Origin of the sequence: Enterococcus avium ATCC 14025 (genome assembly GCF_000406965.1) — a bacterium.
GTDB lineage: Bacteria > Bacillota > Bacilli > Lactobacillales > Enterococcaceae > Enterococcus_A > Enterococcus_A avium.
This window is the reverse complement of the sequence record NZ_KE136367.1, coordinates 57,672-101,821: the sequence shown is the minus strand read 5'-3', so window position 1 is coordinate 101,821 and position 44,150 is coordinate 57,672. Positions and strand designations below refer to the sequence as shown.

Below are 44,150 nucleotides of genomic sequence, written 5' to 3'. Positions count from 1 at the left end.
GGAAGAAGAACTCGCAGCTAACGCCGGATTAAGGAAACATTTTTCAAAATCCGTGAAAAATGTAAGAATTGTCGTCGCGCATACGATTCTACTAATCTGCTAAAAGCAGGAAGAAGAACTCGCAGCTAACGCCGGATTAAGGAAACATTTTTCAAAATCCGTGAAAAATGTAAGAATTGTCGTCGCGCATACGATTCTACTAACCTGCTAAAGCAGGAAGAAGAACTCGCAAAGACGATCGAATATGTCGGTCGATCGTCTTCGTTCGTTAGTTTTATTTTGGAAAGAGAAACTAACTGTGGGTAGTATAGCATAGAATAATTGTTTTGCATGGGATACTTTGCTGGCTATGTCTTCTATAAAATGAAAATATTCTAATAAAATCCAAAAAGTCAGATTTATGTTTGGAAAGTGTTCATTATTTTATTTTACTTGCAGCAATTTATTTTTCTCCATCATAATCTTTCGAACCATCGATTGAACATTTTTCAGGTCTTCGTATTTGTCTTTGCATTCTAGAAACAGGATGGGTTTGTTGTGGACGTTCTTGATTGGGAAAAATTTATTCGTACTGATAATCAAATCAACAGATTCATCGGCTAATAAAAAGCGATTTGGATCGACAAAATTCAATTTAACTAGTCCGTTAGTACTTTTCATAAAGAATTTTTTTAGCCAGATAGAATTAAACTCGCCTTTTGAATCATCAATAAAAATAGATAATTCATATTCTGTCATAAATTCATTAGCAATACTTAAAGCGGCGTAAAGAAAAATGGCGTAGTCAAGCTGTGAATAAATTAGGCTATTACGTGGACAAATATTTTCAAAACGAACCCGCAGATTTTCTTGTACAATCGCCATATCTTCCGGATAAAGATTGTGATGCTCGCCGATTGGTACATAATTATAAAAGCTTTTGAACAATAAGCGTGTATGAATGACATATAGTTCTTTTTCCAGTTCGTCATAGTCAAATTCAAATTGGTTAAAAAGCAGACCGATGTTTTGAAAAAAGAACTGATTGGCCTGATAGATATTTGAATCTATCTCTTGGTGATATTTCTTTATTTCACGGAAGAAGCTGGTGTTGCGATAAAAGACCATTTTTGATTGTAAGAATAATAGCATAAAATAAAGTTCATCTTTAAAATTCGCGTAAGCCGAGACATTTTCTTCCGTAATAAAATGAAAATGCTGGACAAATTTATTTCCGATCAGGATGGATTCCACCGGCAGTTCATTATTTTCAATCGGATGATTGGATAGATAACGGATCAGCGTAATATCTACTAGATAATCATATTGAATTTTAGTGATCGGGTCGATTTGATCTGAAAGTAGAAAGCTGAGTTTCTCAAAAATAAAATTCTTTTCAGTCGAATTTTCGATATTAAAGGGATGCCCGTAGCCGCCGTATAGCTGCCAAAAGAAGCTCAAGAAGAAGAGGCGAATCGTCGGTTCTAAACCGGATAATACAATCTCGCCATTTCTAATATGAAGATCAATATTGGCTTCTTTAAGGAAATCCCGCACTTCGTACACATCTTTTTTCAAGGTGGAATAACTCAGGTTGTATTTGTCCGTCAGGGAATCCATCGTATTTTCTTTATTTAGCAGTAACCCCTCCAGCAGGTCAATCTTGATCGAGATGTGATAGATGGCTAAGCTCAATTCTTTGTTCTCCACATAATTTTGTTGAATAATTCGGTAGTTCCGCTCCGATATAGTTAGCGGATCGATTCCAATATGTTCCTTTACTTCGTTAGAAAGCATCGCTAAACGCTCTAAATATTTCAACGTTGTTCGTTTTTCAAAACCAATTTGCTCTGAAATTTCATTGATATCGTGAAAGCCTGGATTTTCCTTTAAATAAGTAAAAATGGCAAAAAGCGCCTGACTTTCAAAATCTAATAATAGATCGATGCTCATGAATTAACACTCCCTCAAGGTCACTAGTATAATCCGCAATGATTAAAGGAGGGGTAAGCACTATGTGAAAGTTGATTTAAAGATAATTGCGAGGATTCTTTTTTGCATCCGCTTTTTTTGTGAGAACTATCATTTGATACAAAAAATTTGTGCTGGCTTTCTAAAAGTTTGCGTCTATTTTTTGCACAATTTGAACCTTTTCCTTTTTTTCTTAAAAACCTTTTTTATTTACCACTAGATTTCATGGAAAAGGGCGATGATTAAAGGTTTTCTTCCATCGTGGTGACAGCATGTCTTTTAATATTTTTTCTAATTTGCTATGTCTGGCGTGGTTTGACTTTGATTGTGTAAAGTCTATGATGATGGCTGTAGTTCGAAAAGTGCGCACTTCGATTGCAATGAATTTAAAGGATGTGTCACAAATGAATAACGAAGAGAAGAACGCCTCTATCAGCGATCATAATCAGCTCACAGGTGTTCAACTATTCTCAATGACTACTTCAATGGTCATGACAGTCTACGGTTTTGCGGCCTTCGCTAAACAAGGACCAACAGCATTGTTTTTCCTATTTTTAGCAGGGATTCTATGGTTCATTCCCGTTACTCGGTCCGCTGGAGAAATGGCTTCAGTTGATGGCTGGAGTAAAGGCGGGATCTTTACTTGGGGACGTCATATGCTAGGTGAACGCCTAGGTTGGTCTGCTCTATTTTACCAATGGATTCACATCACAGTTGGTATGTGTACCATGATGTATTTCATCATTGGCTGTTTATCAATCACTTTCAACGTTCCAGTTATTAATACGAATCCATTGTTCAAATTCATCATCATGATGGTTATCTTGTGGGGCTTGATCTTCGCACAACAACGGGGAACAAAAATCACAGGAAAAATTGCTCAATGGAGTTTTACAATTGGGGTTATTATTCCAGTCTTTCTATTGTTGTTCTTAACGATTACTTATTTAGTAAAGGGTAATCCTATGCTAATCAAAATCAATCCACACACGATTTTACCATCAAGCTGGAGCGGCAACGTGTTAGTCGGATTTGTGCCATTTATTTTAGCCTTTGCAGGGGCGGAAGGTTCAGCTACTCACGTTAAAGACTTAAAGAAACCATCTATTTATCCAAAAGTAATGATGGCCTTGGCAATTTGTGCGATTGCTTCTGATATTATCGGAACGATTTCAATCGGGGCAACAATTCCCAATGCCAAAATTCAATTAAGTACTGGTATTGTTTATGCTTATGGCGCTTTGGTTCAACAATTTCCATGGATCAATGTGGTCTTTATTGAACGGTTGATTGGTTTGCTACTAGCAATTGGGATCATTGGTGAAATCAGCAGTTGGGTCGTTGGACCAAATGCTGGAATGTACGAAGCAGCGAAAGAAGGCTACTTGCCAGAACGCTTTGCTAAAATAAATCCTTATGGTGTCGAAACGAACGTCATGATCTTGCAAGGTGTGATCGTCTCAATCATGGCTGCGTTACTAACCTTTGGTGCCGGTGGAGACAAATCAAACCTTTCATTCCAAACAGCGATGAGTTTAACGGTTGCTCTGTATACCTTAATGTATATGCTGATGTTTGTTACTTATTTAGTTTTAGTGTTCAAACACGACGATTTGCATCGGACATTCCGTGCAGCCAAATCAAAAGTAATGCGTGTCATCATGGGTGTTCTAGGTTTAGTTTTATCAGCTTTCGGGTTTGTCGTAACATTCTTCCCACCAGCTGCTTACAGCATGCAACAAAAACATACGTACCTAACATTATTATTAACGGCTTTTATCATCGTTTTCTTTATACCTTTCATCATGTATTTGTTCCATGGAAATTGGACCTTGCATCATCATGATAAATCAGGAAAAAATTTGCACCATCAAGTTCATTAGAAAATATAAGAAAGTACAAATAAGGATGTCAGTTCCGCTTTTCACAGTTTATCTAGGCAGTAAGAAAATAAAAAAGTTTTTTGAAATACAGCTAGAGAAGTTTAGCGGAATGATATACGGCAAGAGAAACGAACTCATTTTTCCCTGGAAAAATGATTACTTTAATACGAATAAGGATGTCAGTTCCGCTTTTCACAGTTTATCTAGGCAGCAAGAAAATAAAAAGTTTTTTGAAATACAGCTAGAGAAGTTTAGCGGAATGATATACGGCAAGAGAAACGAACTCATTTTCCCCTGGAAAAATGATTACTTTAATACGAATAAGGAGATCTTTTAAATGCATACAGATTATTTAGAAAGTTCATTTTTAGGAAGCAGAGAAGCAGCACGTAGCATGCCTAAACAAGTATTACCTGATGAGGGTATGAACCCTGACACAGCCGAGACGCTCGTCAATCATATTCGGTTGAATGAAGCGAAAGCAGATCAAAATTTGGCTACATTCTGTACGACTCAAATGGAACCACAAGCGGATCGCTTGATGCTTGGTTCACTTGAAACGAATGCGATTGACAAATCAGAATATCCAAAAACCACAGCAATGGAAAATTATTCAATTAGTATGATTGCCCATATGTGGAATATTGGTGAAGGCAAAGAATTATATAAAGACTTCATCGGAACTTCAACAGTAGGTTCTTCAGAAGGTTGTATGCTAGGCGGATTGGCTTTGTTGCACAGCTGGAAACACCGCGCAAAAGCAGCCGGATTAGATATCGACAACTTGCATGAACACAAACCTAACTTAGTTATCATGTCTGCATTCCAAGTAGTATGGGAAAAATTCTGTACGTACTGGAATGTCGAGATGCGGGAAATTCCAATGGATGAAAACCATATGTCATTAAATACTGACATCGTGATGGATTACGTAGATGAAAATACGATTGGGGTCGTAGGTATCCAAGGGATCACTTACACTGGCCAAGTAGATGATATTCAAAAATTAGATGAACTTGTTTCTGAATACAACAAAACAGCTAAATTACCAATCAAAATCCACGTAGACGCAGCCTTTGGCGGTTTCTTTGCACCATTTGTTGATGGGTTCAAACCATGGGATTTCCGTTTGAAAAATGTAGCATCAATCAATGTTTCAGGACATAAATACGGGATGGTCTATCCTGGGATTGGCTGGATTGTTTGGCGTGAAAATACGGAAGAATATTTACCATCAGAAATGCGTTTTGCTGTACCTTACCTTGGAAGCAGCGTAGATTCGATCGCTATTAACTTCTCACATAGCGGGGCACATATTGTGGCACAATACTACAACTTGATTCGTTTTGGTCGTGAAGGATTCACAGCTATCATGAACAATGTCAGAGAAGTATCTAAACGAATCAATACAGAATTAAAAGCACTAGGTATTTTTGATATCATCAATGATGGATCAAAATTACCAATCAACTGTTGGAAAATTGCGGATAATATCGAATTAACTTGGAATCTATACGATTTAGAAGACAAGTTGAAGGAATACGGCTGGCAAGTGCCTGCTTATCCACTTCCAAAAGATCTTGACGATGTAACTATTAGCCGAATCGTCGTTCGTCCAGCTATGACCATGGCTATCTGTGATGACTTCATTGATGATTTACATCGCGCAATTGACGATCTAAATCGTAATCATTTGATTCATCACGCATCTTAACCTATAATAGCATCTGTTATTAAAGTCCTAATAATTGCATTATTTATTAGGGCTTTTAAACTGGAGGGAATCAAATTGAAAAAAGACAAAGTAGAAGTTACCGGCGACGTACGAGTTCGTTACGCACCAAGTCCAACAGGTTTTTTACATTTAGGGAATGCGCAATCGGCGTTATTCAACTATCTGTTTGCCAAACATTATAAGGGAACTTGGGTATTGCGAATCGAGGATACTGACTTGAAAAGAAATGTTCCGCATGGTGAAGAAAGCCAGATGGAAAATCTTCATTGGTTAGGTATCGACTGGGACGAAGGTCCGGATAAACCGAAAGTTGAATTTGCCCCTTACCACCAAAAAGATCGTGTGAATTTGTATCACAAATATGTACAACAATTATTAGACGCTGGTTTAGCCTATAAAGACTATGCCACCGAAGAAGAATTAAAAGAATTACATGACCAACAAATCGAAGCCAAAATCGCGCCTCATTATGATGGTCGCTGGTATGGCGCAACAGAAGAACAAATCAAACAAGCCGAAGCAGAAGGCCGAAAACCGACCGTTCGCCTTCATTTGCCTGAAGACCATGTTTATGGCTGGGACGATATGATTAAAGGCCGGGTGGAATTCAATTCAGACAATATCGGCGGAGATTTCATTATTGAAAAAAGTAATGGCATGGCAACGTACAATTTTGCCGTAGTGATTGACGACTATTTGATGAAGATGACTCATGTTTTACGCGGGGATGACCATATTGCGAATACACCAAAACAAATCGCAGTATACGAAGCACTAGGTATCCCGCAACCGCTATTTGGTCATATCACACTGATCTATAGCTTGGATACTCATAAAAAATTGAGTAAACGTGATAAAAATACCCTGCAATTCATTAGTCAATATCGTAAATATGGTTACTTGAATGAAGCGTTGCTGAACTTTATCGCCTTTCTTGGTTGGTCACCAGTGGGAGAAAAAGAATTGTTCACTCGTGATGAATTGATCGAAGCTTACGATATCAATCGGATGTCTGCTTCGCCTGCTTATTTCGATCAAAAGAAACTTGACTGGACCAATGCGGAATACATTAAAAAAACTTCCGTTGACGAATTAACTAGACGAATCATGCTGTTAGTTGACGCTGCTGAAACAGACGTAGCAGAACAATTAAAAGCAATCGGCATCGAAAAGGATCTTGATTTTGTTAAAAAAGTCGTGGATATCTATCACACAGAAGCCAAGACTTTAATGACATTTATGGAAAAAATCTTGTTTATCAAAAATGCCAACCAAGTGACCTTCACTTATACCGACTTGGCAGAATTTGATAGCGAAGGCGTTAAACAAATTTTGACTGCGATGTCAGAAAAAATAAAAGATGCGACAGAACCAGTGGATTATCCTGCCATCTTGTCAGCTGTTCAAGCAGAAACAGGACAAAAGGGTCGTAAACTGTATATGCCGTTGAACGTCGTCTTCACCGACAGTAAATCTGCTCCTCAAATCACAGATATTATGTCGGTTATGCCGAAAGAAACGGTTCAGCATTTGATTGACAATGCGTTGGCGTTTCTAACTAAATAAATGGAAAACTGCGATTCTCGATGAGAGTCGCAGTTTTTTAGTTAATCATTGTGCTTGGTCTTTTAAAATTTCAGATGCATTTGTTTCTGTTTAAAGATTTTTCCAATTAGAACTGAATGATTCTCTTCATCGATTCGGTAAAAGATTGCATAACTTTGACCAATCAAGATTCGATAAGTCGGAATGTCAAAACCATATAATGGAGAAACATCTTCATACATTTTAGGAAATAGTTTTAATAATTCTAGTGAGCGATAAATTAATTGAACGAAGTGTTTGATTTTTTCTTCTGAAAGAAAAAGTTCGTTCTCCCATTCCGATATAAGCTGGATCAGGCTATTTCTAAAAGAGACGGAATAAATGAGCTGATAAGATTTCATTTCTCACCCCAACCATATTTGCTAAAGAGCGTAGTCATTTCTTCTTCAGAAACAGTATGATTCGTTTCAAACTCTGCAAAACTCTCTTCGATTAACTCACGATCTTTCTTTTTTGCGACTTCTTGGGCATCTAATATGAAGTAATTTCCTTCTTTTTTAACCTCCAAGATATCTCCCTCGTGTAATCCCCATTCTTTAGGGAATATTCCTCCAACGGAATTACCAATCTTCCGTACTTTGATTTGTCCCATTCAAATCCCCTCTTTTTTATAGAATTATAACACGTTATAACTATTTAAGGAAGTTATGAATATCTAGTAGCAACTAAAAAAGTCTTGATATGATGATAGAATTGAGTCATTAATATGAATGAAGTTGCCAGTTTTACTTTCTACTTCAGTAGATTAGTAAAATGGTATCCGGAATGAAAATCAATCAATTTTAACCAAAATTGAATCGTTACTATGAATGAGGTGAGGGAATGATCAATCAAAAGGCGTTGTTTTTGTATCCGCAGAATCAACGGATTATTTTTCGGAATCAAGACTGTATGTATGTGAGGCCACATGCGGCATTGTTGCCTTATATTTCGAATTATACATTGACTTTTCCGACGAAACAGGCGATTTCTGAGAATTATACGGTCATTCCTCATGGTTGTGGGACATTAGTATGCGGGTTTAAGGACCATCAAATCGAGAACCAGCTACTTGGGCCAATGACTGCGGCTGCCAATGTAGGTGAGGAAGCTGCGACTTTCAATCAGATATTCATCGTGGAATTTCAACCGGCTGGACTTCATGCGTTTCTAAGTCTTAAGCAAAATGAATTAGCGGATCGGCATTTTTCTTTTCAATTGCTTCATGCCAAATTGAATCAGGTACTGATGGAATTGTTGGAGGCAGCGGAAAGTGTGGAAGAGCTACTGGCTGGAGTTGATCGTCTATTTGTTCATGCTCTCTTAAAGGACTGTCCGCCAGAGTTGGCTACTTCGAGAAAAATGATCGTTCAACAATCAGGAAATATCTCCTTAAAGAAGTTGTCTAATGAGGTATTTTATAGTGAACGCCATCTTACGCGACTGTTTAATGAATATCTGGGAATGAGCACCAAAATGTTTGCTCGTTTAGTCCGAGTTAATCAAACGATCCGTTTACTAAATCGAAGGCAAGGGGTAATTACAAAAGTGTTGGAACCCGCCGGTTATTACGATTTCTCTCACTTCAATCGTGATTTTAAACTGATGACGGGCATTACACCGCAAGCTTATCAACGGAAGATGTCCGATTTTTACAGTGAAATCGCCAAATTCTAAGGGTATATTTAGTAAAAAAGGAAGGAGAGTCGAGTAGCGGCTCTGATGGTGATAGGAATGAATTTTGGTGGAGTGTTATTGGCAGTGAAGGATATGACGAAGGCGAAGCAGTTCTATGTAGAGGTTATGGAACAAAAAATAGAAATGGATCTGGATAATGTTCATGTTGCTTTTGAGAGCGGCTTTTCATTACAGGCTGATTATCAAGGGTTGTTGGGTGTTCCATTGAATCCAAAGGAGCAGTCGGATAATTTTCAACTGTATTTTGAGGTTGAGGATTTAGACAAATGGGAAGACAAGCTTTCAAAGGTTGAAGGAATCGACTTTCTGCATCACAGTAAAGAGTATCCTTGGGGGCAGCGTGTGCTGCGTTTTTACGACTATGATAAATTTATCGTGGAGGTCGCAGAAAGTATGGCTAGTGTGGCGAAACGCTATTTGGCTCAAGGCATGACTGTAGAAGAAACGGCTGAAAAAACAATGTTTCCGGTCGAGTTTGTTGAAGGATTGGTTTAAATAGAAGGAAGAGCTAGAGTGGCTATTCTTTTTTGATTGAATTAATACGTGATGGAACTGTAAATAGTAGGCAACAGCTCTTTTTAGGAGATTGTTGATTAAAAAAACTGCCGCAAAAAATTGCGGCAGTTTCGTGTTTTTAGATAAACAATGCTTTATATAATGCGATTGCTACGATTGAAGCAATGATTGGGGCAAGTACTGGTACCCATGAGTAGCTCCATTGTGAATCGCCTTTGTGTTTCAATGGTAAGATGGCGTGCATGATACGAGGACCTAAATCACGAGCTGGGTTTAAACCTGGGCCAGTTGGTCCGCCGAAGGATGCGACTAATGTCCAAACTAAGAAACCTAATGCTAAGTGTGCTGTTCCTAAATTGTTTTGGAAGAATGGCGCTTTGGTAATTCCTAGTGCGCCGAAGAATAAAATGAATGATCCGAAGAATTCATTCACGAATCCGTTAAATTTAGAACCGACACTATTGATCGTTGAGAAGGTACCTAACACATGTAGTTTGTCTTCTGTTTGATCGTAATAAGGCTTGTAGCTGGCTACTACGACTAATTGTCCGACCATCGCACCAAGAATTTGGACAACGATGTAAGGAAGAACCTCCGCCCAAGGGAACATGCCGCTAACAGCTAAACCAATCGTAAACGCTGGGTTGATGTGATTGCCGCTGATACCGCCAAAAATCATTGCAGGAATCATAACCCCGCAGCCATAACCTACTGCAATCAACATCCAGTCACTTCCGTAACCTTTTGTCCCTCTTAAATCAACATTGGCAACTGCACCGTTTCCTAGCATTACTAGCAAAGCAGTTCCCAAGAACTCAGCTGCTAACCGAGTAGTCAGTGAATAATCCATAAAGACCTCCTATAAAATAATTGAAATGAAAATGTAAATGAAAATTTCATTTTATATCTTAATCCCATTCTTTGTAATTAGCAAATGTTAACCTCAGAAAAACGAGAAATTTCTATAGGAAATGACAACAAACGTTATGGAAGCAAAGAACAGCTTCTTTTTAGCTCCAAAAATTGTTTTTCATAAAAAAATCTCGTTCAATTGAACGAGATTGTGTCAGTTGATTAAAACTAGATGACGAAAGTTTGGGTTGTTTTCGATCAGCTTATGAGCTCCGTAGAAATTTTTATCTGAAAAGCCGTTTAGCTGTGCAGTCAAAATGGATGTTAGTTGATTTTTTTCCCATAAATAGACCAAAAGCTCCATGATCTTGCGGGAATACTCGATGCCTTCATCGGTAGTAAAAGAAGCCTCCAAGAAATCTTCGCAATAGAAGTTGAGATAGTCTGGATCAAAATTTTTCTTTTTCTTATTAATGAAGTGCAAGAGCAGCACCTTGGCCGTATCCTTGAATTCCGACAGATGATCGAAGTTTTTTTCCTTTTCAGTATCTAAATTGATCACATAATCAACCGGTGTCATTTCCGCGTTTGTCAATTCTTTTGATAGCTGAGTGGATTGAGAGACGACGACATCCGCCCCCATGTTTTTGATCCAGATTTCTGAATTGTTTTTATCGATCGTAGCGGCGACCTTCAAGCCAGCCCACTTCGCTAATTGGATAATGGTCGCGCCTAGCCCGTCAGAGGTGTTTAGGATCAATAGGTTTCCCTGATTTTTTTTCGGCTTAGGTGTCAATTGCAGTTGGCTGAACAACACTTCAAAAGCCAAGAAAAAGCTATAGGAAAAAGCGGCGGCTTCATCGGTAGGAAAAGAGTCTGGCAGTTTGACGATGGAACGGACATCAGCGATTTGAAAGTTACTATAGCTGCCGTATTTTCCGACCTTATTTACATAGAGAACACGGTCACCAACATTTAAGTATTGATTGCTGCTGCCTAGTCGGGTAATAATGCCGACACCGCCAAAGCCTAAAATATAGGGTTTCTTCGCTCCTTTAATCGTTTGTCGAATCTGGGTATCTAAGGTACTTATCGAGATAGCGGAAATTTTTATCATCACATCATTTTCTCGTAGTTTCGGAAGCATGATCTTGTATTGTTCAAATTTTTTGTCTTCTTTTAAACGAAATTTTTTCTCGAAGCCAATTGCGTCTGAAATCATTCGTTTTACCCTCCTCAGAAATAAATTTCTGAATCTCCAATAATAAAATGGCTACTTATAATATACTTGATTTCACAAAGAGAAGGAAATATTTTCTTTAAAATAGCAAAAGAATCAGCGAGTTTTATCAAAATTTTGAAACGATGTTTGTTCGAAGGGAAAATCACTACGAATTTTTATCAACATGGGTAGTTGATAACTTGTGACTCAGCGATAAGATAGGTAGAATTACGATAGTAGGAATAAGGGGGAGTAACATGTTCACTGAAAAGAGTTTTGAAGTTTTTGATATCGACGGCTTGGATGAACGAATGGCAGCGATTCGCCAGGAAGTTCAACCAACTTTTCAACAGTTAGATGAAGTTTTTCAACAGGAGTTAGAGCCGCTGCTAGACGAAAAGCTATTTATCCACATTGCCCAGCATCGCCGCAGGACGACCTATCCGCCTGAAAATACTTGGTCAGCATTGAGCCGACAAAAGCGTGGATACAAAATGGAGCCGCATTTTCAGCTGGGAATTTGGCCGGAGTATGTTTTTATGTGGCTGTCCTGTATTGATCAGCCGAAGGAAGAAAAAGCGATTGCGCAAATTTTACTAGACCATCCAGAAATTTTTGAAAACTTATCCCCAGATTTTGTTCTATCCGGTGATCACACAAAGCCGAAAGTAGAAGAGCTATCGCCAGAACGCATAGAAAAACTGTTGATAAGGTTTCGTGATGTGAAAAAAGGCGAATTTCAAATTGGTCGAATCATCAAAAGGGAAGATCCGATTTGGAAAAATCCGCAAGCCGCTCAAGCATTTATGGTAGAAACCTATAAACAATTGGTACCAATTTATCAATTAGCGAAGCAAGCAAGTTTTGCACAGGTGGAAAACTAAAGCATAATTTCAGTCAAAAAGGGTATGAAAATAAAATTCTTGTGTTGGGGATAACTAGTTCGACAGCGATTTTTTCGCTGTTTTTTTTATCCGTTCAAGAAAAATGGAGGGAGGTGAGAGAATTGGTCAATCTGAAGCACTTTCTTAGAGTATTAAATTTTTTTACTTTTTTGAGGATCAAGTTATTTTCAACGAATAATTTAAAATAGTTATTGAAAGCGTTTTACGGAAATGTCCATTTCAATGGACATAAGAAAAAATGTACGTGAATAAAAAAAGGCTATATTAATGACAAGGAGGTTGACAAAATGCAGCTAAGCAAACGTGAAACACAATTGATCGAACTGTTTATCAAACATGGGATGACACTCACCGCTCAAGAGTTAGCTGAATTTGCCAATGTTTCCACGAAAACCATTTACCGTACGATTAAAAAAATCAATGAAGCCTCCGATGTCGGAGAGCTCATTTCAGCGGAAGTCGGAAAAGGATTTCGTTTAGATTATGACAATTATTTAAAAGAAAGTGTCCGAAAACGAGGCAATGATACTGTGCAAGGTCCATCAGAAAGAAGGAATACAATTCTGTTGGCTTTGTTATTCAAATCCCCCAAAAAAGTGTTGATCAATGATTTGTTCGACGAATATTATGTCAGCAATACCGTGATTACGAATGATTTGGTACGGATGAATGAATTTTTGCTGAAGTACCAGCTGTCACTGATTCGCAAAGGACAACGTGTCTCTATCGAAGGAACAGAAAAGCACATTCGCAAAGCGGTGAATCATTTGATCAGCGCGAATCGTGTCTGGGAGGAAGACTTTTCCACACAACAGGAAAAAATCAGTTCCTATGACATCAACTTTATTACTTCGTTATTAGAGTACATTGAAAGAAAATTGCAAAACGGGATTGCTTATCCCTATAACAGCAATATCTTTTCTCATATTTACATTTTAATCAAACGTGTACGGGAAGGAGAAATTCACGCAGATACCTGTGCGGAGCTGTTAGATCCTGATGAAGAAGCACTGATCACGCAATATGATCAACTGTATCAGCTTTCCAAGATGGTGATTACAAAGCTGAATCATTATCTGAATATTGTTCTACCGGAAAGTGAGACGTTTTATTTATTCCAATACCTGATTTCTTCGCGAATGGAAAAGGAACCAATCAAGCTGAATCGAAAATCAAAGGAAGCATTGGCGATCACTGATTTTTTTGCCACCGAAATGAGTCGCTTGATGGGGATGAAGGTCGATCATCAGCCGAATCGCCAAGATCTTTATGAGCACATTGACCCATTATTGTATCGTTTGAAAAACGAGATCATCGTTAAAAATGATTTATTAGGAGATATCAAGCTGGAGTATCCAGAGGTTTTTCAACAAGTCCAACAGGTCAGCAAAGCGGCCGAAGAAAAGTTTCAATTAAATGAGATTTCTGAAGATGAGATCGGATTTTTGACTTTGTATTTTGTGAAGTATAAAGAAATGATCCATTCGAAAAAACGTGTGCTGATCATGTGCAGCAGCGGGGTAGGGACTTCAGAGCTATTGAAGGTAAAGGTTCGCAAAGCATTTCCCGAGTTAGAAATTGTCGATGTCTTATCGGCACGCAAATTTTCCAAGGCACCAGAAAAGTATCAAAACATTGATCTGATTTTAACCACTGTCAATTTAACCATCGACATGATGATCCCGACGATTTTGGTGAATTCAGTATTTACAAAACAAGACGAAAAACGAGTGAAAGAGATGTTAGGAGAGATATGAGATGACAGCAGAGCAAATGATGGACGATTTCAGTATCGCGGATGTGATTACCGAAGATTTAATCCAATTAGAAATGAAAGCGACAACAAAAGAAGAAGCAATTCATGAATTGACACGATTGCTAATGGCAAATGGGGACATTGCTGACGAGGACGACTTTATGGCAGATGTTTTCGAACGCGAAGCAGAAGGCATGACGGGAATCGGAAATAGTATTGCGATTCCTCATGGAAAATCGGATAGCGTGATCAAGACCTCGTTAGTTGTCGGTAAAGCCGCCATGCCGATCCCATGGGAATCCTTGGATGAGGAACCTGTTCGCGTAATTATTTTATTCGCCGTGAAGAATACCGATGCCAACACTATGCATATCAAGTTATTGCAGAAGGTTGCGATGCTCTTAGCCGATGAAGATTTCATCGAAAATATGGTCAATGCTCGGACCAAAGCGGAAATGATGGAATTGTTATCAAAGGACCCAATGGAAGAAGATTAAAAAAGAAAATGGAGGAATAGATGATGAAAATTGTTGGAGTCGCAGCGTGTACGTCAGGCATCGCCCATACGTACATTGCCAAACAGAAATTAGAAAAAGCCGCCAAAGCCTTAGGTCACACCGTTCACATCGAAACACAAGGAACCATCGGAACAGAAGACGAGTTAACCATGGAAGAAATCAAAGCCGCCGATGTCGTGATTATCGCCGCAGACATCAAGATCGGCGGAAAAGACCGTTTTGAAGGAAAAAAGGTGGTGGAAATCCCGACCAGCATGGTAATCAAAGCACCAAAGGGTTTGATTAATAAGATCGAAGAGGAAATTGTAAAGGCGTAGGAAATTATTTCTTTAACTTTAATATGAAAAAGGATGCCAGTTCCACTCTTCATAGTTTAATCAGTGAAGAAAACACAGCATAGAATTAGTCCACTGCAAAAGAATAAAAATCCTAGTGGAATGGTATACGGCTTGAAAATCAGACTTATTTTTCTGGAAGAAAATAAATACATTAATTTGAATAAGGAGATGAACTAAATGTTTAAGCAGCTTCAATTGAAAAAGCATGCCCTGACGGCAATCTCGTACATGTTACCGGTTGTTGTTACGGCAGGGTTGTTGATCGCGATTGGAAATTTGACAGGTGGCGGAGTGATTGAGGATTATAAGGCGGCCTATTCGGTTCCAGATGCGTTAGTCTCATTGGGTGTTTTGGGGATGGGATTATTGGCACCGGTTATCGCGGGGGCCATCGCGTATTCAATTGCTGACCGTCCGGGTATTGGACCTGGTTTGTTTATGGGGTTGATCGCGAATGCCATCGGTGCTGGTTTCTTAGGCGGGATGCTCGGTGGTTACTTGGTTGGTTTCTTTGTACTATTCTTAGTGAAAAATCTGAAGGTTCCAAAATGGGCACAAGGTTTGATGCCGATGATGATCGTACCGCTCTTATCTACATTGATCATTGGCTTATTGATGTTCTTTGTCATCGGATTGCCGATTGTTTGGGCAACAGAAGCGTTGACCGAATTCTTAGAAGGGCTACAAGGTTCGGGTAAATTCTTATTTGGCTCAATTGTTGGCGGAATGGCTGCCTTTGATTTCGGTGGTCCGGTTAATAAAGTAGCGTCACTATTTGCCGATGGCTTGCTACTAGAGGGTGTGCAGGGACCAGAAGCCGTGAAAGTATTGGCTTCTATGGTACCGCCGTTTGGTGTCACGATCTCTTGGGTATTATCTAAAATTGTTCGCAAACGCAAATATTCCAAAGAAGAGGAAGACAATATCAAAATCGCTTTCCCAATGGGACTTTGCATGATTACAGAAGGTGTTATTCCAATCGCAGCAGTTGATCCATTGCGGGTGATCTTCTCTTGTACAGTTGGCGCGGCAATTGGCGGCGGCTTGAGTATGTCGTGGGGCGTTGGTTCGCCGGTTCCGTCAGGCGGAGTGTTCATTATCCCAGCGATGACTGATCCATTGAAGTTTACGTTAGCGTTATTGATTGGTTCAGCGATTACCGGAATTTTGTTGTTCGTTCTGAAGAAAGAGCCAGTGGAAAATGAAATCAAGGACGATGAAGAAGAGGAAGAAGTAGATTTTTCTTCCATCAAGATTTCGTAGTAAGGGTGTCAGTTCCACTTTTCGCAGTTAGATTCGTTGAAAAAACTTAAATCAAAAGCAACACAGAATCACAGGTAATGAACCCAGTGGAATGATATACGGCTTGAAAATCGAACTAATTTTTCAGAGAAAAATTAATTCTTTAGTATGAAAAAGGAGTTTTGTCACATGTATGTTTCGATGAAAGAAATGTTGCAAAAGGCCAATCGTGAAAACTATGCCGTAATGGCGATCAATTGCTTCAATTTGGAAACAGCCAAAGCGGTAATCGAAGCGGCAGAGGAAATGCGTTCACCGATTATTGTCGATTTATTGCAGGATCATTTAAAAGAGCATTTGGATATTCGCTATTTGACCCAACCGATTATTCGAATGGCAAATAATGCCAAAGTCGAAGTGGCGATTAATTTAGATCATGGACAGGATGTCGCGTTCGTGAAACAGTGTCTGCATGAAGGCTTTTCCAGCGTCATGATGGATGCTTCGATGTATTCGTTAGAAGAAAATATTCGGATCACTAAAGCCATGGTAGAGCTGGCGCAGGTCTACAATGCCAGCGTAGAAGCTGAAGTTGGCGATATGGGGGCGGTGGCTGGTGATCATTTTACCAATGATGAGATGTACACCGATCCCGACGATGCGATTCGTTTTATTAACGAGACGGGTGTTGATTGTTTAGCACTGTCTTATGGTTCCAGTCACGGAGATTATCCAGAAGGGTATGTGCCGGATTTCCGGTTTGATATTGTCGAAAAAATCAAAGCAGCGACAAATTTACCGTTAGTATTACATGGCGGATCAGGCGCAGGTGAGAAAAATATCCTGCGTTCGATCGAATTAGGGATCAATAAGATCAATGTGGGTTCAGATTTTATGAAGGCGCAAAAAGCCGAAGTCCAAAAGCAATTAGCAGAAAATCCTGAGGTGGATTATCCGACGCTTGTTCATCAAACGATGGCAGCTGGAAAAGAAGTTGTGAAACGGTATATCGAACTTTCGGGTTCAAAAAATAAATCTTAAAATGAGAATGGAGACAAAGTCAAATGTTAATCAATATGAAGCAAATGCTAGAAGTCGCAAAGGAAAATAAATTCGCCGTAGGAGCCTTTAACGTCGCAGACAGTAATTTCTTACGCGTAGTCATTGAAGCAGCGGAAGAAAATGATGCGCCAGCGATCATCGCGGTTCATCCAACTGAGTTAGATTTTACCAAAGATGAATTTTTCCAATATGCGGTATCTCGTGCAAAAAATAGTTCGGTGCCATTCGTTATCCACATGGATCATGGGGATAACTTAGCCAGCATCATGCGCGCTGTCCACTGTGGATTCAGTTCAGTCATGATCGATGGGTCATTACTACCGTTTGAAGAAAATATCGCCATCACGAAGGAAGTCGTTGATGTTTGTCATAAGATTGGTGTTTCCGTTGAAGGGGAATTAGGTACGATCGGGAATACGGGAACATCGGTTGAAGGCGGCGTGTCGGAAGTTATTTACACGAAACCAGAGGATGCCGAAGAATTTATTGAAAAAACCGGGATCGATACATTGGCAGTGGCAATTGGTACGGCTCACGGAATTTATCCAAAAGACATCAAACCTGAATTGAAGATGGATGTACTAGAAGACATCAAGAGCAGAGTCGATATTCCATTGGTGCTTCATGGCGGATCAGCTAATCCAGATGAAGAAATTGCCAAAGCGGTTCAAATCGGGATTCAAAAGGTCAATATTTCATCTGACTACAAATATGCTTTCTACAAAAAATGTCGTGAGATTCTTTCGACTACTGAATTATGGGACCCAAATGCGATCTATCCAGAATGTATTGATGCAGCTAAAGCCGTTGTCAAACAAAAAATGGAGCTGTTCAATTCGATCGGGCAAGCTGCGATTTATCGTAAGGAAAACGTGTTGCCTTGGAGACAGGACTTGAATTAAAAAATTAAAAATAGGTTCTAGGCTCAAAATTTGAGCTTAGAGCCTATTTTTATTCTAACAATTAAACATTGTTTTGTTTCTTTTCTAACTTTTGTTGAGAACACATTATGCGGCATCAATAACATAGGCGTTTCCAACTTCAAAGATTTAACGATACACCAATTTTGTGAAGGGCAACCTTCTACCAAGCAAGACCCCCAGATATCCAGCTGCGACTGCTTTGATTGCGCCTGGCAGAATAAAAGGAATCATTCCGGCAGAAAAAGCCGTATCCCATGGTAAACCTCCGCTAAATTTCAGCCAAAGGGAACCGAAGAACAGAGTAATAAAAGCCCCGACTAAATTAGCGGCGATTGACCAAAAATAATTGAAGGTTAATTTTTCTAAAATCAGACCAGTAACATAGGCTTGAAAAATAAATCCAACTAAAAAACCCCCGGTCGGTCCGAAATAATGGGCAATTCCCGCTGAACCGCCAGCTAACACAGGTAAACCGATCATCCCCATCAATAGATACATCGCTACGGCAATAGTACCGGTTTTCTTGCCTAAAATAGTTACCACGAACCCTACAGCAAAGGTTTGTAAAGTTAATGGAATAGGCCCAAAAGGAATGGTGAATTGGGCTAAAATACTTATTACTGCTGCAAATAATCCGGCTAAAACAATTTCTCGACTACTTAATTTCATACACTCACTCTTTCGTTAACTAAATATTTTATTTTGGTTAACGAAAGTATAATGGATGGTTAACAAGATGTAAAGGAAAATTTTTAGTACTTAGTAGAACAAAGTAGTTGACAAAATAGCTACTTAGTTATACATTATAGCTGTACTTAATATTACAAAGTACCGAATGATGATTAAGGAGTGAGTAAAATGCAGGAAGCAATTAATGTTGTTGATTTGGAAAAATCTTTTTCTGATCACAAGGTGTTAGATAAAATTAGTTTTCATGTGCCGACAGGAAGCATTTTTGCTTTATTGGGAACGAATGGTTCTGGGAAAACAACAACAGTCAAAATGATGACCACTTTGCTGAAGCCAGATAATGGCTATATTACGATCGATGGAATGAATGTGTTGGAGCAGTCGTTAAAGGTTCAAAAGGAATTTAGTTTGACCGGACAATTCGCTGCGGTAGATGAGGTATTAACGGGACGGGAAAATTTAGTTTTGATCGCAAAGCTTCGTCATATGAAAAATTATACGGAAAAGGTTGATGAGCTGTTAACGGAATTCGATCTGCAAGAAGCGGCGGATCGACCGACGCAAACGTACTCTGGCGGGATGCGGCGTAAATTGGATTTGGCGATGAGCTTGATCGATCCGCCCAGAATTCTTTTCTTGGATGAACCAACGACTGGATTAGATCCGCAGGCGCGGGCTGCTCTATGGCAAATGATCCGTTCGTTGAAAAAAGCGAGGGTGACGATCTTTCTAACTACGCAGTATTTGGAGGAAGCGGAGCAGTTGGCGGATACCGTGGCGATTTTGAATCGTGGGAAAATCGCATTGCAGGGAAGCATCGCAGAGGTGAAAAAGCAGTTGCCAAAAGAAACCTTGGAATTGACCTTTGCGGATGAGGAAACATTGGAAGCTGCTGAACAGCTTGTCGGAGGAAAAATGAATAAGGAATTATTGGCGCTGAACGTTGTAACAGATAATGAAGTTGAACGAATCACGACGATTTTAAATCAATTGCAGGCGGCGAAGATTGAGATTTTAACCTTTACCCAAAAACAATCTTCTTTGGATGACGTCTTCTTTATGATTGTCGAAAACCGAGGGGAGGGAGAAAAATGAACGTATTCGCAGATACGATGGTATTGACCGGACGAATGATGAAGCATATGACCCGAAGTGTGGATACAATCATGACCGTGGTACTGATGCCGATCATGCTAATGCTGGCATTCATTTATATTTTCGGTGGGGCGATGACGATCCCGCAAGAGACCTATAAAGGCTTTATCGTGCCGGCAATTTTATTGTTTACTGTTGCCAGCGGCGTTGGTTATACCGCTTTTCGTTTAAACACGGATGTTCAAAATGGTATTTTTGAACGGTTCCATTCCATGCCGATCGCGAAGTCCGCGATTTTGAATAGTCACGTGATGACCAGTGTCATTTTCAATTTTATCTCAGCGCTACTTGTTCTGATCAGCAGTATTTTAATTGGATTTCGCCCAAAGGCAGATGTATTTGATTGGGCTGTGGGGCTGCTGCTTTTGCTGGTTGCGACTTACGCACTATCTTGGATTGCCGTCCTCTTTGGATTGATCGCTAGGAATAATGAAACAGCAATCGCCTTTTCTTACTTGCTGATTGGTCTATTATTCATCAGCTCAGGCTTTGTGCCAACAGAAACATTGCCTAAAGTTTTGCGAGGTTTTGCAGATTATCAGCCAATGACCCCGATCATTAATTCTTTACGTTCAATTTTGACCGACGGAAAAATTCCCGCAGATATCTGGGTGGCATTCGTATGGAGTATTGGCGCAATCGTGATTTTCCAAGTATTATCTATATATGTCTATCGGAAAAAATTACGTTAGTACAGCAGCTGGGAAGGATGATAACAGTGAACGGGATTACAGAGATGCTAAAGGGCGTGCTTGAAGGAATGATCTTAGAAATTATCAATCAACACGAAACCTATGGCTATGAAATTACGAATAACCTACAAAAATATGGCTTTGAAGATATTGTTGAGGGAACGGTTTATACAGTTTTATTAAGACTAGAAAAGAAAAAATTAGTGACTGTTACAAAGAAAAAATCTTCACTTGGTCCGATGCGAAAGTTCTATTCATTGAATGAAGCAGGAGAAAATGAATTGGCGTTGTTTTGGCAGCGTTGGGAATTTATTTCTGGACAGATCGATAAGCTAAAGGAGAGTCAGAACAATGAGTGATAAAAATGTATTTAGCTACTTCAAAAGAGTTTATACGGACAAAGCAGAATATAGGGAGCAGATGGCGGGACTAAAAAAATTACCTCGTGAATATCAGGTAGTCTACAAAGAAATCCAAAATTTCTTATGGGAATTTACAGCAGGGGACGGCATGGATATGCTAACGCCAATGTATGAATTGTTGGCCTTCTTTGAAGAAGGTGCCAGCAATCATGTTCCAGTATTGGAATTAGTTGGCGAAGACGTGGGGGAATTTGCAGAGAATATGCTTCATGAGATTCAAGCGAAAACGCGAATCAATGAGTTAAAACGCAAAATGAATGAACGGGTCGCTAAAGAGATCAATAAGGGAAAATAAATAAATTCAAGCATCGTTGGGAGGAACTCTGATGATGCTTTTTGTTATGAAAGAAGTCCTTGGTGTCAACGAGTCCTTACTAATGCATTCGACAATTCTTCATCCATTAAAAAAACAAATGTTCTTCGGTCTAAAGTCCTATTTAGATTTTGTACTTTCGTTGGAAGTAGCGATCAGAACTTTCCTCTAAAATTTAAAGAGTAAGCAACAAGTGTAAGAATTTTGGAATGGAAGGAATGGAGCAAAAAAATGAAAAAAATAATTATTGGTATCGGAGTGTTAGTGGCAGCGGGGGCTGGTTTTTTCCTCTATCAAAATACCCAAGCAAACGCAAAGGATGACACTGCAGTGGAACTGTACCAAGTTAGCAAGCAAACACCGCTGCATTTAAAAGGGCAGGTTCAATCAACGAAAAAACAAACGGTTCTAGTTGATTCAGAAAAAGGCCCGATTCAAACCATTCACGTAAACGAAGGCGATCATGTGACGAAAGATCAGATTTTGGTGACTTATCGTTGGGGTGAAGTGATTCGAGCAGCGAACGATTCAGTGGTAACGGCCTTAAACGAAGATGCAAAAAATGATCCGCAGCAAGCCTTGATGGTCTTAAAGAGCGAAGAATCTGCCATTAAGGGAACAGTCACCGAGTATGATCGTTCTAAGATTACCTTGAACGAACCGATTGAGATCAAATATGCGAATAACGAAAAAACGGTCAAAGGCAAATTCACTTCATTAGCAGAAATGAACAACGAACCAACGAAAGAGGACACAAACAGTTTGGTGACCTATAACTTTACGGCGGTTCCTGACGAAACGATACCTGTTGGCTATTCTGTTGAATTATTGATCCCACGCAATGAGATCCATTTACCCCTTAAGAGCGTGGTGAAAAAGGACGGTGAACAGGTGGTCTACAAAGTCGCTAAAGGAAAAGCTGAAAAACATACCATCTCTGCTGAAAAAGGCAATGGCTATTATATTTTACGTGAAGGCCTGAATGAGAACGATAAAATAGTCAAAGATGCAAAAGACGTCAAGGATGGGATGGATGTGACCGTTGAATGATCGTGATGGAAAATATCAACAAATTATACACGGCGGATCAGGAGCAGATTCATGTCTTAAAGAATATTAGTCTGACCATCGAAGAGCACGAATTTGTCGCAGTAATGGGGCCATCTGGTTCAGGAAAATCAACGCTAATCAATACGATTAGCTTTTTAGATGGTGATTTCGAAGGAAGCTATCGTTTTGAAGGAGAAGATGCGTATCGCTTCAACGATGAGAAGCTCTCAGCTTTGCGGAATAAATCGGTTGGTTTTGTTTTTCAAGCATTCCAGCTGATCGATAACAATACGGTTATGGAAAATGTGGCGTTGCCGCTGCTTTATGGCGGAATGAAGCAAAAGCAAACCAAACCGCTGGTCATGGAGGCTTTGCGAAAAGTCGGGATTGCGGATAAATACAATAAATTACCGAAGCAGCTTTCTGGAGGTCAGCAGCAGCGAGTGGCGATTGCTCGGGCTATCGTTGGCAATCCTAAATTTATCGTGGCGGATGAACCGACAGGTGCGCTAGACAGTCATACCTCTGAAGAAATCATGCAATTATTTAAACGCTTAAATGAAGAGGAAAAAGTCACGATCCTAATGGTAACCCATGATCCAGAAGCGGCAGCGTATTGTCAACGGATTATTACGGTAAAAGATGGCGAGATCTTGGAAGAAGGTGTTGCACATGCGGTTTAGTGAAGTATGGAAAACGTCTTTCAAGGCCATTGGAAAAAATAAACGGCGAAGTTTTTTGACCATGATTGGTTTGATTATTGGAGTTTCTGCGGTGATCACGGTCTTTTCGATTGGTCGCGCCTTTGAAAATTATGCGTCAGAATTTATTGGATTGGATCAATTTGATGGCAGTGTTGGTTATACCTATACGCCGAAAAATGGGGATTTCTATGAGAATGGGTTAGATGCGTTTACCGAAGAGGATATCAGTAAGATTGAGAGTATCCCTGGGGTGCAATCAGTGAGCTATTATGACAATTCTCGCAATGGCATCAAGTACGCAGACCAAACCTTTGATGATGTGGGAAATGATGGTCGTTGGAATTGTTTCAAATTATTGAAAAATGAAGGGAGCGAGGTCCTGTATGGTCGTCCTCTTCAAGCCAGTGATTATTATAATGAAAATCCCGTTGTGGTGATTGATCAGACTGCTGCAAAAGCAATCAAAAAAGAGGAGCCAGAAGCACTAATCGGTCAAAGTATCAAGATCGGCGGGCATTTATTTGAAGTTGTTGGAATCATGAAGGACCGCAATGGCGGTTCCATTGTCTCCACCTCTGAGGATTACGTTGTTGCAGAGGTGCCAGAAAATGTCTATGAGCATTATTTTAACACTGAAGATCGCAGTATGATCCAAGTGAAAATAAAGCAAACTGCCAATGTAAAAAATGTCTCGAAGGAAGCAGAAGAGACTTTGAAAAAATATGGCACATGGAAAGAACTGGGAAGCTATAAGTCAGAGGATTTGGCTGGACAAGTGGACCAACTGCGCATGCTGCTGACCAGTATTACCTTACTGATCTCGGTGATTGGCGGCATCTCGCTCTTTATTTCAGGAATCGGTGTCATGAACATGATCTATATTTCTGTCTCCGAGCGTACCAAAGAAATCGGTGTACGGCGAGCGATGGGTGGTACGAAAGGCAACATTATGATGCAATTCTTACTGGAAGGTATCTCGTTGACCTTGGTCGGCGGAACGATCGGTTATCTCATCGCGATGCTTTTAGGTTTTGCCATCAGTACGTTCACTCCGTTGTCGGTACGGCCGGATCTATTCACGGTGACGCTGGCATTTGGCTTGTCGGTAGTGATCGGGATTGTCTTTAGCTGGCTGCCGGCGAAGAGTGCAGCGAAGAAGGATATTGTGTCGTTATTGCGTTAATGGATAAAAATTGCCCGTAAACAGTAGTCTACGGGCGATTTTTTTGTCCGTTTTACAAATACATATGCATCGGATACGTCATGTAATTTGGTCCAGCAACTTTTTCTGCTGTTACAAAACCAGCAGGAGCTTTGATCACAGATGGAATCCGATTCACCATCGTCGCACAGGTGTGAGCGACAGTGTCTGGTTTATCTAACGAGAAGACCATATCTGGTTCGCCAGTGATTTCCCAATCACACATATCGCCGTCTGTTTCACGATAAACTTTTCCGATACACTCGACCTCCAGCTCAATACCTTGATGAGTCCGGATCGTGGTTACTGCCGACATTCCAATCGCGTCCCCAGCTTTGATCGTTGCTCCAAGAGTCTCGGAATAAACATCTTCATCCAAGGTGAATGGCACACTCTTTTGGGAAATACTTTGAATCGTCCAGTTCATCTTTGAACAAATCGCTTCACCAGCATTCCACATGTAAGATGGCAGGCTTTCTGCTTGAGCAATTTCTTTATCGAAACGTTCCAGATCATAGCCGGCTCCATGTGCTTCGGCTAGAGCTAATCCATAATCTTCCACATTATAGCTCACCGCACCCTTGACCTTCTTGATATCGTTCATTCCAGCCATCATCAAGCTAGGCATATTGATCCAATAAATGTCTTGCATACCGGCCCCCATGATTGTCACGCCATTGTCTTTTGCTAATCTATCCAGCTTGTTGGTTTCAGCAGGGGAGGTATTCCACGGATAGATGGCTTCTTCACAAGTCGTAATCACATTGACCTTATTCTTCAAACACATCTCATAAAATTCGTACATTTCCGGCATATAACTAAAGATCGTTACTAAGGCAATATCTGCATCACAATTGTCAAAAACTTCCTGCGCATTGTCTGAAATCTTGACGCCCGTCGTATAACCTAACTCGGCAAATTCACCAATATCTTTTCCTACAACCTCTGGGTTTGTATCAATTGCCCCAACAATTTCAGCCCCATGCTTGTACAGATAATTAATGATTACCTTTGCCATCTTGCCGCACCCGTACTGAACTACCTTGATCTTTTGTAAACCCATTGAAATGCCTCCTTATTCATTTTTAAGAATTAATTTTTCAAAGAAAAATTAATTCTATTTTCATGTCGTATACCATTCCACTAGTTTCTTGGGCGCCAAATCCAACGTTTTTGTACATTTTTTTATTTTTCACGATAAAAACTGCGAAAAGTGGAACTGGCATCCTTCATCTATATTGTGTTGTATTTCACAATAATAGTATAATCTCTATAGTAACTATAGAGTCAAGGGAGAGTTTAGAAAATGTTTTCAAAAATGAAGATCGGCCATTTTGCACAATACAACAATATTTCTGTTCAAACCCTGCGCTACTATGAGCAAATTGATTTGCTGCATCCAGCCTATATTGATGCAGAAAGTAATTATCGCTATTATCATATCAATCAGTCGGCGGCCGTTGATAATATCCAATTTTTGAAGCAGTTCAATTTTTCATTGGAGGAGATCAAGCATATCATGAATGATACGGCCGGGTTGGCGGAACTGAGTCAGACGGTTGAAAAGAAGAAAGCAGAGCTGCTGGAACTGCGTGCTGCCCTTGATCAGCAATTAGAAGACATCGATTCCTTTCAGGCAGGCGCGCTGATTTTTCAAGAAAAGCAAGGGCAAACAGAAATAGAGGTAGAACATTTTCCGCCGCGACCGATTTTGACGTACACGATCGATAAAAACATTTATGAAATGACAGAGGTGGAGTATGAGTTCTATCTAAGAGAGTTTAAAAATCATATAGGTCAATTAAACATGCCGATTGGCCGCTTTAATCGAGTAGGAACGATCATGCCGCGACCAGATTTTTTAGCAGAAAATTTTGTATCCAAGGAGCTGTTCATTTTTACACCTAGTCATTTTAAACAGCTGAAAACACTAAGAGGCGGGCTATATGCTACTTTTTATTGTCATTCCTTTAAGGAAGAACTGCCTGCATTGAGTAAATTCAGAGCGGCGCTTCAGCAGCAAAATTATCAAATCGTCGGTGATTATGTGTGTGAAGTCGTCTATGAAAAAAATAAGACGGATTCCATGAATCGAACCATGTTTATCCGGATGCAGATTCCAGTAAAAAAGCGATCAGAGAATTTCTGGCAGATTTCTAGCAGTAAGTAGAATGAGAAGCTTTTTTTCGTTATTTATTAAGGACTTCGTAGCAAGTCAGTTCTGTATTTCCGCTTAAAAAAACGTAATGTATTCATTTTTATTAGAAAAAATCATTATTTAAAATACCAAAATTTTTCGAAAGAAATAGCATTTTTTAAGGTTTAGGTATATTTTTGATATATAACGTTTAACCGGTGAAATGTAAGCGTATTTTTTGGTACTGGATAAATTACGTACAAATATTAGGGAGTGGAAGATCATGCAAACACAACGATTAGGAAGTAGACAGCTGTTCAATATGCTTAGAAACAACCTTGAAAAGAGAATCATCAAGTTTTATAACGAGACGCGTGACGCCTCTGCGGTAGTGGAATATGCAGTGGCCGTTCTTGTGCGTCATTGCATCAGTTCCGATGATTTTTCTTTTATCTGTCGAGAGTTAATCAGAGAATTATTTCTAACCGCAACGCCTAATCATACGTTGCGACGTTTTAGTGTGTTTTTTGAGAACTACTTTACTCCCAATGAGTGGAAAACAGTTATCGCGCGCTTATATCGTCATAAGAAGGAGTATCGCTCAGTTACCGAGGAAGCTCGTTTATATAAAGAATATTTGAAGGAAAAAGACACGACCAGAACCGACGAATTGGCCAATCATCAATTTGTTATCCGCTCTGTTTTCAAAGGAGCCAATGGACGAAAACATACCTGGACATTAAAAAATGGACATCCGACAAAGACGCGGGAAGAGCTTGCGGGGGCGGTGAAAATTCTAACGCTGTTGTCGATTTTTGAGACAAGCGGTGTACGAAAATTCACAGAGTTTGTCGATATTTACCGTGACGCCTGGATAGCTGATTTTCCTTGTGAAGAAGACCAGAAAGAGCCTGTTGAGAAAAATAAAACTGAAAAGAAGGCTTCACATAAAGAAGATAAAAAACAAAAGAAAGTGACTCCAATTGAAAATTACAAGGAGCCTAAAAAGATACCAGTGAAAGAATTAAGTGACGGGCAATTAGCCAAAGTAAGTCTTTCGGGTAAAGAAGCACTGAAGAAAGAGGAGCCAAAGCAGCCCGTGCTTGAGACCTTGGCGAAGAAGGCAAAGACGCTGGAGCAATCACAACCTGCTAATAAGTCCAATCGGTCAGGTGTGGGAAACGTAATGAGTGATAAGATTGATATTGGTAAAATCGAAGAACAAATCAAAGCGGAACAATCGAATATGGGGTTTAGAAAAAGAGTTGCACAGTTTTTAGGTAGGGGAAGTTAACCACAAAGGCGCCGAGTGAAACTATAATTTTGCCTGCAATCCAATGATTGGTTGTAAAAGGATAAAGCGTTTTATATACTTTTACTAAGGGCAAAAATCGAGAATGTGGGGAGGGAGTATTTTGAATTTTCATCAGTGATCAGGTATAACACTTTGCCTTAGAGTCTCTAAGAATGTGAATGTAAAAATCTCCTCCCTAACGAACCTTCGTTTACCATTAGTGTAATCCATTCACTAAAAGAAGTCGTTTGGGAACATATGGGGGTATGTTTCCTTTTGTCAGTTTTGCTTTTTGCAGTTTAGTTAGTTTAAGGACTACGCCTAAATTTATAACAGATTTATGGTCGAACTGTTTAGCAAAATGATACGCGAAGCGAAAAGCGAAATCATTTTTCTGCCTTTTAGAAAAATGAATCCATTAAATAGAGCTAGCTGTCAGTTTTGCTTTTTGCAGTTTAGTTAGTTTAAGGACTACGTCTAAATTTATAGCGGATTTATGGTCGAACTATTTAGCAAAATAACTTTATCAGACAAAAGGATGGAGATTCCTGGGCTTCGGCAGGAATGTCGGAGCAACAAAACGACAAATGAATGGAGAAAAAGATGAAAAAAACAATGATTGGGCTATTGGCGTTAGTTTCTTTAGGTTTAACAGGTTGCGGCGGCGGTGACGAGAAAGCGGACACTTCTAAATCAGCCGAAAAAGAAACAACGGCTTTTACTGGTGAGTATATTGTGGATGCAGAGTACGTTAAAAAAAATCTGGATGACCTCATTTTAATTGACGCGCGGGGTGAAGAAGAGGCCAATAAAGGTACGATCAAAGGATCGACTGTAATTGGTTGGCAAAATTTAGCTTCAGTCGAAGAAGGGGCCTCCGGCGATGAGAAATGGGGCTTGGTGCTTGAACCCGCAGAATTAGGCAAGCGATTAGGTGAAAAAGGGATCGCGAAGGACAAGGAAGTGGTCCTGTTTGCTGGTGCGCAAAAAGGCTGGGGCGATGATGGACGGATCGCTTGGGAATTATTAGCGGCCGGCTATCAGGATGTCAAGATGGTCGACGGTGGCTTTACGGATTTGAAAAAATCGGGGCTTAAAACAGCGTATGAGAGTACGGAGCTAGATCCAGTTGATGTGACGATTGATTCGATTGATCAAAAGCATATGATTAGGACGGATGAATTGAAAAAGGATTATGCTGACTACAAAGTTGTCGACGTTCGTGAGGACAAAGAATACAAAGGCGAGGTCTTGTACGGCGAGGCCAAAGGTGGTCATTTGCCTGACGCGATTCATCTGCGCTTCACGGAGCTGTTCCAGAAAAACGGCAAGCTAAAGAGTAAAGAAGAGTTAACGAAGTTGTTTGAAGATGCTGGTTTATCTAAAAAGGATCAGATCGTCACTTATTGTACGGCTGGAATTCGTTCAGCTTACATGGAGCTAGTGATGGAGATGTGCGGCTTCAAACAAGTAAAAAATTATGATGGCTCATATTATCGATGGGCAAAAGTTGAGGAAGTAGAAAAATAATGTCTAAAATGAACAAGCGAACTTTCGCTCGAATCCTATTGATTCTTGTGATAGTGCTGGCGGTCGTCGGCTTTTACTTTATTCCGAGGATTCGTTCGAAGGTTACACAAGTGTTGATGCTCTTTCGTTCCATGAGTGTAGAGAGTATCGTGGGCTATTTACGGTCTTTTGGAGTTTGGGCAGTCGTGATCTCATTTCTGCTGATGATGTTCCAATCAATCATCGCGCCATTGCCGGCCTTTTTGATTACGTTTGCGAATGCTGCGGTTTTTGGCTGGTGGCAAGGAGCTTTGCTTTCATGGACGAGTGCGATGGCGGGAGCATTGGTTTGTTTTTATATCGCACGAATTGCAGGACGAGATATTGTTGAACGGTTGAACAAGAACTTTTCGCTGGAGAAGTTAGACGCGTATTTTGATCGTTATGGGAAACACACGATTTTGATCTGTCGTCTGCTGCCATTTATCTCTTTTGACTTTATCAGCTATGCGGCGGGATTAACGGCGATTAAGCCGATTCCCTTCCTAATCGCAACAGGGATCGGGCAGCTTCCGGCAACGGTGGTTTACTCATATGTCGGCAGCAATTTGACCGGCAGCACGAAGACTATTCTGTTTGGTCTGTTAAGCATGTTTGCATTATTTATCGCGATCTATGTCTTTAAGCAGATGTATCAAAGCAGACAGGCGAGAACGAATAAATAAAAAAACGTCAGCTAAAACATTTAGCTGACGTTTTTTCTATGCTTCGACTTCTTTGTTTTGTTCGATGTAATGTTCATAAAGTCGGTCTAAAAATTGAATCTCTGTCACATTCTGGTAAGGCATCACGTAAAAATTCGTAAGCTGGAAGATTGCTGTGAGATTCCAGAAGAAAAAGGAAAAGCGCAGGATCAAAAATTCCAGCTTATAGCCATGCATGATTTGACGGCTTAATAAAATCGCATCCGCAGCACTTAAGTTGTCCTCTTTTTCCAATAAATAGTTCGTCATAGCATAGGATGCACTCTTTACAATACCTGGGATGACGAACAGCATCGACCAAAGGAAGGTATAGATGGCGATTAAAATATTTGCCTTCAATACACGATTTTTTTGCGCCTTGATAAAGTACGCGAAGATTTGTAATCCATCTGCTCGGTTGCCTCTTAAGGTGTGGATCGCGCACCATTGCAAGACAGCGGTCGATAAAGCGGCGATCAAAAAGATCAGAATAAAGGCCGCCACCATGATTAGAAACCAAGCAACTAGCGAAAGCCGCGATGTATACGGTTGGATGTAGTTATAATTATAGCCGTAACCATAGCTGTCGTAGTAGTCATAGGGGCTAAGTATTCTTAGCACGCCGTTGGTAAAAAAACGAAAGTAGGCAATTTGAAAAATAAAGCCGGCGATAAAATTCGCACCGACCAGCAAAATGATTGTTTTACACCATTCACCATATCTGCCGGACAGTTTTTCCTGTGCCTGTTTTTTGATTTCAGCACGAGTAATGTGTAAGCCATCTGCTTTTTCCAGCTCAAGCTTTAGCGGCTCTTCGATTTTTGGTTGATAAAAGGGCACGTTGTTTTCGGGATCTTTTTGAGGACCAACTGCTGGTCTTGTTTGTTCTAAGTTATATCCGCAGGCTGGACAAAAATTTGCTTCTGAGCGTACCTCAGTACCGCAATTAGGACAGTATTTCATTTTTTCACTCTTTTCCTTTTCATTCGATGTCAGCTAACAATTATCATTGATAAGGAGGCTCTCGTCAACATAACCTTTAAAAATAGCGTTTTTGATTAGCTCAAGGTGTTTTGCATGTAATCAATTTTTTTGATAAGGACACGAAATTAAATAATTTAAAGCAGAATACTATAAGAAATAAGAAGTAACTGTGGGTCTTACAGGATGATATGTTAGGGACATAAAGAGATGTTGTCGGATAATTAAAGCCATACTCGGTATCAATTTAGCGCTATGCAAATCGTGGTGAAAGGCGTTTAAATCTTGTGGGTTCATTTTTGTCATATCTGATTTTTATCGTATCACCAACTTGATAACCTAAAGGAACAGTTATACTTTTCTTTGAAACATACTTGAATCCATCAACAACGTAAGAAACAATGGCAAATTTTACATTTCCCAGTACTACTTTTCAGGTACAACGGTAACGATCTCTTCGATTGTCGCGAGTGTTTCAATAGTTTCTGATTTTTTCATTTCATTTCCTCCGTTATAAGTTAGATTACTGCTAATTATACTATAGCTATTTAGGGTAACGGTTTTTGAATGACTTTTGTACAATTACAAAAATATCCAACAGGAAAACAAAGCTCAGCGCATTTCGATCTTTTTTGTCTTCAAATAAAATAGATAGTTACCAAAAAACGAAATTACTTTTTTCGAGATACAGCATAAACAGTTGAATTCCAGTTTTAGATTATTGAATCTATCATTGACATTAGAAAGCGGTTAACAGAAAATTGAAGCAACAAAGGATTTGTTTTTGGTTGTTGGTAAAAGTCGAATAGTTTATAGAGGGTGCCTAAGTGAAAAAGTTTCGTTTAAAAAGGTGGATGATTGTCGTGGTAATTTTGGCTATGGCAGTCATTCTAGTTACAGTAGTAAATCGATGGAAGAAAAACGATGCAGATACTGCGATGAATGATCCACTGTCTGTTGTTGGGGATATCGTTATGATACCTGGACGATGGTTCGGGAGTATTGATTCCTTGTCTAGACTGGTAAATACGTATGAAGAAAATAAAAATCTAAAAGGCGAGATCGAGCAACACGATGATTTGAAACAGAACGTGAAAAATCAAGCACAAGAAATCGAACGTCTAAAGGTTGAAGAGGAGTTAAGCAAAACATTGACTGATTATGAGAAGGTCTCGGCAACGGTCATCACACGTTCTCCAGACACCTGGCAGGATGAGCTTATCGTTGATAGAGGAAGTGATGACGGCGTGACGGAAAACATGGCGGTTATGTCTCAAAAAGGGGTGATTGGTCGGGTGACGGAGGTTAGAGAACAGTCATCCAAAATTGAATTATTGACCTCTGATAATCAAAACAGTAACCATTTTCCAATAAAAATAGGTACAAATAATGGGGAGTCTTTTGGGATCTTAAATAAATATGAAGAAAAAAAACAGCAATTGATCGCCTCGCAGGTTACTAAAGAAAAAGAGATTAAAGAAGGGGACGTTGTTCGAACTTCCGGTTTGGGTGGAAATTCGCCAGCGGATCTTGTTATCGGCACTGTGGTTAAGGTTAAACCTAGCAGCAATGGCATCGATTTTGAAGTCTACGTTAAACCTTATGCACAAATGTATGATATTTCCTTCGTGACGATTATCAAAGGAATGGCCGAGTAACGGACGGTTCTAGACGAAAAGGGTAAATCTGCGTTTTAGTAATTTTTAAAAAGAATTCATAGTCAGAATTTGAAATAGAAGACAAAAAACACCCGCATCCTCAATCAGGATGCGGGTGTTGTTGTCTGTAAGAAGTCTTACATTAATTTGTTGTAGAATTGTTATTCTTTATGTAGCTAAAAGTCTGTGGAAATAGCATTACCTATATATGAAAAATCATATACTATTCAAATGTAACTAAGTCAAAAAACTCAATCGTGGGGCATATAGGAAAGTGAATCATTTTTGATATGTGTGCCTACAGTTGTTTTGGAAGAAAATAGAATGTAAAAATAAAAGGACCAAAATTATTTTTTTCTAAATAATGAAAAGTATCTTCTTACAAAGTATTCACAAAATAAAATAGTTGGATAACTTCCAGCTTCGATATAATTTCTTTTTGTAACGGAGATAATGTGGTCAAATGAAGTAGAAATTAGATTTTCTGTATGTTGTGTAATGAAACAGGTCTCGCAATCCATATTTATGATGGCATTCATCAATTTCGTATTTTCTGAAAGAAAATTTCCGAATGAGGATAATACGATTACAAAAGATTGACTATCAATATAATTAGTCAATCTTTCGAAATCGGCAATTGTCTCACCAGTATATATAACAGATCCTGAGATAAAAAAACCGCGTTGTATCTCTTGCAACAGATTAAGTGAACTAGGTGAGCCGAATAAAAAAAGCTTCTTTTGCTTATTTATTAAGGTGAGTATTTTATCTACCTTTTCAATATCGATATTTTCTGATACATCCTCGATAGAATTGATAATAGCCTGTGAGTATTTTTTTAAAAATTCTTTTGGATTGTCAGTAATCAAATCTACTGATTTACTATTCATCCTGAAATTGAATTCAGGTTTATATTGAGATGGCAAAGTTAGTTCTTTTTTTAAAGATTGAAAATTCTCATATTGAAAAAAACGAGCAAATCTAGAAACGGTTGCATTAGATACAAAACATTCGTTCGCTAACTCAGTAATAGAAAGTTTTGGAACGTTATTAATATGTTTAATTAGATAGATAATGATACGGGCATAAGAGCTGTCTAACTCGTGTGTGTTCAAATAATCTAGCATTTTGATATAGCTTTCCATTTTTTCACCTCGACGTACTGTATGAGTATGTTAGTCTACAAAGTATATCAAATTTTCATACTCATGAAAATAGTCATACAGATTGTAAATTTCTTTATTAAGTTGGAAACAAAAGAAGTTAGGGTATTGTTAATATAGTTTTATCTTATGAAAGGAAGGTTTTTTTATGAATAAAAAAATATCGGAAAAAATAGTTCCAGCAATGTCAAAACTTGGACAAGTCAAAATATTGCAAGCGCTATCTGGCGGTATGATGTTGACATTGCCTTTAACTTTGGGAGCGGCTATCTTTTCTTTATTAGGTAGTTTTCCTATACCTAGAGTTGCTGAGTATTTTCAGAAAATCGGTTTAACAGAGCAATTAAATGCAATCTCTGGAGGAACAATGGGTGTATTAGCACTTTTCACTACAGTTGCTATTGCTTATAGCTATTCAAAATTGCTTGAAATAAAAGAAATTACAGCAGTTTTATTTTCTCTAGCCGCTTTTCTTATTTTATCTCCTCAACAAATAACGGTTGGAGATGAAAGTGTTGGAGGTTTTTTGTCTAGTAATCTCGGAAGTTCAGGGATATTTGTTTCTATGCTTATTGGTATTTTTATTCCGTGGACTTACTCAAAACTTGTAAAAAATAAAAAACTAGTCTTAAAAATGCCTGATACAGTACCACCAATGGTAACTATGTCGTTTGAACCAATCTTCATTGGAATCATATTATTATTTTTTGTTTTTATAGTAAGACTAGGATTTAGTTTCACAAGTTTCGGAACAATTTTTTCTTTTATCAATGAAAGTGTCGCCAAACCGCTTTTAGATATAGGCGCGTCTGTGCCTTCATTATTTTTAATTTATGTTCTAGCAAACATATTGTTTTTCTTCGGGATTCATCCAAATGCGATTATGTCTGTAATCACTCCAGTCGTTATGACCATGATGATGATGTCTATAGAACAATTTAATGCGGGCGAATCTGTTAAGTATTTCAACAATTTAGTAGTTTTTGATTTTATGAATAATGATGGAACTGGTAGCACTCTTAGCCTGATGATATGTATTCTATTTTTTGGGAAATCCAAGAGATATCGTTCCTTTGCAAAACTCGGGACTATCCCGAACATTTTTAATATCAATGAACCAGTAATATTTGGTTTTCCTATCATGTTGAATCCTATCATGTTTGTACCATTTGTTTTAAGCACGATTGTATCCGGTGGTATTGGCTTTATTGCTGTACAAATTGGATTTATTACTTCTTATAACCCAAATTTTTCTGCAGTTATTTTACCTTGGACAGTCCCTAAATTTATTGCAGCATTCTTTACAATGGGGTGGCAAGGAGTTGTTGTCAGAATTGTAATCATGATCGTTCTAGTAGCACTTTATTATCCATTCTTTAAATACTTAGATAAAGAAGAAGTGGCAAATGAGGAGAGATTAATAAGTGAATAATCAATTTTTTCCAAACGATTTTCTTTGGGGAGCCAGTACTTCAGCATTTCAGGTTGAGGGGGCAGCGTATGCAGAGGGAAAAGGCATTTCGGTTGCTGATTTGAGGACTAAAAAGAAAAATCATATACAGATGGATACGACAGTTACAGTAGATCATTACCATCATCTTGAAGAAGATGTTCAATTGATGGTAGAGCTTGGTCTCAAAGCTTATCGATTTTCAATTAGCTGGACAAGGATTTTTCCAAATGGAGATACAAAAGAAATCAATCCTAAAGGAGTAGAATTTTATCACCGATTAATTGATTTGTTAAACGCAAATGGAATAGAGCCAATCGTAACAATGTTTCATTTTGATTATCCTATGTCTTTAATTGAAAAGTTTGGTGGTTGGGAATCTAAGCAGTCAATTAATAGCTTTTTTGATTACGCAACCTTTCTATTGAAGGAATACGGTAGTAAAGTTACCTATTGGTTAACTATCAACGAACAGAATGTAATGGTAAATCAACCAGATATTATGGGAATTGAAGACACTGATTCTTCAGAGTTATATAAAAAGGCCCAGTATGCGAATATTAACATGTGTATCGCTCAAGCAAAAGTCTTTAGTTTAGTGGAACATAAGTATCCCAAATTAAAAGTTGGTCCTGCTGTTTCTTATATTACAGCCTTGCCTGAAAATGGTACCTCAGAAAATGTTTTATTAGCGAAAACGATTGAAGACATGTTTTCTTTCTCGCTAATGGATATCTCACTAAGGGGAAAAATTCCTCAACAATATTTGAATATGTTGGAAAATGCTGGAATCTCTCTTCCTATATCAAAAGAAGAAATGAAAATTTTATCTGAGGGAACTGCTAACTATCTTGCCGTTAATTGGTATTGTACGACGACTTTCAGACAAAAAGATGTTTTTGATCCTAAAAAAGCGCTGATGGAAAATGTTGAAGTATGTAAATCTAAATGGCTTGAGTATACTAACTGGGGTTGGTCATTTGACCCTGTTGGCATTCGTTATGCGTTACAGCAACTACACGACAGATATCCAGATATTCCAGTCTTGATTACAGAGTGTGGTTGGTCTGATACTGATGAGTTAGTCGATGGAAAAATTTATGATAATAAGAGAATTGCTTATTTAAATGATCATATTCATCAATTAGGGTTATCTATACGGGATGGTGTCAATTTGATTGGATTTTGTCCATGGTCTTTCATAGATTTACTTAGTGTTAATGATGGAATGGATAAAAGGTATGGGCTAGTTTATGTTGATCGAGATAATTTTAATGAAAGAAGCATGAAACGATATAAAAAAGAGAGCTTTTATTTTTATAAAAAAGTAATATCCAGCAACGGACATAATACGTTAAATGAATAAACTATAACTGAAAGTTGGGAGATATCAATTGAATATTCTAAGTCTAGATGTAGGTGGAACATTCATCAAATGGGGTGTAATGAATGAAAGCGTAGAAATACTCAAACAGGGGAAAGTAGTTACCCCTAGAACCTGTCTTGACGATTTTCTAAATTCAATCAAAAAAATAGTAGAATTGAATCAAGAGTTCTCGATTGTTGGATTATCTTTTAGCCTTCCTGGAACTATGGATAGTTCGACGGGTGATATTACACACGGAGGTTCTCTGCGTTATTTAGATGGAATTAATTTCTATGATCTTCTTCAGAACAGTTTTCCCATGAATATTCATGTTGCGAATGATGCGCGATGCGCAGCGCTCGCAGAGATGCAATTTGGAAATCTTGGAAATGTGAAAAATGGTCTGGCTTTTATTTTAGGTACAGGTGTAGGTGGAGCTATTATAATCAACGGTGAAATCTATTCAGGTTCTAATTTGTATGCAGGAGAATTTTCACTTATGGTTTCTTCGAATTTGGAAAATGGTAGAAGACAATTTTTAGGTGATGAATTAAGTGTTCCGTCATTAGTTGAAAAAGTGAAACAACAATTGAATTTAGAAAAATTAACAGGCGAATCAATGATGGAAATAGTGAAATCAGGAAATTCTGAAGCTAATAAAATTTATGGTGAGTATATTAATTGCGTAGTAAATAGTTTAATTTCATTACAGTTTATCTTTTCGCCAGAAAAAATTGTTCTTGGTGGGGGAATAAGTCAGGATGATTATTTTATAGAATCAATAATTCAAAACTATGCTATTTTTTTTAAAACCATTCCTTTGCCGAAAGGATTGAAGCATGCAGAGATAACTCGATGTAGATTTGCAAATGATGCCAATCTAATAGGTGCGTTCATTAATTATCAAACAAAAAAGTAAGATACTAAAAAATCTATAATCAATTTCAACCAGAAGACTGGATTAAGTACACGATTTGAATCACGATAAATACTTGTAAATAAAAATCTGATCAATCTTTTTTCATACGAACAAGTTTAGGTTATTCAAGTATTAAAACTATAATGGATTAATATGTCGGATAGCAACTAAGTCGAATCGATTTTCGGCATTTACAGACAAAAAACACCCGTATCCTCAATCAGGATGCGGGTGTTGTTGTCTGTAAGAAGTCTTACATTAATTTGTTGTAGAATTCAACGACTAATGATTCGTCGATTTCTGGGTTGATTTCATCACGTTCTGGTAAACGAGATAATGAACCTTCTAATTTTTCATCGTCGAAGCTAACAAAAGCTGGACGACCAACAGCTGATTCAACTGCTTCTTTTACTGTAACCATGTTTTTAGATTTTTCACGGATACCGATAACTTGGCCAACTTCAACTTCATAAGAAGCGATGTCAACACGTTTGCCATCGACAGTTACGTGACCGTGGTTTACTAATTGACGAGCTTGGCGACGAGTTGAAGCCAAACCTAAACGGTAAACAACGTTATCTAGACGACGTTCTAGTAAGATCATGAAGTTAACACCATGTTTACCTTCTTTGATTTTGCTAGCGCGTACGAATAAGTTACGGAATTGACGTTCGTTTAATCCGTAGATGAAACGTAATTTTTGTTTTTCTGACATTTGCAAGCCGTATTCAGATTTCTTTCCACGGCTGTTTGGTCCATGTTGACCTGGAGCGTATGGACGACGTGCTAATTCTTTACCTGTTCCTGATAATGAGATACCAAGACGACGAGATTGTTTCCATGATGGTCCTGTATAACGTGACATTAAAAATTCCTCCAATAAATTGTTTTGGAGTAAAATAATCCGTTGAAAAATTCATATCCGTGTAGTTCGTTCTTCAATCTTCACCTTCGCAGCCGCGGTTACACAATTGAACCAATACTGGCAACGAACTGGGGACGGGCTATTATTCTTCTGCTGCATTATTTTACACAAACGTCAGTATAACGGAAAAGAGCGGGCAGAGTCAAGTTCAAGTGTTGCTTTTTTGAAAAAAATGTGTTAATTGTTGGGTGCTGGCAAAAAACGATTGCTTTTTTCTAAGACAGCGAAAAGATTGAAACAGAATAGTGTAAGAAGCTTTTGCAAATTCTCTGAAACTTCTCTACAATGAAGGATGTCAGTACAACTTTGCCAGTTTTTCTTTACGCTTCAGCGTATTTAGAAGAATGGTGTGCGTACGAGAATCTTACGTTAGAAAAATTCGAACTTAGTTACGAGCTAGTTCGTAAAATAGTAGATAAACGCATTAGTTGAATGATATACGGCATTTGAATCGACCTAATTTTTTTATTTGAAAAAAATCTTACTTTAAAACGAATAAGGAGATTAAGGATGAACGCATTGATTTTTCCGTATCAACCCGAGATTGCGGAACCAATGGCTCGGTACATGAAGGATCTTTTTCCCTTTTGCGGAGTCAAAAAGCCGCAGCGAGCACTATTGGAACGGCCCTTTTTAAAAGAAAGCACCATGTTATCAATCGAAGAACTGATACAAGAGATTTTTCGCAACTATCGAATGAATGAACGAGAATATCAGTATTACGCGATTGATTTGGCACAAAAGAACATTCTGCGTTTTTCACTAGCGGATCTGGCGGCATTGCTTCCTTTATTAGGTGAAAAAACTTGGTGGGACAGTATTGATGCGTGGCGTAAGGTGTTTTCTACGTGGGTTTTAGCGCATCCAGCAGAGTTGGAGCAGGTGTATCGTTTTTTCTATCAGCATGAGAATTTTTGGTATCGGCGTGTAGCGATCAATTTACAGTTGATGTTTAAAGAAAGCACCGATACAGAATTGTTGGCGCAAGCGATCTTAGCGGATCTAACAACAGATGAATTTTTCATCCAAAAGGCGATCGGCTGGGCATTGCGTGACTATAGTAAGGTGAATCCTGATTGGGTAAGAGATTTTATACAGCAGCATTCATTCAGTAAGTTAGCCCTACGTGAGGGCAGCAAATACATAAAAATGGAGAGATAAATTTTGGAAAGAAAATTAATCGCACTAGACATTGATGGTACCTTGTTGAGCAGCCAAAGAAAACCTTTGGAAAGCACGATGAAGGCGTTGAAGGCATTGCGTGAGGCTGGACATTTAGTGACTATTGCGACGGGACGGTCCCGCTTGTTGGCTGGCGATGTGATTCATCAGTTAGGCTGTACGAATTACATTATTTGCAATGGTTCTGCAGGATTTTTAGATCATGAGCAGGTGTATAAGCATACGCTGGATCGTGAAGCGTTGACTCGTATGATTGATTTTGCCACGGAACGAGAGATCGACATTATGCTCTTCGGATTAGATTCTTTCGGGCGGGTAACTGATTTTGACAAGGAAAAGGTTCGCAATGCGATGTCTTCTTTTGGACAACAGGCGCCAGAGTATGAACCAGATTATTTCTCTCAACATGAAGTATACCAAGGCTGTGCCTTTTATGATCAGTCAATGGATGAGGAGTTTGAAGCGGCTTTCCCAGAATTTCGTTTGGTTCGCTGGCACGAGAATAGTGTTGATATCATTCCTAATCCTGGTTCTAAGGCACAAACGATTTTAGCTTTAGCGAAAAAAGTCGGGATCAAACCAGAAAATATCGTGACCTTTGGTGATGGCAACAACGACATTGAAATGCTGAATTTGGCGGGAACGGGTGTGGCAATGGGAAATGCTGCCAATCATGTTAAGGATGCCGCCAATCTCGTGACGGACACCAATGATCAAGATGGAATTTATAAAGCACTACGCCAATTAGAATTGGTGCATTAATAATAAACTTAAACTGCTAGAGGCTATGACAATTACTTTTGTCGTAGCCTCTTTTTTTAGAAGACAAACGCTTCACAAAAACACACAGTAGGAATTCATTTCTTTATTATTTAACAGGTCATTGCATAAATAAGCAGCAGAAGAGGAACGACTTCATTGCTTGAAAAGCTAGAAAGTAAAAATCACAAATTAAATAGTTATAAATATTATTAGCTCTTTTTTTAACATTTCTTCTATTAATTTTATTTGTTTTTTTAATATTATTAGATGTGTTGTTAATTTCTTTAATCATGTTGACGAAAAGGGTTAATTCCGTTTATCATATATGTAATACGCGTTTTTTTATTAATCAAAAATGAAACATATGGGAGGAAAAAGCATGAAAAAAATTAGGGGATTTAGTGGGTTGATTTTATTGAGTAGTCTATTAGTAACATTGACTGCCTGCTCCGGCGGTGGCGACACAAAAAAAGCGAATGAGAAGGAAAATACAGCCCAAACATCAAAAGTTGAAATGAGCATTGAAGGAGGCAGCTACATCATACCTGATGGGAAAAAGGTTGATGATGAGACAGGCTTCCTAGCACTGGATATTAAAGTCAAAAATAAGTCAAAAGAGAAATTGGATGTTTCTTCTAACGATTTCGCTTTGTACGATGAAGATGGGAAGAAGGTTTCTTCAGAGCACGTTTATGATTCCAATGATAACTTTAAAGTTATGAGTAATGAGAGCCTATCTGAGGATAAGAGCTTTACTGAGCCATTGGTATTTGAAGTCAAAAAAGATGCAAAATATGATCTACATTATGAAGCTATGTACTATTCTGAAGACGAGAAGGATGAAAGCATCGAGCTGAAGCTTGATACAAAAAAATACAATGACGACACCAAGGCGGTACAAGCGCTGGTAAGTCAATATATAACGAAAGTCTTTTATAATTCTGACGAAGTGAAAGAAGAAGATAAGAAGGCGGCAGGGAAACTTGAGTTAGCCAATGATCTAGAAGCGGAAAGCAAAACCTTTAAAGAAGACAGCGTCAATAGCTTGAAGGAAGATTTTACAAACTATGATCCTTCAACAGCAGAGTTGGAAAAGGTTATAACTCAACTTCAACAGACCAATGCTGAAAAGGGCAAGGTAACTTACAGCTTTAAAGAATTCTTCCCAGAATCAGCAGTCATCTACGTACGTCCAGAAATGGTCTTTTTGGATGATGTTGATACCGAATCAATCATAGACAAATTCGTAGAAGAGAATGAAGGTAAATACACTGATTATACTAGTGTGCGTCGAGATGCAGAAAAATATTTATTGCAGGAATTGCCTGGAAAGATCAATGAAGCACCAATCAACACCGATGAAAATATGAATGGTGAAGGTTATCAGGTGAAGTTAGAGAAAAAAGACGGTAAGTGGGAGATCAATTCCGCAAATGAAAGTCGAAATTATCATTTCAAATCAATGAAAGAGGCCTTCAGAGGCGGGCTTAATGACTAAAAAGACTGGAATGCTGGCAACGATCGTATTAGTCATCGTGATCCTATTCAGCTTTGTCAGCTATTCTAGATATAAAAATAGTGTAGATGCTACGGTGGATCGTTTAGCGACTGCACTGATTGAAAATGATGAGACGTTAATCAAGCGGTACATGCCTAGCTACTCAAATAAGAAAAAAATCAGCAAAGACGCACAAGTTCTTTTTCAACAGCAGGTAAAAAAGCTGAAAAAAAAGCAGATCACTAAGCTTTTAAAAAAGGATGAATATTTTTCGATTGAAGAGGGAGCTTCCTTTTTAAAGCCAGCTAAAATCTATCCAAATGCACGATTTCTTATTGTAGAATTGCCTAAAGGTACCGATCTTCGAACCACGATCCAAGCACAGGAGGTTTCTGGAGATTTCGTTGAGGACTGGAATAAATATACTTATGGTCCTTTTTTACCAGGAACATACAACGTAACCTATGAAATGGCGCATCCGAAATTTGGCTCAAAAAAGGTTCAAGAGCAGGTTGATCTCAAAGCAGAGGATCAGCGGCTGACAGTGAAAGAGAATAGCCTGTATGAGAACAATCAAGGGTTCCAAAAGCATCTACTAGCATCAGTCGTCAATTATTTTGATTCCTTCAATCAAGGAATTCGCGATGGTTTGAATGTTTCGCAGCTAATCGCTTCTAAATCACATAAGGAAAAGCTGCAATTGAGTTTTGCAGAACTAAAGCCTTACTTGAAAAGCTTTGACCAGCAATTTCAGTCAATCAAGCTCAATTGCGATTCAATTTCGGTGAATACAGGACAAACAAAAGCTCAATTCGATGTCTATATCGATCTCAAGCGTTCGATGCAATTAGTCGAGGAAGTTGGGATTGATGAGGCATTGACGACGGATGCACAAAACGCAATCGCGAGCCTTGTTTATGATGAGGAACAGAAAAAATGGCTAGTCGATGATTTGGATTTCAGTACCTACCAACAGGACCCTAAGAATTGGGAGCATGTTCAAAGCTATCGTGCAAAAAGCGAGCAGAAGGCACATTGGGATAAAGACGATACGGTTGAGGTTGTTTAATAATGAAAAACTGCGAGTGCGTTGCTGCTCGTAGTTTTTTTATTTTTAAATTGCTTACAGCAAGTCGAATGGAATCTTTTATTTTCAAGCAAAAACAACTATAATAAGACAAGATGCTTAACTAGAGAAGGGGAAAAAAAGTGCGCTTACTATTCATTGGGGATGTTGTTGGTTCATTAGGTCGGCAGATGTTGAGTGACTATTTACCGCGTTTAAAGAAAAAATACCATCCACAGTTGACGATCGTTAACGGTGAAAATGCGGCGGCAGGCCGTGGCATTACAGAAAAAATCTATAAGAAATTTTTGCAAGATGGGGTCGATGTAGTTACCATGGGGAACCATACGTGGGATAATAAAGCGATTTTTGACTTTATCGCTGACGCGAAAAAAATGATCCGACCAGCAAATTTTCCAGAAGGCGTACCAGGTAAAGGCCATTTATATGTGAAGGTGAATGAGTTGGAGCTGGCGATCATCAACTTGCAGGCGCGTTCATTTATGACCGATTTGGATGATCCTTTCCGCATTGCTGATCAGCTGATTACGGAGGCGCAAAAACGTACACCGTATATCTTTGTAGATTTTCATGGCGAAACCACCAGCGAAAAGCAAGCGATGGGTTGGTTTGCGGACGGACGCGTTTCAGCTGTAGTTGGAACCCATACCCATGTCCAAACCAATGATGGCCGTATTTTACCAAAAGGGACGGCATATCTGACCGACGTCGGGATGACCGGTCCATATGATGGCATTTTAGGCATGAAAAAGGAACCGATCATTGAAAAGTTTTTAACGGCATTGCCGCAACGGTTTGAAGTGATTGAAGAAGGGCGCACCGTATTGTCCGCTTGTGTGATTGATATTGACAAAAATGGTCATGGACAAAAAATCGAAACGATCTTAATCAATGAAGATCGTCCATTTAGAGAATAGAAGCAGAGGGATAAAATGAATTTAACAAATGAAGCCGCCGTCGAAGCGGCTTTATCTCATTTAACAGCATTATTAGGTGAAAATGAAGTGATCACTCGTTTCCAGCAGCTTCAAAAGCGAGTAGCGGAAAACGACACGCTTCAGCAAT

At 38.8% G+C, this 44,150-nt stretch carries 45 protein-coding genes (1 of these 45 only partly in view); 34 read left to right on the top strand and 11 right to left on the bottom strand.

The genetic code is table 11. From position 1 onward, the window contains the following. Nucleotides 1-423: 423 nt before the first annotated feature. On the bottom strand, nucleotides 424-1,932 hold the full coding sequence (locus OMU_RS19840) for a helix-turn-helix domain-containing protein (RefSeq protein ID WP_016181645.1): 1,509 nt from the start codon (nucleotides 1,930-1,932) through the stop codon (nucleotides 424-426). Between the two features lie 422 nt (nucleotides 1,933-2,354). Between OMU_RS19840 and OMU_RS19835 the strand changes: the two genes are divergently transcribed. From OMU_RS19835 to gltX, 3 genes are all read left to right on the top strand, one after another. After that, nucleotides 2,355-3,833 (top strand): amino acid permease, encoded by a 1,479-nt coding sequence (locus OMU_RS19835; protein WP_016181644.1) that lies wholly within the window; start codon nucleotides 2,355-2,357, stop codon nucleotides 3,831-3,833. 337 nt (nucleotides 3,834-4,170) lie between these two features. Continuing rightward, nucleotides 4,171-5,547 carry a glutamate decarboxylase gene (gene gad / locus OMU_RS19825; protein WP_016181643.1) on the top strand — a complete coding sequence of 459 codons (1,377 nt, stop codon included), beginning with the start codon at nucleotides 4,171-4,173 and terminating at the stop codon, nucleotides 5,545-5,547. A 75-nt stretch (nucleotides 5,548-5,622) separates the two neighbouring features. After that, nucleotides 5,623-7,134: a glutamate--tRNA ligase gene (gltX, locus tag OMU_RS19820; protein ID WP_016181642.1), complete on the top strand. Its 1,512-nt coding sequence runs from the start codon at nucleotides 5,623-5,625 to the stop codon at nucleotides 7,132-7,134. A gap of 62 nt (nucleotides 7,135-7,196) precedes the next feature. On the opposite strand, the gene OMU_RS19815 is transcribed toward gltX, so the two are convergent. Both OMU_RS19815 and OMU_RS19810 read right to left on the bottom strand, forming a co-directional pair. Further along, nucleotides 7,197-7,514: a type II toxin-antitoxin system RelE/ParE family toxin gene (locus OMU_RS19815; protein ID WP_016181641.1), complete on the bottom strand. Its 318-nt coding sequence runs from the start codon at nucleotides 7,512-7,514 to the stop codon at nucleotides 7,197-7,199. Then, nucleotides 7,511-7,765 carry an AbrB/MazE/SpoVT family DNA-binding domain-containing protein gene (locus tag OMU_RS19810; protein WP_016181640.1) on the bottom strand — a complete coding sequence of 85 codons (255 nt, stop codon included), beginning with the start codon at nucleotides 7,763-7,765 and terminating at the stop codon, nucleotides 7,511-7,513. The genes OMU_RS19815 and OMU_RS19810 overlap by 4 nt, the downstream gene beginning before the upstream one ends. A gap of 230 nt (nucleotides 7,766-7,995) precedes the next feature. On the opposite strand from OMU_RS19810, the gene OMU_RS19805 reads away from it, so the two are divergent. Together OMU_RS19805 and OMU_RS19800 are read left to right on the top strand one after the other, a co-directional pair. Beyond that, nucleotides 7,996-8,829, top strand: a complete 834-nt coding sequence (locus tag OMU_RS19805) for an AraC family transcriptional regulator (protein WP_016181639.1) — start codon at nucleotides 7,996-7,998, stop codon at nucleotides 8,827-8,829. Between the two features lie 57 nt (nucleotides 8,830-8,886). After that, entirely contained in the window at nucleotides 8,887-9,345 is a 459-nt protein-coding gene (locus OMU_RS19800) for a VOC family protein (RefSeq protein WP_034877305.1), read from the top strand. A 139-nt stretch (nucleotides 9,346-9,484) separates the two neighbouring features. Here OMU_RS19800 and OMU_RS19795 read toward each other — a convergent pair whose 3' ends face one another. Continuing rightward, a complete protein-coding gene (locus tag OMU_RS19795; RefSeq protein ID WP_016181637.1) occupies nucleotides 9,485-10,216 on the bottom strand; it encodes an MIP/aquaporin family protein in 732 nt (243 codons plus the stop codon). A gap of 216 nt (nucleotides 10,217-10,432) precedes the next feature. After that, entirely contained in the window at nucleotides 10,433-11,440 is a 1,008-nt protein-coding gene (locus OMU_RS19790) for an alcohol dehydrogenase catalytic domain-containing protein (RefSeq protein WP_016181636.1), read from the bottom strand. Nucleotides 11,441-11,697: 257 nt separating this feature from the next. On the opposite strand from OMU_RS19790, the gene OMU_RS19785 reads away from it, so the two are divergent. The 7 genes from OMU_RS19785 to OMU_RS19755 all read left to right on the top strand — a co-directional run bounded on the left by OMU_RS19785 (nucleotide 11,698) and on the right by OMU_RS19755 (nucleotide 18,163). After that, nucleotides 11,698-12,324: a DUF1054 domain-containing protein gene (locus tag OMU_RS19785; protein WP_016181635.1), complete on the top strand. Its 627-nt coding sequence runs from the start codon at nucleotides 11,698-11,700 to the stop codon at nucleotides 12,322-12,324. A 308-nt stretch (nucleotides 12,325-12,632) separates the two neighbouring features. Continuing rightward, a complete protein-coding gene (locus OMU_RS19780; protein WP_016181634.1) occupies nucleotides 12,633-14,102 on the top strand; it encodes a BglG family transcription antiterminator in 1,470 nt (489 codons plus the stop codon). 1 nt (nucleotide 14,103) lies between these two features. Next, on the top strand, nucleotides 14,104-14,598 hold the full coding sequence (locus tag OMU_RS19775; RefSeq protein WP_016181633.1) for a PTS sugar transporter subunit IIA: 495 nt from the start codon (nucleotides 14,104-14,106) through the stop codon (nucleotides 14,596-14,598). Nucleotides 14,599-14,621: 23 nt separating this feature from the next. Further along, nucleotides 14,622-14,936, top strand: coding sequence for a PTS fructose transporter subunit IIB (locus tag OMU_RS19770; RefSeq protein WP_034877263.1), 315 nt, complete (start codon nucleotides 14,622-14,624; stop codon nucleotides 14,934-14,936). Between the two features lie 198 nt (nucleotides 14,937-15,134). Continuing rightward, nucleotides 15,135-16,220: a PTS fructose transporter subunit IIC gene (locus OMU_RS19765; RefSeq protein ID WP_016181631.1), complete on the top strand. Its 1,086-nt coding sequence runs from the start codon at nucleotides 15,135-15,137 to the stop codon at nucleotides 16,218-16,220. 168 nt (nucleotides 16,221-16,388) lie between these two features. Then, a complete protein-coding gene (locus tag OMU_RS19760) occupies nucleotides 16,389-17,240 on the top strand; it encodes a class II fructose-bisphosphate aldolase (protein WP_016181630.1) in 852 nt (283 codons plus the stop codon). Nucleotides 17,241-17,263: 23 nt separating this feature from the next. Continuing rightward, nucleotides 17,264-18,163 carry a ketose-bisphosphate aldolase gene (locus OMU_RS19755; protein WP_016181629.1) on the top strand — a complete coding sequence of 300 codons (900 nt, stop codon included), beginning with the start codon at nucleotides 17,264-17,266 and terminating at the stop codon, nucleotides 18,161-18,163. A gap of 147 nt (nucleotides 18,164-18,310) precedes the next feature. Here OMU_RS19755 and OMU_RS19750 read toward each other — a convergent pair whose 3' ends face one another. Then, the gene (locus tag OMU_RS19750) at nucleotides 18,311-18,853 is read right to left on the bottom strand and encodes a biotin transporter BioY (protein WP_016181628.1); all 543 of its coding nucleotides are present in this window, start codon (nucleotides 18,851-18,853) and stop codon (nucleotides 18,311-18,313) included. A gap of 189 nt (nucleotides 18,854-19,042) precedes the next feature. Here OMU_RS19750 and OMU_RS19745 point away from each other — a divergent pair, with 189 nt between their 5' ends. The 8 genes from OMU_RS19745 to OMU_RS19715 are packed head-to-tail and all read left to right on the top strand — an operon-like array spanning nucleotide 19,043 to nucleotide 24,393. Further along, on the top strand, nucleotides 19,043-19,969 hold the full coding sequence (locus tag OMU_RS19745) for an ATP-binding cassette domain-containing protein (protein ID WP_016181627.1): 927 nt from the start codon (nucleotides 19,043-19,045) through the stop codon (nucleotides 19,967-19,969). Continuing rightward, entirely contained in the window at nucleotides 19,966-20,721 is a 756-nt protein-coding gene (locus OMU_RS19740) for an ABC transporter permease (RefSeq protein WP_016181626.1), read from the top strand. Before OMU_RS19745 ends, OMU_RS19740 begins: the two co-directional genes overlap by 4 nt. A gap of 26 nt (nucleotides 20,722-20,747) precedes the next feature. Next, on the top strand, nucleotides 20,748-21,080 hold the full coding sequence (locus tag OMU_RS19735; protein WP_016181625.1) for a PadR family transcriptional regulator: 333 nt from the start codon (nucleotides 20,748-20,750) through the stop codon (nucleotides 21,078-21,080). Further along, the gene (locus OMU_RS19730) at nucleotides 21,073-21,438 is read left to right on the top strand and encodes a DUF1048 domain-containing protein (protein ID WP_016181624.1); all 366 of its coding nucleotides are present in this window, start codon (nucleotides 21,073-21,075) and stop codon (nucleotides 21,436-21,438) included. The genes OMU_RS19735 and OMU_RS19730 overlap by 8 nt, the downstream gene beginning before the upstream one ends. 31 nt (nucleotides 21,439-21,469) lie before the next feature. Continuing rightward, complete coding sequence (locus tag OMU_RS23495) at nucleotides 21,470-21,628, top strand: hypothetical protein (protein WP_016181623.1); 159 nt, start codon at nucleotides 21,470-21,472, stop codon at nucleotides 21,626-21,628. Nucleotides 21,629-21,687: 59 nt separating this feature from the next. After that, nucleotides 21,688-22,506: an efflux RND transporter periplasmic adaptor subunit gene (locus OMU_RS19725; protein ID WP_016181622.1), complete on the top strand. Its 819-nt coding sequence runs from the start codon at nucleotides 21,688-21,690 to the stop codon at nucleotides 22,504-22,506. Next, the gene (locus OMU_RS19720; RefSeq protein ID WP_016181621.1) at nucleotides 22,503-23,189 is read left to right on the top strand and encodes an ABC transporter ATP-binding protein; all 687 of its coding nucleotides are present in this window, start codon (nucleotides 22,503-22,505) and stop codon (nucleotides 23,187-23,189) included. Before OMU_RS19725 ends, OMU_RS19720 begins: the two co-directional genes overlap by 4 nt. Next, the gene (locus OMU_RS19715; RefSeq protein ID WP_016181620.1) at nucleotides 23,179-24,393 is read left to right on the top strand and encodes an ABC transporter permease; all 1,215 of its coding nucleotides are present in this window, start codon (nucleotides 23,179-23,181) and stop codon (nucleotides 24,391-24,393) included. Before OMU_RS19720 ends, OMU_RS19715 begins: the two co-directional genes overlap by 11 nt. A gap of 52 nt (nucleotides 24,394-24,445) precedes the next feature. On the opposite strand, the gene OMU_RS19710 is transcribed toward OMU_RS19715, so the two are convergent. After that, nucleotides 24,446-25,474 carry an NAD(P)H-dependent amine dehydrogenase family protein gene (locus OMU_RS19710; RefSeq protein WP_016181619.1) on the bottom strand — a complete coding sequence of 343 codons (1,029 nt, stop codon included), beginning with the start codon at nucleotides 25,472-25,474 and terminating at the stop codon, nucleotides 24,446-24,448. A gap of 243 nt (nucleotides 25,475-25,717) precedes the next feature. On the opposite strand from OMU_RS19710, the gene OMU_RS19705 reads away from it, so the two are divergent. The 4 genes from OMU_RS19705 to OMU_RS19690 all read left to right on the top strand — a co-directional run bounded on the left by OMU_RS19705 (nucleotide 25,718) and on the right by OMU_RS19690 (nucleotide 30,076). Beyond that, nucleotides 25,718-26,581: a MerR family transcriptional regulator gene (locus tag OMU_RS19705; RefSeq protein ID WP_016181618.1), complete on the top strand. Its 864-nt coding sequence runs from the start codon at nucleotides 25,718-25,720 to the stop codon at nucleotides 26,579-26,581. Nucleotides 26,582-26,831: 250 nt separating this feature from the next. Then, entirely contained in the window at nucleotides 26,832-27,842 is a 1,011-nt protein-coding gene (locus tag OMU_RS19700; RefSeq protein WP_016181617.1) for a hypothetical protein, read from the top strand. Between the two features lie 603 nt (nucleotides 27,843-28,445). Then, nucleotides 28,446-29,372: a sulfurtransferase gene (locus tag OMU_RS19695; protein ID WP_016181616.1), complete on the top strand. Its 927-nt coding sequence runs from the start codon at nucleotides 28,446-28,448 to the stop codon at nucleotides 29,370-29,372. Next, nucleotides 29,372-30,076 carry a TVP38/TMEM64 family protein gene (locus tag OMU_RS19690; protein WP_016181615.1) on the top strand — a complete coding sequence of 235 codons (705 nt, stop codon included), beginning with the start codon at nucleotides 29,372-29,374 and terminating at the stop codon, nucleotides 30,074-30,076. The genes OMU_RS19695 and OMU_RS19690 overlap by 1 nt, the downstream gene beginning before the upstream one ends. A 36-nt stretch (nucleotides 30,077-30,112) precedes the next feature. On the opposite strand, the gene OMU_RS19685 is transcribed toward OMU_RS19690, so the two are convergent. Further along, nucleotides 30,113-31,057 carry a DUF975 family protein gene (locus OMU_RS19685; protein ID WP_016181614.1) on the bottom strand — a complete coding sequence of 315 codons (945 nt, stop codon included), beginning with the start codon at nucleotides 31,055-31,057 and terminating at the stop codon, nucleotides 30,113-30,115. A gap of 271 nt (nucleotides 31,058-31,328) precedes the next feature. Further along, complete coding sequence (locus OMU_RS24120) at nucleotides 31,329-31,478, bottom strand: DUF3592 domain-containing protein (protein ID WP_420798089.1); 150 nt, start codon at nucleotides 31,476-31,478, stop codon at nucleotides 31,329-31,331. A 424-nt stretch (nucleotides 31,479-31,902) separates the two neighbouring features. Between OMU_RS24120 and mreC the strand changes: the two genes are divergently transcribed. After that, nucleotides 31,903-32,733, top strand: a complete 831-nt coding sequence (gene mreC, locus OMU_RS19680) for a rod shape-determining protein MreC (RefSeq protein WP_016181613.1) — start codon at nucleotides 31,903-31,905, stop codon at nucleotides 32,731-32,733. A 347-nt stretch (nucleotides 32,734-33,080) separates the two neighbouring features. Here the strand turns inward: mreC and OMU_RS19675 are convergent, their stop codons facing one another. Further along, entirely contained in the window at nucleotides 33,081-33,878 is a 798-nt protein-coding gene (locus OMU_RS19675) for a MurR/RpiR family transcriptional regulator (RefSeq protein ID WP_016181612.1), read from the bottom strand. 166 nt (nucleotides 33,879-34,044) lie between these two features. On the opposite strand from OMU_RS19675, the gene OMU_RS19670 reads away from it, so the two are divergent. Genes OMU_RS19670 through OMU_RS19660 form a run of 3 tightly spaced genes read left to right on the top strand, consistent with a single transcriptional unit; the run spans nucleotide 34,045 to nucleotide 37,631 of the window. Next, nucleotides 34,045-35,328 carry a PTS sugar transporter subunit IIC gene (locus OMU_RS19670; protein ID WP_016181611.1) on the top strand — a complete coding sequence of 428 codons (1,284 nt, stop codon included), beginning with the start codon at nucleotides 34,045-34,047 and terminating at the stop codon, nucleotides 35,326-35,328. After that, entirely contained in the window at nucleotides 35,321-36,712 is a 1,392-nt protein-coding gene (locus tag OMU_RS19665; RefSeq protein ID WP_016181610.1) for a glycoside hydrolase family 1 protein, read from the top strand. The genes OMU_RS19670 and OMU_RS19665 overlap by 8 nt, the downstream gene beginning before the upstream one ends. 28 nt (nucleotides 36,713-36,740) lie before the next feature. Then, on the top strand, nucleotides 36,741-37,631 hold the full coding sequence (locus OMU_RS19660) for an ROK family protein (RefSeq protein ID WP_016181609.1): 891 nt from the start codon (nucleotides 36,741-36,743) through the stop codon (nucleotides 37,629-37,631). A 253-nt stretch (nucleotides 37,632-37,884) separates the two neighbouring features. Here OMU_RS19660 and rpsD read toward each other — a convergent pair whose 3' ends face one another. Then, a complete protein-coding gene (gene rpsD, locus OMU_RS19655) occupies nucleotides 37,885-38,496 on the bottom strand; it encodes a 30S ribosomal protein S4 (RefSeq protein WP_016181608.1) in 612 nt (203 codons plus the stop codon). Between the two features lie 570 nt (nucleotides 38,497-39,066). Between rpsD and OMU_RS19650 the strand changes: the two genes are divergently transcribed. The 6 genes from OMU_RS19650 to OMU_RS19625 all read left to right on the top strand — a co-directional run. Beyond that, entirely contained in the window at nucleotides 39,067-39,717 is a 651-nt protein-coding gene (locus tag OMU_RS19650; RefSeq protein ID WP_016181607.1) for a DNA alkylation repair protein, read from the top strand. Nucleotides 39,718-39,720: 3 nt separating this feature from the next. Continuing rightward, entirely contained in the window at nucleotides 39,721-40,500 is a 780-nt protein-coding gene (locus OMU_RS19645) for a Cof-type HAD-IIB family hydrolase (protein ID WP_016181606.1), read from the top strand. A gap of 379 nt (nucleotides 40,501-40,879) precedes the next feature. Next, complete coding sequence (locus tag OMU_RS19640; RefSeq protein WP_016181605.1) at nucleotides 40,880-41,998, top strand: DUF4352 domain-containing protein; 1,119 nt, start codon at nucleotides 40,880-40,882, stop codon at nucleotides 41,996-41,998. Next, complete coding sequence (locus OMU_RS19635) at nucleotides 41,991-43,067, top strand: zinc ribbon domain-containing protein (RefSeq protein WP_016181604.1); 1,077 nt, start codon at nucleotides 41,991-41,993, stop codon at nucleotides 43,065-43,067. The genes OMU_RS19640 and OMU_RS19635 overlap by 8 nt, the downstream gene beginning before the upstream one ends. Nucleotides 43,068-43,207: 140 nt before the next feature. Continuing rightward, nucleotides 43,208-44,002, top strand: a complete 795-nt coding sequence (locus OMU_RS19630) for a TIGR00282 family metallophosphoesterase (RefSeq protein ID WP_016181603.1) — start codon at nucleotides 43,208-43,210, stop codon at nucleotides 44,000-44,002. 15 nt (nucleotides 44,003-44,017) lie between these two features. Then, nucleotides 44,018-44,150 carry the beginning of a YlbF family regulator gene (locus tag OMU_RS19625; RefSeq protein ID WP_016181602.1) on the top strand. The gene runs 254 nt beyond the window's last position, so the window shows 133 of its 387 coding nt (coding positions 1-133); it begins with the start codon at nucleotides 44,018-44,020; its stop codon lies off the right edge, out of view.

What these genes read in the sequence shown, in the direction of transcription:
- OMU_RS19840 (WP_016181645.1), bottom strand. Translation starts at nt 1,932, where the DNA reads ATGAGCATCGATCTATTATTAGATTTTGAAAGTCAGGCGCTTTTTGCC.
- OMU_RS19835 (WP_016181644.1), top strand. Translation starts at nt 2,355, where the DNA reads ATGAATAACGAAGAGAAGAACGCCTCTATCAGCGATCATAATCAGCTC.
- gad (WP_016181643.1), top strand. Translation starts at nt 4,171, where the DNA reads ATGCATACAGATTATTTAGAAAGTTCATTTTTAGGAAGCAGAGAAGCA.
- OMU_RS19815 (WP_016181641.1), bottom strand. Translation starts at nt 7,514, where the DNA reads ATGAAATCTTATCAGCTCATTTATTCCGTCTCTTTTAGAAATAGCCTG.
- OMU_RS19810 (WP_016181640.1), bottom strand. Translation starts at nt 7,765, where the DNA reads ATGGGACAAATCAAAGTACGGAAGATTGGTAATTCCGTTGGAGGAATA.
- OMU_RS19805 (WP_016181639.1), top strand. Translation starts at nt 7,996, where the DNA reads ATGATCAATCAAAAGGCGTTGTTTTTGTATCCGCAGAATCAACGGATT.
- OMU_RS19800 (WP_034877305.1), top strand. Translation starts at nt 8,887, where the DNA reads ATGAATTTTGGTGGAGTGTTATTGGCAGTGAAGGATATGACGAAGGCG.
- OMU_RS19795 (WP_016181637.1), bottom strand. Translation starts at nt 10,216, where the DNA reads ATGGATTATTCACTGACTACTCGGTTAGCAGCTGAGTTCTTGGGAACT.
- OMU_RS19790 (WP_016181636.1), bottom strand. Translation starts at nt 11,440, where the DNA reads ATGATTTCAGACGCAATTGGCTTCGAGAAAAAATTTCGTTTAAAAGAA.
- OMU_RS19785 (WP_016181635.1), top strand. Translation starts at nt 11,698, where the DNA reads ATGTTCACTGAAAAGAGTTTTGAAGTTTTTGATATCGACGGCTTGGAT.
- OMU_RS19780 (WP_016181634.1), top strand. Translation starts at nt 12,633, where the DNA reads ATGCAGCTAAGCAAACGTGAAACACAATTGATCGAACTGTTTATCAAA.
- OMU_RS19775 (WP_016181633.1), top strand. Translation starts at nt 14,104, where the DNA reads ATGACAGCAGAGCAAATGATGGACGATTTCAGTATCGCGGATGTGATT.
- OMU_RS19770 (WP_034877263.1), top strand. Translation starts at nt 14,622, where the DNA reads ATGAAAATTGTTGGAGTCGCAGCGTGTACGTCAGGCATCGCCCATACG.
- OMU_RS19765 (WP_016181631.1), top strand. Translation starts at nt 15,135, where the DNA reads ATGTTTAAGCAGCTTCAATTGAAAAAGCATGCCCTGACGGCAATCTCG.
- OMU_RS19760 (WP_016181630.1), top strand. Translation starts at nt 16,389, where the DNA reads ATGTATGTTTCGATGAAAGAAATGTTGCAAAAGGCCAATCGTGAAAAC.
- OMU_RS19755 (WP_016181629.1), top strand. Translation starts at nt 17,264, where the DNA reads ATGTTAATCAATATGAAGCAAATGCTAGAAGTCGCAAAGGAAAATAAA.
- OMU_RS19750 (WP_016181628.1), bottom strand. Translation starts at nt 18,853, where the DNA reads ATGAAATTAAGTAGTCGAGAAATTGTTTTAGCCGGATTATTTGCAGCA.
- OMU_RS19745 (WP_016181627.1), top strand. Translation starts at nt 19,043, where the DNA reads ATGCAGGAAGCAATTAATGTTGTTGATTTGGAAAAATCTTTTTCTGAT.
- OMU_RS19740 (WP_016181626.1), top strand. Translation starts at nt 19,966, where the DNA reads ATGAACGTATTCGCAGATACGATGGTATTGACCGGACGAATGATGAAG.
- OMU_RS19730 (WP_016181624.1), top strand. Translation starts at nt 21,073, where the DNA reads ATGAGTGATAAAAATGTATTTAGCTACTTCAAAAGAGTTTATACGGAC.
- OMU_RS23495 (WP_016181623.1), top strand. Translation starts at nt 21,470, where the DNA reads ATGATGCTTTTTGTTATGAAAGAAGTCCTTGGTGTCAACGAGTCCTTA.
- OMU_RS19725 (WP_016181622.1), top strand. Translation starts at nt 21,688, where the DNA reads ATGAAAAAAATAATTATTGGTATCGGAGTGTTAGTGGCAGCGGGGGCT.
- OMU_RS19720 (WP_016181621.1), top strand. Translation starts at nt 22,503, where the DNA reads ATGATCGTGATGGAAAATATCAACAAATTATACACGGCGGATCAGGAG.
- OMU_RS19715 (WP_016181620.1), top strand. Translation starts at nt 23,179, where the DNA reads ATGCGGTTTAGTGAAGTATGGAAAACGTCTTTCAAGGCCATTGGAAAA.
- OMU_RS19710 (WP_016181619.1), bottom strand. Translation starts at nt 25,474, where the DNA reads ATGGGTTTACAAAAGATCAAGGTAGTTCAGTACGGGTGCGGCAAGATG.
- OMU_RS19705 (WP_016181618.1), top strand. Translation starts at nt 25,718, where the DNA reads ATGTTTTCAAAAATGAAGATCGGCCATTTTGCACAATACAACAATATT.
- OMU_RS19700 (WP_016181617.1), top strand. Translation starts at nt 26,832, where the DNA reads ATGCAAACACAACGATTAGGAAGTAGACAGCTGTTCAATATGCTTAGA.
- OMU_RS19695 (WP_016181616.1), top strand. Translation starts at nt 28,446, where the DNA reads ATGAAAAAAACAATGATTGGGCTATTGGCGTTAGTTTCTTTAGGTTTA.
- OMU_RS19690 (WP_016181615.1), top strand. Translation starts at nt 29,372, where the DNA reads ATGTCTAAAATGAACAAGCGAACTTTCGCTCGAATCCTATTGATTCTT.
- OMU_RS19685 (WP_016181614.1), bottom strand. Translation starts at nt 31,057, where the DNA reads ATGAAATACTGTCCTAATTGCGGTACTGAGGTACGCTCAGAAGCAAAT.
- OMU_RS19675 (WP_016181612.1), bottom strand. Translation starts at nt 33,878, where the DNA reads ATGGAAAGCTATATCAAAATGCTAGATTATTTGAACACACACGAGTTA.
- OMU_RS19670 (WP_016181611.1), top strand. Translation starts at nt 34,045, where the DNA reads ATGAATAAAAAAATATCGGAAAAAATAGTTCCAGCAATGTCAAAACTT.
- rpsD (WP_016181608.1), bottom strand. Translation starts at nt 38,496, where the DNA reads ATGTCACGTTATACAGGACCATCATGGAAACAATCTCGTCGTCTTGGT.
- OMU_RS19650 (WP_016181607.1), top strand. Translation starts at nt 39,067, where the DNA reads ATGAACGCATTGATTTTTCCGTATCAACCCGAGATTGCGGAACCAATG.
- OMU_RS19640 (WP_016181605.1), top strand. Translation starts at nt 40,880, where the DNA reads ATGAAAAAAATTAGGGGATTTAGTGGGTTGATTTTATTGAGTAGTCTA.
- OMU_RS19635 (WP_016181604.1), top strand. Translation starts at nt 41,991, where the DNA reads ATGACTAAAAAGACTGGAATGCTGGCAACGATCGTATTAGTCATCGTG.